Here is a 52238-nt window from a genome sequence, read left to right on the forward strand (position 1 = left end):
TCCAGTATGTGGTGGATGAGGCGCGCGAGGCCGGCATCGAGCATTTCATCTTCGTCACCGGCCGCAACAAGGCCGTCATCGAGGACCATTTCGACATCCAGTTCGAACTCTATGACACGCTGGCCCAGCGCGGCAAAGACGACCAGCTCGCCCGCCTGCAACGGCTGCAGCCGGCGCCGGGGCAGACCAGTTTCACACGCCAGCAGGTACCGATGGGACTTGGTCACGCCGTCTGGTGCGCCCGCGAGCTCGTCGGCGACGAGCCCTTCGCGCTTTTGCTGCCCGACATGATCATGCAGTCGGAGAAGAGCTGCACGAAGGCAATGGTCGAGCTCTACGAGGAGACCGGCAACAACATCATCGCGGTGCAGGAATGCGCTCCCGCCGAAACCCACAAATACGGCATCGTCGGCCGTGGCGAGGACACGCATCACGGTTTCCGCATCACCGAGATGGTGGAAAAGCCGAAGGCCGGCACCGCGCCGTCCAACCTTTACATCAACGGCCGCTACATCTTGCAGCCGGAGATATTCAAGATCCTCGAAGGCCAGGAAAAAGGCGCCGGCAACGAGATCCAGCTCACCGACGCCATGCTGAAGCTGGAAAAGCAGCAGCCTTTCTACGGCTACCACTATCGGGGCCGCACGTTCGACTGCGGATCGCCGGAAGGCTTCGTCGAGGCCAACGTCGCCTTCGCGCTGTGGCGCAGCGACATGAACGAGAACATGGCTGGCGTCATCCGCACGCTTCTCGACGAGCTGAAGCCGTCTGAGCGCCGCGGCGCTGCGTTTTAAGGTATTATAGCGAGCGGCCGGATGTCGTTGGTGCGGCCGTTCAGCGCTGCACCTTCACGCCGAGGAAGATGCTGTTGGCGGTGTAGTCCCGGCCCGGCAGATTGCTGGTCAGCTTCTCGGTCCTCACTCTTGTGGTCAGGCCGGCGTAGCGGTTCAACCACCAGGTCAGTCCGGCCTCGGCGCTCAACACCCTGTCATGGCCGTCGATGCCGATGTAATCACGCCAGTCGAGGCCCAGAGCCGCATTGGCGGTGAGGTTGGCGCGAATCTGGCGCTCGCCGGTCAGGCGACCGGAATAGAGGATGTCGCCGCTTTCGCCCGATGTGGTCGTGGGCTCGACGGTGGTCCGCCCGGTCAGGCCGATCGTTGTGCCGCGCTCGGGTGACCATTTGAGGTCGGCGTTGACGGTGGCACCAGAGATCGCATCAAGGTTTTTGTCGTCGATCGCTTCCCTGAGCCAGCCGGCCGAGAATTCACCCGACAGCTTCTCACCCATATCGAGTGCAAGGCCAGCGCGGGCGCCGAGCCGCGTCGACGAGCGCTCGAAGCCTTCATTGTCGATGCGTTGATCATAAGTCCGGCGGCCGACCTCGATTTCGGTGAAAGGGGTCAGGGCAGGGGAGATCTCGTAGCCGGTGCGCAACGTCGCCGTGTAGAGCGTGGAGTCCTGATCCTTCTGCGACAGCGAGGTGCCGTCCGAGAGCTTGGCGTCGCCGTAGAAGTCATGCGAGACCGCGCCGGTCAACGTGTACTGCATCTTGCCGAGATGCTTTTCGACGGCGAGGCTGCCATCGATGGTCTGCCGCAGCGGCTGCTTGCTGACGCCCGCGATGGCGTCCGGCGATGATGCCGATTCCGGCACGGCCTCGTAGCCGAGCTTGGCGATGGCGCGCAACTCATTGTCGAGGTCGACATTGAGCTGGCCTTCGATGCGCCCTTGCTCGTCGTGAACCGGGTAACCCGAGACAGTCTCGCGAAAAAGGCCATAGCCGTCGATCGTGGCTGAGTTCTCGCGCCAGTCGGAGGCGGCGGAAAAGCGCAGCGCCGTCTCGGACAGCAGCGCCGACTTGCCGGCACTGCTCGAATCGCCGTTCGATGTGGCGGTCAGGCCCTGTTCGATCGTCGGCCGGATGACGAAGGAACCCCATTTGACGCCGGTGGCAGCAAACGGATCATCCTCCGGTTTTTTCTTCTGGCCTTCGATGGCGTCCGTGCGCTCCGCGCCTGGGTCGAGCTTCTGCCTGTCGGCACTGTCGATGGTGAGGGCGCGGCGGTTGGCCGTGCCCGCATCGGTCTCTTCACCATCGGCAGCGTCCGTCGTGGAGGCCGTCGTGGAAGCGGTGATGTCGGAGGCGCCGGCCGTCGATTTCTTCTTCTTTTTCGATTTGTCGGCAGCCTTGTCCTTGGCCTGGTCAGCCGCATTCTGCCTGACGGTCGATGAGCGGCGGCGAGGCTTGGGCGGCGCCGCAGTGTCGGCGGCCGTGTCGTCGGTGGCTGACGCCGGGTCGAAGAGGCTGCCGGTCGCGTTGGCGTCGCCAGTGTCGGCGTCGTCAGGCACGGCACCGGCGCTGGCCGGCAGATAGGTGCGGGCCGGCGCATTGGCCTGCGCTGCATTGGCCGGCTGTTGACCCTGCGCTGCCAGGGCCAGCTGTCTCGCCTTGCGCTGCTGGTCGGACAGGATCGCCGATTCCGAAACCTCGCCGCGCAGTTCGGTTTCCTGAGCATGGAGCGCCGCCGGGCGCAGCAAGGCAAACATGCTGGTTGCCAGCAGCAAGGCGCAGACCGCCTTGCCCCCACGTCCTGTCGAATTTTCTGGCTGGGCCCCGGACATCGCCACCACTGCTTGCGCGGCGCACGCGCGCCATACTTACCGAACCGTAAATGGGGATGGTTAACGGAGAGTTGAGGCGGCGGCCCGTCAGCCGCCTGAAGCGCTGATTTCCAAAGGGAATCATACCGCGTGCGTCAAGCTTTTGGTTTTCGCCCCTGCCGTCGTCAAAAACCACCGCACACGTTCGGGCAACACGCCTTGGGCCATTTCTGTTGGACAGCGCGCCGGCAAAGCGCTAATCGCATCAGCCATGCATGCGGGATCCCTGGATAAGAAGCCTTCGGACAGGCAAGCCTCGATCGCTTCGGCGCTGAGGACGGTGGCAACAGAACAGGCTGGGGTTGCAGCCCTTGCCGAGGCCTTGGAGAACGGATTGGCCGCGCCTTTCGCGCAGGCGGTCGAGATGATCTCTGGGATTGAAGGCCGGCTCATCGTCACCGGTGTCGGCAAAAGCGGCCATATCGGTTCGAAGATCGCCGCGACGCTGGCCTCGACCGGCACGCCGGCTTTCTTTGTCCATCCCGCAGAAGCCAACCACGGCGATCTCGGCATGATCGCCAGGGACGACGCCATCATCGCCATGTCGTGGTCGGGCGAGAGCAAGGAACTGATGGGCATCGTCGCCTATTCCAGGCGCTTTTCCATTCCGCTGATCGCCATCACCGCCGGAGAGACATCGGCGCTGGCGCGGGCGGCGGACGTGGTGCTGCTTTTGCCGCGCGCTCCGGAAGCCTGCCCGCACGGCCTGGCGCCAACGACATCGACGCTGCTGCAACTGGTGATGGGCGACGCGCTGGCGATCGCGCTGCTCGAAGCACGCGGCTTCACGCCGGATCATTTCCGCACCTTTCACCCGGGCGGCCAGCTCGGCGCCAACCTGACGCAGATCCGCGAGATCATGCATGTCGGCGACAGGCTGCCGCTGGTGGTCGCGGGCACCGGCATGCAGGACGCGATCCTGGAACTGTCGCGCAAGGGGTTTGGCTGCGTCGCGATCACCGACGCCGACGGTGCGCTGGTCGGCATCATCACCGATGGCGACATCCGCCGTCACATCGGCAGCAATCTGCTGGCGATGACGGTGGATCAGGTGATGACAAAAGGCCCGAAGACCGCGACGCCGGACACGCTGGTGGCAACGGCGCTGCAAACGATCAACAATTCAGCCATCACCAGCCTGATGGTGGTGGAGGGCCGGAAACCAGTCGGCCTCATCCACCTGCACGACCTGCTGCGCATCGGCGCCGCCTAAGGGTGTGCTGATATTCAGGTGATGCCGGCCTGACCTGAATCTGCGCGCTCGTTCAGACCGCCTCGACGGTCAGTTCCAGATCCGTATCGGCCGCACCCGTTACGCGCACTTGCGTGCCGGCCGGCAAATCCGGCCCGGAGACACGCCACAGCGTATCGCCCAGCTTGATGCGGCCGCGTCCGTCCCGGATCGGCTCGGCAAGTGTCGCCATCCTGCCGACCATTTGCGCGCCGCGCCGGTTGAGCAGCGGCTGGTCGGTCGGGTCGTTGCGGCTGCCGACCAGCTTTTTGCCGACATAGGCCGAGACCAGCGACAGCGCCAGGAAGGCGAGGACCTGAACCTGCCAGGTCCAGAAGCCGGCGTCCCAGATCAGCAGCGACACGGCGCCGATGATCAGCGCGGCGATGCCGATCCACAGCATGAAGATACCCGGTGCGATGATTTCCATCACCAGCAGCACGAAACCGAGTACCATCCAGTTCCACGGGCCGAGTTCGGAAACGATGCGGTCGATCATTGGTTTCGACCTCAGTTGTCGGTTGGGCGAACGACCGGCGGGCGCGCGGCCTGCCTTTGCGAGCCGGTGGTGCCTTCGCTGCGGAAGACTTCCTTGGCGATCTCGCCGATGCCGCCGAGCGAGCCGATCAGCGACGACGCCTCGAAGGGCATCAGCACGATCTTGCTGTTGGTGGCCGTGCCGATCCTGCCAAGCGCTTCAGTGTATTTCAGCGCTACGAAATAGTTCAGCGCCTGCACATCGCCTTTGGAGATCGCTTCCGACACCACCTGGGTGGCGCGGGCTTCCGCCTCGGCCGAACGTTCGCGCGCCTCGGCATCGCGGAAGGCGGCTTCCTTGCGGCCCTCGGCTTCGAGGATCTGCGACTGCTTGAGGCCTTCGGCGGCAAGGATCTGCGCGCGCTTGTTGCGTTCCGCCGTCATTTGCCGGCCCATCGATTCGATAAGGTTGGCCGGCGGGTTGATGTCCTTGATTTCGACGCGGGTGATCTTGATGCCCCACGGATGGGCCGCCTCATCGACGACGCGCAGCAGGCGCTCGTTGATGGCGTCGCGGTTCGACAGGAGTTCATCGAGGTCCATCGAACCCATGACGGTACGGATGTTGGTCATCGTCAAATTGAGGATGGCGTTCTGCAGTCCGGAAACCTGATAGGCGGCCTGCGCCGCATTGAGGATCTGGAAAAAGGCGATGCCGTCGACACCGACAATGGCGTTGTCCCGGGTGATGATTTCCTGACTCGGAACGTCGAGCACCTGCTCCATCATGTTCATCTTGGCGCCGATGCGGTCGATGAACGGGTAAATGAAATTGAGACCCGGGCTCAGTGTCTTGGTGTAACGGCCAAAGCGCTCCACCGTATAGTTGTAGCCTTGCGGGATTGTCCTGATGCCTTTGATCAGCAGCACCAATACCAGAAGGGCAAGTGCACCAACCGCAATATCGAAACCACTGAAATCCATTTGGCTCTCCCTCAGACGAAGGCCGCACAAGCCATTCTCGCGCTGCCGACTTCACCAAAGACTTAGGTGTATTTCAGATGCGTTACAATCAGGTGATGATGGATTGTTTATAGGGTTGCACTCAGCGGTTGAAGGCAAACAACCTTGCATCCGTGTCATCCAGCCCGTTGATCGAAGCCGGGATGATCTCGGAAGCGATCTGCGAGAAGGTGATGCCGTTGCCGCCGTAGCCCAGCACCGCATGGATGCGCGGGTGGCGGGGAATGGCGCCGATATAGGGCAGGCCGGTGGTCGTGGTGCCGAACGAGCCGGCCCAGGCAAAATCGGGTCTGGTGTCGAGATGCGGAAATATCAGGCCGAGCTTCTCGGCGATGCGTGTGCTCTTGTCGGCGATCAGCTCGTCGCGCCGCGCTTCGTCGATAAAATCCTCGTCCTCGCCGCCGCATATGACCCGGCCGTCGACCGTCGTGCGCATATACAGATACGGCTCCGACGCTTCCCAGATGAATGCTGCGTCCGGCCAGAGCTTTCGCGGTTGCGGGCGTGTCGCAATCGCCCATGTCGAGATGATCCGGTGGGCCGCGGCCGGCACGATGTCGACAAGTTCGTAGCCGGTGGCCAGAACAACATGTCGTGCGGTTATGGTCGGGCCGTCCCTGGTCGCGACGACAACAGCTTCGGCGCTGTCCTCGAGCATTGTGGCTTCGACGGGGGCATAGAAGCGTGCCTTGCGCTCCAGGGATTTCAGCAGCAGCCCAGCCGTCAGCTTGCGCGGGTCGAGCGCGATGTTGCCGTGGCCGAGAATGGCGCCTTGGCGGTCGATGCCGAATTTCTCGGCTAGCTGTTGTCGGGTTAAGCAGATGGCGCCGATGCCGGCTAGCCGACGTGCCTCGGCCTCGTCGCGCAGTTCCGACGGACCAAGCATCGTGCCGGCCAGATAGAGTGATGGCATGCGGCTCAGGCCACAGTTGATGCCGAGTTCGGCGATGCGTCCGGCGAGATTGGAGACGGCGAGCCGCGAGCGTCGCCAGGCCTGCTGGGCCGAGGCTCTGCCGACTATCTTCGAGAGCGTGGAGAAGGGGCTGGTCTATTTCGAATGCCACCAGTGCGGTGGTTGCGGCGGTCGAGCCCTTCAGCGGGCCGCGCCGGTCGATGCAGATCACCCGATGGCCATCGGCCGTCAGCGCCTCGGCCATCATGGCGCCGCTGATGCCCATGCCGACGATCAGCACATCCGTCTTGACATCTCGGGTCAGACTGTCCGTCGGCACCGCAGGCGCCCGATAGGCGGACCAGACGGGCCGGCCACTACTGAGGTCGAGTTTGCGGGACATCGCATTCTCCGGAGGGCGCGCCTTAACGCCTCGGAGCAGGCGTTGTTCCGGTTCAGACCCAGCCGGACAGTTCGCGCCGCACCATCGCCTCGATCACCGCCATCCCTTCCGCGCTATCGTTGAGGCAAGGGATATGGGCGAAATTCTTGCCGCCGGCATGGTGGAAGGTTTCGGCCGCCTCGCGGCCGATCTCGTCCAGCGTCTCGATGCAGTCGACGGAAAAGCCGGGATTGACGATGGCGATCGACTTCACGCCGTCCTGCGCGAGTTTTTCCACCGTCTTGTCGGTGTAGGGCTGCAGCCATTCCTGCGCGCCGAAGCGCGACTGGAAGGTGATGATCAGTTTCTTGTCATCCCAGCCAAGCCGTTCGCGCAACAGCCGCGTCGTCTTCTGGCAATGGCAATGATAGGGGTCGCCCTTCTCGAAATAGGGTTTTGGAATGCCGTGATAGGAGGTGATGACCACCTCCGGCTCGAAGTCCAGCGTCGCCAGATGCCGTTCAATCGAGCGCGCCAGCGCTTCGATGTAGACCGGTTCGTCATAGTAGGGCGGCACGCTGCGGACGGCCGGTGCGCGGCGCATTTTCATCAGCGCGCGAAACAGCTGGTCGTTGGCTGTTGCCGTGGTCGTCGCTGAATATTGCGGATAGAGCGGGAAGGAAAGAATGCGGTCGCAGCCCTGGTCGACCAGACGCTGGGCAATGCTGGCGGTTGAAGGGTTGCCGTAGCGCATCGCCCAGTCGACGACGACATCAGGCAGGTCGCTCAGCGCTTCGGCCAGCTTTTCGGCCTGGGCGCGGGTATAGGTGCGCAGCGGCGACTCGTTCTTTTCCCGGTTCCAGATCCGTGCGTAGTTGGCGCCCGACTTCTTGGGCCGCGTGGTGAGCACAAGGCCATAGAGGATCGGATACCAGATTGCCCTGTTGAGCTCGATGACGCGCGGGTCGGACAGGAATTCACGGAGATACCGCCACATCGGCTTGAAATCGGTGCCGTCGGGCGTACCCAGATTGACCAGCATGACGCCTATCCTGCCCGCCTTGACCGGCGGGTGCCCAGCGGGCAACGGGCCGAGCGCCTTTGCGGCCTTGGGTTCGGCAGGGGTGGGAAGCGTCATAAGGGTTCTCCGGAAGACGCGAACCTAACCATCTTGCGCGCGCATTCAATGCAGCGTCTGGCCGCACCTTAAAGCGGATTGTCTGAATGGATTCAGACGACCCGCTTTAAGTCTTTGTTTTTATGCATGTCGTTCTCCCAAAACCGAGTTCACTTTTGGGCGATATGCATTAGCCCGAAAACAGGACGCCCGTCCGGTTTTCGGACGGACGGTGTCATTCAGGCATATAAGCGAGGCTATTTCGGCGGGATGGTCAGCGTTGCGCCGACAGGAAGCCGGCGCGGCTCATAGCCCTTGTTGGCACCCGAAATAACCTTCCATTTGGCGCCGTCGCCATAGGCCTTCTTGGCCAGATCCCAATAGGTGTCGCCGGCAACGATGACATGGTTGGCTTCGGCCGGCGCCGCCTCCGCTGGCTTTGCCGGCTCGGCCGGTGCCGGCGCGGCTGGTGGCGCTGGCGGGGGAGGTGCTCCTTCCGTCGATATGGCCGGTGGTGTGTTGGCGATATCGCCCGAGTTGGCCGGCAACTCAGGCATTGCAGGTGCCGCTTCAGCAGGCTTGGCGGCTGCAGCCGGATCGGTTGCCGGGGCCGCAGGCGCCGCGGCGACGGTCGCGGCCATTTCGGTGATGCGGCCGTCGAGCTTTGGCGTGTAGGGTCGGTGGGCACCGAGATAGTCGGCAACCACCTGTTCGAGGCCGGGGCCGTAATCGTAGGCATTCTTGGCCTTGTCGGCGAAGATCTTGTAGCCGTCGCCGCCCTGGCGGACATAGTTGTTGGTTGCGACCAGATAGTCCTTGTCCGGCTTGATCGGCGTCCAGGCGCCGCCTTCCATGACTTCCACCGACTTGACGCGGCCGGCATTGGGCGCGACGGATTTATCGAAGGAATATTTCAGGCCGGCGACCTGGGGGAAGCGCCCGGCGCCGTCCTCGACCTGGCTGAGGCCGCCCTCGAGGCCGGCCACCAGATCCTTGCCCGAAATCTGGAAGGTCGCCAGCGTGTTCTGGAACGGCAGCACGGCCAGCACCTCGCCCATGGTGACGGTGCCCTTGTCGATCGAGGCGCGCAGGCCGCCGCCATTGGAGATGACGATTTCGACGCCCTGTCCCTTGACGCGGTCGAGGACGGCGTCGGAAACGAGGTTGCCCATCGCGCATTCTCGGGTGCGGCAGCTCTCACGACTGCCGTCGATGACGTCGGTGGTTTCCGCCACTTCCTTGTTCTTCAGCGCCTCGATCGGGGCCCCAAGCTCCTTGATGCGGGCGAGCACGGCCGGGTCGGGGGTGATCGACTTGTCGAGATAGATCGGGTCGCCGCTGGCCGATTTGACGACGCCATTGTCGTCGAACACCACCTTGAACTCGCCGAGATATTTCGAGTAGGACGCCGCCTGCACCACCGGCACCTTGTAGCCGTCCGGATTGTCGACCATCGTCGGGTAGGGGCCTTCGGCCTTCGGATCGGTGTTCGACAGCAGGGAATGGCTGTGGCCGCCGACGACGACATCGATGCCCGGGATCTTGGCAATGACGTCGCGTTCGCGCCTGTAGCCGATATGGGTCACGGCGATGATCTTGTTGACGCCTTCGCCCTTGAGCTTCTCGACCTCGGCGGTGATCGACCTGACGTCGTCCTCTATAGTGACGTTGGGTCCGGGGGAAGCGAGGTCCGGCGTGTCGTTGGTGATCGCGCCGATGATGCCGATCTTCTGGCCGCCGACCTCGACGACCACAGACGGCTTGATGCGGTCGCCGAGCTTGGATTGCGCGTTGGCCTTCACATTGGCGCCGAGCACCGGGAACTTGATCATGTCGAGGAACGGCGCCAGGGCCACTTCGCCGTCGTCGAATTCATGGTTGCCGAGGGCCATGGCATCGAACTTCATGCCGTTGAGGAATTCGCCTTCGACCTTGCCCTTGTAGGTCGTGTAGAACAGCGATCCCTGGAAATTGTCGCCGGCGCTGAGCAGCAGCACGTTCTGGCCTTCCAGCTTCTTGCGCTCCTGGGCGATCGCGGTGATCAGCCGGCCCGCGCCACCGATGCACTCGCCCTTGGTCTCCTCGTCCGCCGAGCAGGTTGATTCATATTTGTTGTTGCCTTCGATGCGGCTGTGCCAGTCGTTGATATGCAGGATGTTCAGCGTGTAGTCGGCAAAGGACGCGCCGGCCGACAGGCCGAGTACTGAGGCTGACAGGGCTGCAATGGCGGCAAGCTTCTTCATCTTCGTCTCCCGGAAAGCTGATCAGAGGCCATTAGCGCCGTTGCTTGACTGGAACATAACAGCCGGCACTTCGGCCATGTTCCCATCGCGTTCCGGATGACGCAAGCGGAATCCGGGACCCTTTGCCGGCATAAAAAAGGACGGCGGCCAACCGGCCGCCGTCCTTGGAAAACGAATGGTCGTGGGTTCAGACGCGCCTTGTCAGCACGAAATTCTGACCGCTGGAGCTGGTGCAGTTGAGCTGGCTTGTCGACACCATCAGGCAGTTGAAGCTGACCGCGGTCTGGCGGATCAGCGAGGTGCCGTTGATCTGCACCGATGTGGCGCCGGTCATCGTGTAGCTGCCGTCGGCAAGCTTCTGGCCGGTGTCGGTGGCCACGGTCGTGAAGGTGCCGCCGGCAAAGGTCGACAGGCCGGTGCCCTTGGCATCGATCCACGAGCCTTCGACACCTTTCGGCGCCGCTGCCATCGGCGGTTCATCGGGGCCGCTGGTCGCACAGGCGGCGAGCATCGTCGCAATGGCACCCGCCACGCTCATCGAAAGAATTTTGCGCGCAATGTTGTTCATATGAAAATCCTCTCCTCAGTCCGCATCCCTTCAATCGCCCGATTTCCGGGCGATTGCAAGGCAGTGAGGCAGGTAGGCGGTGCTGCTATCGCACAAGGATGTTGCGGAACTGCCACGGGTCGTTCCGGTCGAGGTCTTCCGGGAACAGGCCGGGACGGTTATCGAGCGGCGTCCAGTCGGTGTAGTAGCCCTTGACCGGTCCGAGATACTGGGACTGCACTTCCAGGCACCGCCTGTAGTCCATCTCGTCGGCTTCGACGATGCCGGCCTCGGGGTTTTCCAGCGCCCAGACCATGCCCGAGAGCACCGCCGAGGTGACCTGCATGCCGGTGGCGTTCTGATAGGGCGCCAGCTTGCGCGCCTCGGCGAGCGACAGCTGCGAGCCGTACCAGTAGGCATTCTTGTCGTGGCCGTAGAGCAGCACGCCGAGTTCGTCGACGCCGTCGATCAACTCGTTCTCGTCGAGCACATGATGCACCGGCTGAGGCTTGCCGGCGGCGCCGAACATTTCGTCAAGCGACAGCATCGCGTCGTTGCAGGGATGGTAGGCATAGTGGCAGGTCGGGCGGTAATGCACCTTGCCCTTCTTGGAACGCACGGTGAAGAAATCGGCGATCGAGATCGCCTCATTATGCGTCACCAGCAGGCCGTATTGCGCGCCGGGCGTCGGGCACCATGAGCGCACGCGCGTGTTGGCGCCCGGCTGCTCCAGATAGATGGCGGCCTTCGAGCCTTGCTTGTGCTTCTTGGCGTTCTTCGGCATCCACGTCTCATGCGTGCCCCAGCCGAGTTCGGCAGGCTGCAGGCCCTCGGAGATGAAGCCTTCGACCGACCAGGTGTTCCAGAACACATTCATCGGCTTCGGCTTCTTGGTGCGCTGGGTGTCGCGTTCGGCGATGTGGATGCCCTTGACGCCGGCCTTCTTCATCAGCTTGGCCCAGCCCTCGCGGTCGTCCTGCGCGGGCTCCGAGAATTCCAGGCCAAGATCGGTGGCGAGATTGACCAACGCCTGCTTGACGAACCACGAGACCATGCCTGGATTGGCGCCGCAGGTGGAGACCGCCGTAGCGCCGCCGGGCTTGTCGTGCTTTTCCTTGAGCAGCGACTCTCGCAGCGCGTAATTGGTGCGGCTGGCGTTGTCCGCCTTGGCGTCGAAATAGAAGCCGAGCCACGGCTCGACGACGGTGTCGATGTAGAGCACACCAAGCTTGCGGCAGAGCCGCATCAGATCCACCGAGCCGGTATCGACCGACAGGTTGATGCAAAAGCCCTGGCCGCCGCCATTGGTCAGAAGCGGGGTCAAGAGCTTCTTGTAGTTCTTCTCGGTCACCGCTTCCTGGACGAAGGCGATGCCGCGCTCGTCGAGCAGCTTGCGGTCGGTGTCGCGCGGGTCGATGACCGTCATGCGCGACTTGTCGAACTTGAAATGGCGTTCGATCAGCGGCAGCGTTCCCCGGCCGATCGAGCCGAAGCCGATCATCACGACGGGGCCGCTGATCTCACCGTAAACGGGCCAGTTTTCATTCGCCATTTTATCGAGCACTCCTTCAAAACCCAGGAAACTGGGAAAACACGCGCAAAACCGGGAATTTCTGCCCGGCGGCCATGCGCTACATCATAGATCATTGTCACAAACCAGCGAAAAGCGCCAACCAGCGGCTACGCTGCGTTGGCTACGTGGTTAAGGCCGAAACCGTGGATGAGTGGCTCTATCCGAGCCTGAGCTTGCCCATTCGCCAAGCGCACCGGTTTAACGGATTTTTGCCCTCGGCGCGGCTGTGGACGCCCGAACCACCAGTTCCACGGGCAGAACGACTTGGCGGGGCGGTTGATTGTCAAGAACCATGCGGGCGGCGAGCCTGCCTTTTCCGATCACGTCTTGCGCGACAGTCGTCAACGGAGGCGTGGTGCGTGCGGATTCGGCAGTGCCATCGAAGCCGATAACCGACACATGGCGCGGCACCTCTATGCCACGACGAACCGCCTCGTCGAGTATTGTGATCGCTTGCCAATCCGACATGGTCAGGATTGCGGTTGCTTCGGGCACATTGTCGAATACCACCGCCCCAGCAGATGGATCGCCCGGCGTCGTCTCGATGATCGGAACATCGTCGATCGACAAGTTCGCCTCCGCCAAACCCTGTTTGAAACCGTCGAGCCTTTCGTCGTCGAGTGAGAAGCCGGCTAGAAGCGGGCGCTCTGCCTGTCCGGGCATGTGCACGATCGGAGGGCCTGGAGTCCTCCGTATGGAAAGGATGGCAAAATGCCGGTGCCCTAACCCGGTCAGATGCCGGACGGCGGCGACCGCGCCACTTCTGCCGTCGATCTTTATCGAATTGATGTCGGGACCTGCGTCATTTTCGAGAATGACGAAGGGCAGGCGCCGTCGTTGTGCCGATGTTATGAGACCGATGTCCCCGCTGTGACCAAGGATGAAGCCGTCAACGAGGGCCTCGCGGATGCTGGCGAAGCGGGTATTGTCGGTGCCGTTTACAAGGCTGAGCGTCGTTCCGGCCTCGTCGCAGGCGAGCGAAACGCCCAGCACCAACTCGCGGCCATAGGGGCTTCTCATCACCTCGGCGATGGCGTAGGCGCCAGGTGGCATGAACCCGATGGCATTGAACTTGCCATCCCGCAGCAATCGTCCTTTCGGGTCGGGGCCGCCAAATCCGAGCGCTCTCGCGGCCGCTTCAACACGTTGGCGCAATTCAGGCCTGACCAGTTCCGGCCGGTTGAAGACGTTGGAAACAGTGCCCCGGGAGACACCGGCAGCCTTGCCCACATCGGCTAGCGTTGGCATTGTGATTCACCCATTTCCCTTCAGTTAGACCATTTTTTGGAGCGCTCCAAGAATTTCGTTGACTCGAAAGTGAAAAAGGGGGATCGTATCACTTGGAGCGCTCCAAATAAACATATCTGCTATATTTCGCGTCTGAAACAACGGAGATTGTCAAAAGGCTTGGTCACAGCGGCGGCCATGCCCAAGGAGAGAGTCATGGCAGAAACCAATGTTTTTCCAGCCTCGCTTGTCGGTAAGTCTTTCGACTGCGTTTTCGGCCCGTTCGTACCCCGGCTGACGTTTTTCTCGCCGGAGGAATTGCATGTGCAGGCGTCGATCGGTGCCACCGAAATTGACGAGATGGTCAAGATCGACATGACCAGCGTACGCCCGAACCTCGTTCTCATGAGCTGGACGGAGCAGAGCGGCAACTTCATCGTGCAGTTGCAGGATCATGAAAACGGGATCGTCCATAATTATGCGCGTCTGGCCGATGGGCAGCTCTTCTGTGCCCAAGGTGCCATTCAATCCGTTGCGGTGGCGTGACACTGCCGCGTCTTGGCCCGGCCGACCGCGTGCGGCCGGACTCCGATCTGCTGAAGTGCCTGTCATCGATTTCCCTAATGGAGGAGGAAAGTGCGATGGAACTCGCTTACGACAGTCATCTGCTTGCCCGAATTCTGTTGAGCGTCGCGACCGTGGGCTACGGTGTGGTGACGATCAAAGCCGACCTCAACGCCACCCACGCCACCAATCCGCTGTGGACCCCGCACGCCCGGTTTCACGTCGTTTGGCAGGTGCTGAGCTACACCGGAGTTGCGCTGATTGCGCTGGGGCTTATCTGGATCGAGGGGCCACTCGAAGCCGAGCGGCTCTATCTCGCAGGGGGATTGGGCGTCGCTATGTACGGAGCGTTCTTCGTGGCAATGCTCTCACGACCGATTTATGGCGGCGTGCTCTACGACGAGAACGGCTATCTGCCATTCCGACCGCCGTTCGGACCGGCGGGTTGGCGGTGGGATGTCAACGTCACCGTCTTTAGCGCGATGTCCGCGATCCTGCTGCTGGGCCTAGCCGCGATTTAGGACAGCGCCAGCGCCCCGAGCCGGTCGACTAGCCGATCGCGGTCTGATGTCAGGCCCTTGTAGTCGAGCTGCGCGAGATCGAGCGCCTTGAGCTGGGCGGCGAAAGACGCCGCGAGCTTCGCCCGATCAGGGTGCCTGGCCAGCACGGCGAGCGGGTCGAGATGGATGCGGATGGTGAACAGGATATCGCGTGAAACAGGCAGTTTGCGCAGGGTTTGCCGCTCGACGCGGATGAAGGCATGGGCGTCGATGTCGCCATCGGGAAAGCGCGACCGCCGATTTGTAGCGCGGTCGATGCGCTGCAGGTCGGAAAGCGGATGGTAGAGCGCGTTATCGGACTGGATCGACCAGTTGTAGCGCTCGACGGCCTGCCCCTGGAGGCCATCGAACATCCGGTTGATGAGTTCCGCCGGACGCGTGCCCGGGCCGAAACCCGGCACCGGCGCGTGGATGTCGTGCAGCGGCTTGCCGAATTTTTCCAGGAGCGACCAGGACGAGGGAAAGCACAGCGAGCCGGCAACGAGACGCCAGCCATTGTCGCCGCGGCGCATCAGGATCAGGTCCTCCTGGATGAGCTGTGAGGCCTTGGCCAGCGGAGCCTCGGCGAGGGAAGCAGGCAGACGGCGCGCCGCGCCCACCACCTCGACGCCTGATCCGATGCACCGATAGATTTCTGGAAACCTGTCCAACAGATGCGCACTGAGCAAGTCGAGCACCTCCTGCTGAGCGTCCCGCGTGCCGTCCTCCTCGACAAAAACCCGCTCGGGGATTTCGGCATAGAGCCGGTACTTCTCGGCGAGATACGGCAGCAGATGGTCGTCGATCTCGATCCAGTCCGCCGGATCGAGCGGCTTCAGCCCGATGCTGAAGAGTTTCGACGAGCCGTCATAGGGCGTGTGGGTGGGCAAAGAGGTCATGCTTCAGATCAGTCTCGCAGGGATTAGTCCGCGCAGCGAATTGCCGACAAAAAGTGCTTTGGCCGACTTCAGGTCGCTGTAGCTGTAGACGGCTTCACGGGCGCGGCCTTCATCCAGAAGCTGCGCGCGCAATACACCAGGCAGCAGGCCGCAGTCGAGCCGGGGTGTGGCCAGCACGCCGTCGCCGAGATCGGCAAAGACATTGGTGATCGTGCCTTCACAGATCTCGCCGCGCTCGTTGGCCATAAGCACCTCGTCGGTCTGGGTGACGAGATATTCGGCGCGGGCATGCGTGTAGAGCTGTCGTCGGCTGGTCTTGTGGCGCAGCAGCGTGTCGTGTGAATCGAGCCTCGTCCGCGCCAGCCGCAGCGTCCAGACCTTGTCGGCGGCGAGCGGTTCATAAGGCTGCGCCGAGGCCGCCACCTTACCATCATGCGACAGGACGAGCCGCGTGCGCATGGCAACGCCGGAACCGCTGACCGCGCTGCTCAGCGCCTCGCCGACCGTGCCTGGATCACAGCGGAAGCCGAGCTCAGCCGCCGAGCCGTAGAGGCGCGCAAGATGGCGATCGAAGCGCAGGAAGCCCGGGCGGGGTTCCCAGCGCATGGTCTCGATCAACTGAAAGTCGGCGGTGTTCCCGTCGCGAAGCGCGCTTTCAGCAGACACTCCTGATACTCCTCCTGCGCCGTCGAATCGAAGACGACGCCGCCTCCGACATTGTAGACGGCCTCGCCGCCCGAAAAGAGCGAGATGGTGCGGATCGCCACGGAAAAGCGCATCGGGCCGCCGGGCGCGATCCAGCCTATGGCGCCGCAATAGGCATCGCGGGGCGTGCCTTCCAGATCGCGCAGGATCTCCATGGCACGGATCTTAGGCGCGCCGGTAATCGAACCGCAAGGAAACAGCGCCGCGAAGATCTGGCGGATAGAGAGACCCGGCAGCAGTCTGGCCCTGACGTCGCTTACCATCTGGTGCACGGTCGGGTAGGTCTCGATGCGGAACAGCGCCGGCACGTCCAGCGTGCCCACCTCGCTGATCAGCGAGATATCGTTGCGCAGGAGATCGACGATCATCCGGTTTTCGGCCTGGTTCTTCTCGTCATTGCGCAGGAAGATCTTCTGCCGTTCGTCCTCGGCTTTGGTGGCGCCGCGCGGTGCCGTTCCCTTCATCGGATGCGTCTCGATCATGCCCTCGGCGTCGATCTCGAAGAACAGTTCAGGCGAGCGCGACAGCACGATGGGTTCACCGAGCGCGATCAGCGCGCCGTATTTCACCGGTTGACGTTCGGTCAATGCATTGAAGGCGGCCAGCGGCTCGCCCGACCACTGCGCATGCACGGGAAAGGTCAAATTGCCCTGGTAGCAATCACCTTGCCGGATGTGCTGGTGCAGTCGCGAGAAGCGTTTTTCATAATCCTCGGGCGACCACGTCGCACGGGCGTCGAAGATCGGGCCATTGGTGGCTGTGGTGTCGCGCGGCGGCACCGCCTCTTCGACCGGGGCATCGAAAACCCCAAGGCACACGAGCGGGGAGCGGCGTCCGTTCGGCAGCAGGGGAACGAGCTTGGGTTCGAGCAGGTAGCCCGCCTCATACGAGAAATAGCCGGCAAGCCATTTGCCTGCATCATGCGCGGCTTGTGCTGCTTTCAGAGCCTGCTCGAAATCCTCTGCTTCGTGCGCCACGATGATATCGGCCGGCCGGTCGAAAACGAGCTGGCGCGCGCTTTTGTCATTGCGAAAAATTGCGGCGGGCAGGGACATGGGCACCGAATGCTGCGGTCAATGAAGCCATCAACCGCTCTATATGGGGTGCCGCCCGCGCGCAATCGAGGGAACGGCACGCTGCCTCTTAAAGCCGACCTTAGGGCCAACTCAGGAACCAAGAGCAAACGGCGGCGCCTATATGGCGCCGCCGCTTGCAATCTTCAATATTCGCCAGCGATCAGCTGTTGCCGGTGGTTCCGGCTGTTGGAAACTGCTTGGCGAATTCCTTCTCGTTGCCGGAGGCGAGCAGCTTGGCCTGCTCGATCCAGCGTTCGCGCGCGATACGGCCGTCGAAATTCATGACGTCCTCGATCCGTTTGATATCGGCCGCGGTCCAGGACGCGATCTGGGCGAAGTTGGTGACGCCTTGCGCCTTGAGCAGCTTCTCGTTGACCGGACCGATACCGATCAGCCGGCGCAGATTGTCGGGCTTGCCGGATGCTGGGCCGGCTGCTGGCTTGGCTGTTGTTGCAGGCTTGCTCGTCGCGGATTTGGCTGGAGCCGAGGCTTTGGTGGCGGCGGGTTTCGCCGCCGGCTTGGCAGAGACCGCCTTGGCAGAGATCGGCTTGGCAGAGACCGCTTTCGCAGCGGCGGCCGGTTTAGCCGGCGCGGGCTTTGTGGCGGCGGATTTGGCCGGCGCGGGGGTCGACATCAGGGCCGCCGGCGCCTTGCTTGCCGGCTTTGCCGCGCTGCTTCCGGCGGCAGGTGCGGCCGGCGCGTCGCGCAGCCGGCGCTCGAGGTCGGCGCGGGTCTTGCCGCATGCATCGAGTTCGCCGGTCAGGCGGTCGCTGTCGGTGCGCAGCCTGTCGCGTTCGCTGCGTGTACGGTCGAGGTCGCCGCGCAAGCTGTCGAGTTCACCGCGCAGGCGCCCCCAAAGGAACCAACCGACCAACACGCCTATCAGGAACGCCAGGACCACGTAGAAAAAAGTGCCCATTGTCTCTCTCCAGTCAGATCCGTCTGCCGTGGGTCATGACCTTCGGCGAAGGACTACTCTTGGTGGTTCCGCGGTAAGCAGAACAGCCGGCTTCGGTTCGAGCTGCGGCGATCGGCTTTGCTTGCCCATGGCCAACGGCCGTTGTCGCGTTCGCCTGAGCGCCACGGCCGGCTGAGATTTCTCCTCGCCGATCCGCATGCGCTCCGGCTGAGCTTGGAGCGAAGGCTATCATAGAGCTTGTGGAAAGCTATCGGAAAACTTCGGTGGAGAGTACTTCAAGAACAGATATTTAGGGCGATAGTAGAGCTGTCCCAACATGCATTCCGGCTAAACTGTTAGAGCGACGCCTGAGGGACGCATCTCAGGTGTCGAGCGCTTCCAGCTCGTCGATCAGGCCACTGATGACGCCAAGTCCGATCTGCCAGAAGGCGGGATCGGTTGCGTCGAGCCCGAAGGGTGCCAGAAGCTCGGAATGATGCTTGGTGCCGCCCGCGCGCAGCATTTCGAAATACTTGTCCTGAAAGCCGCGCTCGGCGTTCTGGTAGACGGCGTAGAGCGAGTTCACCAGGCAGTCCCCGAAAGCATAGGCATAGACATAAAAGGGCGAATGGATGAAGTGCGGGATGTAGGTCCAGAACACCTCGTAGCCTTCGCGCAGTTTGATAGCGGGACCCAGACTTTCGGCCTGCACTTCGAGCCAGAACTGACCGAGCCTGTCGGAGGTCAGTTCGCCGTTCTTGCGTTCGGCATGCACCTTGCGCTCGAATTCATAGAAGGCGATCTGGCGTACGACCGTGTTGATCATGTCCTCGACCTTCTGGGCGAGCATGGCCTTTCGCTCGCGCCGGTCGGTGGTCTGGTCGAGCAGCGAGCGGAAGGTCAGCATCTCGCCGAAGACCGATGCCGTCTCGGCCAGCGTCAGCGGCGTCGAGGCCATCAGTGCGCCCTGGCCGCCGGCCAGCACCTGATGCACCCCATGGCCAAGCTCGTGCGCCAGCGTCATCACATCGCGCGGCTTGCCCATGTAGTTGAGCAGGACATAGGGATGCGCCGACGGTACGGTCGGATGCGCGAAGGCGCCAGGCGACTTGCCGGGCCGCACCGGCGCGTCGATCCAGTTGCGGTCGAAGAAGGTTCGTGCGATCTCGGCCATGTCGGGCGAAAAGCGCTGATAGGCGGACAGCACCGTGTTCCTGGCCTCGTCCCAGCCGATGATCGCCTGGGGCGTATCCGGCAACGGCGCGTTGCGGTCCCAGTGGTTCATCACCTCCATGCCCAGCCAGCGCGCCTTCATCGCGTAATAGCGGTGCGACAGGCGCGGATAGGCATCGCGAACGGCGGAAGCAAGGGCGTCCACCACGCTGCGCTCGACGCGGTTTGCGAGATGGCGTGAATCGGCGATGTCCTCGAAGCCGCGCCAGCGGTCGGATATTTCCTTGTCCTTGGCCAGCGTGTTGGTGATCAGCGTGAAGGTGCGCAAATTTTTGCGGAAGGTCGTGGCCAGCGCCTCGGACGCCCGGCGGCGCACCTCGCCGTCGGCATCCTGCAAGCGGTTCAGCGCCGGCTCCAGCGTCAGGTCCTCGCCGTCGATGTCGAAGCGAAGGTCGGTCATCGTCTCGTCGAACAGGCGGTTCCAGGCGCCGCGCCCAGTGATCGACTTTTCGTGGAAGAGCTGCTCGACGCGGTCCTCGAGCTGGTAAGGCTTGTCCTTGCGCAGATCGAGCACCCATGGCCGGTAGTGACCGAAGGCGGGGTCGCCGGCGAGCGCGCCTTCGATCGACGCATCGTCTATCAGGTTGAGTTCGAGCGCGAAGAACAGAAGGTGCGCGCTGGCGTCGGTCATCTTCTCCTGGACGTCGCCATAGAGCTTGGCGCGCTGGGGATCAGCGGTGTTTCCGGCATAAACCAGTCCCGCATAGGAGACGATGCGGCCGATCAGTTCCTCCAGCGCCTCGTAGGCGACAAGCGCCTCGCCCAGCCTGCCGGCGCTGCCGCGCTCGGCCTCGGCGGCCAGTGTGCCCTTCCAGCGGTTCTCGAAGGTGGTCGCATCAGTCGCGGCCTTGGCGATGTCGCGCTTCAGTTCTGGCGCGTCCATGCCGGCATAGAGGTCGGCAAGGTTCCATTCCGGCAGGTCGCCCAGCTCGGCCGCGCCCTGACCGGACGCCGGCGCCGTCAGCCGCCGTGCGGAAACCATGTGCCCAGAATCCTTATGCATTGCCGACACCTTCCGTGGCCAAGGTTCGAGGGGAAACGAGAAGCCGGTCAAATCCTAAGGAATTCATTCACCGGGTTTTTTGAAACCTTATTTAGAACCCTGTGCCAAGATGGTCCACAGGGCAGAATTCCTCGGGCGGGCAGTCATACCAGTCATGACAGGTTCCATACTCATAGTCGATGACGATCCGGTGCAACGCCGGCTGCTCGAAGCGGCGGTGACGCGGTTCGGCTACAGCGCAATCGTCGTCGACGGCGGCGCGGCCGCTCTCGATATCCTCGATGGACCCGGCGCCCGCGAGGTGTCGGTGGTCATCCTCGATCTGGTCATGCCCGGTCTCGACGGTATCGGCGTGCTGAAGGCGATGCGCGAGCGCGACATCCACGTGCCGGCCATCGTGCAGACCGCGCAGGGCGGCATCGAGACCGTGGTTTCGGCGATGCGTCACGGTGCCTTCGATTTCGTCGTCAAGCCGGCGTCTCCCGACAGGCTCCAGGCGTCGATCGGAAATGCGCTCAAGGTCGAGGCCGTCGAGGGCGAGGTCAAGCGCACGTCGCGCCGGCGCGGCGGCCTCCTGACCTTCAAGGACATGATCACGCACAGCCCGGCCATGGACAGGGTGATCCGCCTTGGCCAGAAAGCAGCGGCATCCAACATCCCGATCCTGATCGAGGGCGAGTCCGGCGTCGGCAAGGAACTGGTGGCGCGCGCCATCCAGGGCAGTGGCGACCGCCGTTCGAAACCCTTCGTCACGGTCAATTGCGGCGCCATCCCCGACAATCTGGTCGAATCGATCCTGTTCGGCCATGAGAAGGGCTCGTTCACCGGCGCCACCGACAAGCACACGGGCAAGTTCGTCGAAGCGCATTCGGGCACACTGTTCCTCGACGAGATCGGCGACCTGCCGCTCGACGTGCAGGTCAAGCTGTTGCGCGCGGTCCAGGACGGCGAGGTCGACCCGGTCGGCGGACGCTCGACCGTCAGGGTCGACATCAGGCTGATTTCGGCGACGCACCGCAACCTCCTGCAGCAGGTCAAGGACGGCAAGTTCCGCGAGGATCTGTTCTACCGGCTGAACGTCTACCCGATCTTCGTGCCGCCGCTGCGCGACCGCCGCGACGACATCCCGTATCTGGTCACCCATTTCATGGAGAAGGTGGCGCCGGCCGACCCGCGTCATCGCCTGCAAGGTATTTCGGCGGCAGCGCTCGCCGTGCTGCAGGCCTATGACTGGCCCGGAAACATCCGGCAGCTCGAAAATGCCGTCTTCCGGGCCTCGGTGCTTTGCGAAGGCGATGTGCTTTCCGCCGAGGACTTCCCGCAGATACGGGCGCAAGTGGAAGGCACCGTCAACCTGGATATGGACGGCGACGCGCCGTCGCCGTCCCTGTCTTTGGAGGGGCGCGATGACGAAGCCTTGCCCGGCGAGGGCGGCCCGGCAATCGCATTCGATCCGCCGGCAAGGCTGCAGCCTCGCTTCGGCACGTTGCGGGCGCTCGACGAGCGCGGCAATGTGCGGGCACTTGCCGATGTCGAACTCGAGATGATCAAGCTTGCCATCGATCACTACAACGGACAGATGAGCGAAGTCGCCCGCCGACTCGGGATCGGCCGCTCGACGCTCTATCGCAAGCTCAAGGAACACGGCATCGATCCGGAGACAGGCCGCGTGGACCGACTCGCCTCCTAGGGCGATGCCAGGCTGAGCTTCGGCCCGGAATCCGGCTTTGCCACAAGGCCGGTGCCAGCTTGCAATGCCATAACAGCCCTTGTATCGCCGTTTCAGCGGCATTGTGCTGTGTCATGGACAGCTCTGTTCACGCATTAAGGCTAACGGTAACAGATCGTGTTCGGGGCGAAGGCGAAAATCTGATCTAAACCAGCGGTTTACCAAGAAACCTTGTGAACAATTTTTGACGGGATATCGCCACGGTGTTACCGCATTTCGGCTTCAATAAGCGATGATTAACCATTAGGATCGATATTCGGGTGTGCTAATGCCACATCCGTTTGGACAAATCCGGGGACAAACGGCAGCCTGCAAGGCCTTTTGATTTGAACAGAATCGAACGACACACAAACAGGCGGCACCATCATTTGAGCGTCTGGCCGAAGTGGCTGGCAGTGTTGGTTGTCGCTTTTGGTTTTGTTGCCGCGGCTGCGAGCGGAGCCAGCGCCGAAACACGGTCGCTGAAGCTTTATCATCTCCACACCCATGAGAAGGCCGAGATCGTCTACAAGCGCAACGGCCGCTACGTTCCCGAGGGTCTCAGGAAGATCAACATCATTTTGCGCGACTGGCGTCGCAACGAGCCGACCAAGATGGATCCGCGTCTGCTGGATCTGGTCTGGGAGGCATATCGGGAAGCAGGTGCCACGGACTACATCCAGGTCGTCTGCGGCTATCGTTCGCCGTCGACGAACTCGATGCTGCGCGGCCGCAGCAGGGGCGTCGCCGAGAAGAGCCAGCACATGCTCGGCAAGGCGATGGATTTTTACATCCCCGGCGTGCCGCTGAAGAAGCTGCGTAACATCGGTCTCAAGATGCAGGGCGGCGGCGTCGGCTACTATCCGTCATCCGGTTCGCCGTTCGTCCACATGGATGTCGGCAATGTGCGCCATTGGCCGGGTATCAGCCGGCAGGAACTGGTCAGCCTGTTCCCCAATGGCAAGACGCTGCATGTGCCGAGCGACGGCAGGCCGCTGCCCGGCTTTGAGCAGGCGCTCGCCTCCTACAAGGCGCGCAAGGGTTCAGGCTCGCCGGCGATCGAAATGGCCAGTGCTGGCGGCAGCAGCAAGAAGTCAGGTGGCTTCCTGTCGGCTTTCTTTGGCGGCGGCGGCGACGACGAGGCCGACGACAGCGCCGATGTGCAGACCGCTTCGGCCGCCCCCCCGCCCAAGGCGAGAAACCTGAAGCCGGCAGCGGCAGCCAAGACCAGCAACCTCCCGGGCATTGCCATCGTGGCGCCGGAGAATGCGCGGCGCGCCGAGATTCCGCAGGTGACCGAGCAGCAGGCTCCGGAGCCGGAAGAGGACACGCCGGAGACGATCATCGCGGCATTGCCGGCCCGAAGCATTCCGCTGCCGGATTTCGCACCGCGGCCGAAAGCCGATGTCGGCGCTCAGCAGCCTGAGAACGTTCCTTTTGCGATGGCGGAGGCGACAGCCACCACCGAGCAGGCCGTGGCGACCGCGCATGCGCCGGCGAGCGTTCCTTTCGGCTTGGCCGATGCAACGGCTTCGGCTAATCCGGCCCAGATCGCGGTCAACAACATACCGTTGCCGACATGGCGTCCCGACAATTCGCTGCCGGCCGCTCTGGCTGCGCCGCCCAGCAAGGATGTGCTGATGGCGCTGGCCGAGACGGCTGATCAAGGCAAGACCGCGACCGATGCGTTCTCGGTGCTGCCGACGGCGCGGCCCGAGATGGCCAGGCCGGATGCGGTCAAGGCCGTGCTCGACGAGGCCAATGCACAGGTCGGTGCGGCCGATTACCAGCTTGCTTCCTTGTCCGGATCCGAGCCGCGTTCGGCGTTCAACGATCCGGGCACCAACGCCGCATCGCCGCGCGATGCTGTCGTTGCCCGTCCGGCCGGTTCCGATCCGGCCGCCGCGATCGGCGCCGGCGTCAAGACGACCCGCAAGGAATCGAGAGCCACCGCCCGCGACCTGAAGCCAGGCCCCAAGGCCATGGTGGTTGCAGCCGCACCGCAGGCCGCCCGCTGGGCGCTGACCAGCGGCGAGCATGTCGCCACCGTTTCAAGCGCGACGACGGCGCCGGGCTACGCCTACAGCATCGTGCACACGCCGCCGAGCGAGGTCTACACGGCCGGCTTCCAGCCGAGCAGCCAGGTGGCCGATGCCAATCGCTTCACCGGCAACGCCGTCAAGTTCATGTCGGTGGCCCGCTTCCAGACCAAGTGACGGCAAATCAATCGACAAAGCCGCGCCGGGCAACCAGCGCGGCTTTTTGTTGTTCAGCGAACCGGGCCAGCCCGCACGGTCACGCGCGGCTGAACTTCTCGTGAAGCCGGAACGGTCGGCCTATTCCCCGGGTTAATGTAGGTTCGTTCAAACCCGGGGAGATCCATGAAGAACATCCTATTGGCATCGGTCATCGCATTGGCAACCGCTTCGGCGGCCATCGCCCCTACGCAGGCCGAGACCATTGTCGTCAAGACTCATGACCGTATGCACATGAAGAAGCATTGCCGGACCAAGGTGGTCACAAGCTGGAAGCATCACCACAGGGTGGTTGAAAAGGTTCGGGTCTGTAGCTGATCCGGTTCGGAGCCGATTTGGCAAACCCGGTCGACGCGAGTCGGCCGGGTTTTTTCGTGCCGTGGCCGAAGCCTTATTTCGCAAGCTTGCTCGCCGCGCGCGCCAGGGCTTCGATCTCGTCCCACTTGCCGGCCTTGACGAGGTCGTCGGGCGCCACCCAGGAACCGCCGACGCAGACCACGTTGGGCAGGCTTAGATAGTCAGCCGCGTTCTTGGCCGAGATGCCGCCGGTCGGGCAGAATTTCACATCGGCGAGCGGTGAGGCGAAGGCCTTCAGCGAAGCGATGCCGCCCGACTGCTCGGCCGGGAAGAATTTCAGGAAGCGCAAGCCGGCTTCCCGCGCGGCCATGATCTCGCCGGGTGTGATGGCGCCGGGCAGCAACGGAACATCGCTGCCGGCGGCTGCCGACAGAAGCTCGCGGGTGATGCCGGGGCTGACGATGAAGCGCGAGCCCGCGGCAGCCGCCTCTTCGAACTGCCTGGCATTGAGAATGGTGCCGGCGCCGACGATGGCGTCCTCGACTTCACCAGCGACCCGCCGGATCGCTTCCAGCGCATCGGCGGTCCTCAGCGTGATCTCGATTGCCGGCAGGCCGCCGCGCGCCAGCGCGCGCGCCAGCGGCACGGCATTGGCGACATCAGAGATCTTCAGCACCGGGATGACCGGCTGGCCGTTGAGGAGCGACAGGAGTTTTTCGGTCTTGCTGGGCATGTGTCTCTCCGTGGCGTGGGACAATTCAACCGATTAGCAGAAGGCCGTTTTCCTGTCCACGAAACCGGCCGTGTCGCGATGTCACGCGTCGCCCATGCTCGCCAGGCTTAGCTCACAAAGGCGGCTGTCAGCTCGGCGGTGTCGGCAGTTTTGTTTCAGGATAGGAATTTTTTCTTGACTCCCTGACCTCAGCTATGGTACAAATTCGCCCATGGTGCAGATTTGCGCCAGTGACCTCCGAACAGGATGCTTGCTCTGCCTTGAATCGGCTTTCGTGAGCGTTTAGTGGCTTCGGCAATGACATCCCTTCCGCCCTTCCGCGTCGCAGCGCTCTACCGGTTTGCCCGGCTCGACGCTTTCGAAGAACTGCGCGCGCCGCTCGCCGCCTTCTGCTGCGGGCGCGGCATCAAGGGCACGCTGCTTCTGGCGCATGAAGGCATCAACGGCACCGTCGCCGGCAGCGAGACGGCAATTGCCGAACTGATCCTGTACCTTGAAGCCATCGAAGGGCTGGCTGGCCTCGAGGTCAAGTACAGCGCAGCCGCGGACATGCCGTTCCACCGCATGAAGGTGCGGCTGAAGCGCGAGATCGTTACCATGGGTGTCGACGACATCGATCCTTCGAAAAGTGCCGGCACCTATGTCGCGCCGGCCGACTGGAACGCGCTGATTTCGCAGCCCAGCACTGTCATCATCGACACGCGCAACGCCTATGAGGTGTCGATCGGCACCTTCAAGGGCGCGGTCGATCCAGCCACGTCAAGCTTTCGCGAGTTCCCGGCCTGGGTGGAAGCGCACCGGGCGGAGCTCGAGGGCCGCAAGGTCGCGATGTTCTGCACCGGCGGCATACGCTGCGAAAAGGCGACCGCCTACGTCAAGTCGCTCGGCTTCGAGGACGTGTTCCACCTCAAGGGCGGCATCCTAAAATATCTGGAAGAGGTTCCCTCCGAACAGAGCCTCTGGCAAGGCGAGTGCTTCGTCTTCGACGAGCGCGTTTCGGTGTCGCACGGCCTCGCCGAGGGCGAAGCGGAACTGTGCCGGGCCTGCCGCCGCCCGCTGACGCCGGGCGACCTGACGTCGCCCAAATTCGCCGCCGGTATTTCCTGCCCGCATTGCTTCGATGCGCGTTCGGACGAGGACCGCCAGCGTTATGCCGAGCGCCAGCGCCAGGTCGAGCTTGCGCAGGCGCGGGGCAGAGAGCCGCATATCGGCTCCTGATCCAGGCATCGAGCTGCTGCAAAGCGGCCGCTGTCATTGCAATGTCAAGTTTCGGGACTTACGTCTTCGACGTTCGAAACCTGCCCGTTCGGCCGGGCAAATCCTGGAGGCACTGAATGTTCGATCCCAAGAAGCTTCTCGACGATCTGCTCGGCTCGCAAATCCCCGGCACCAGCGGCACCGTTCGCGACAAGGCGGGGCAGGCCGTGCAGATGGCCAAGGACAATCCGCTGGCCGCCGGCGCACTGGCCGCCGTGCTACTTGGAACTGGTGCCGGTCGTAACGTAACGGGCGCCGCGGTGAAGCTTGGCGGACTGGCTGCCATCGGCGGTCTCGCCTACAAGGCCTACCAGAACTACAAGGCCGGCAACGCACCCGCCGAAGCACCGGCGGCCGGCGAACCGGAATTGCTGCCGCCGCCCAAGGACACCGCCTTCCACCCGTCGCAGGCGCCGCAAGGCGAGGACGAATTCACGCTGACCCTGATACGGGCGATGATCTCGGCGGCGAAGGCCGATGGCCATATCGACGATGAAGAGCGCCAGAAGATCGCCGGCAAGCTCAGCCTGGCCGGCATAGACTCCGATGCCGAAAAGTTCCTGATGGCGGAGCTGGCAAGCCCGCTCGACCTCGACACGCTGGTGGCCGGCGCCAAGACCGACGCGCAGAAGCTCGAACTCTACACGGCATCGCGCCTGACCATCGATCCCGACACCCGCGCCGAGCGTGGCTATCTCGACCTGCTTGCAGGCCGGCTCGGCCTGCCGGACGCGCTGGTCGACCATGTCGAGGCAACGGTTTCGGCGGCCAAGGTGCCGGCCAAGGCAGGGACATCACCCAATCCGCGCTGGTAGGCCAAAACGGCACAGGAGGCACTTTCCGGGTTAACCTCTCGTTAACCCAGCAAGCGCATCATTCAACACAGTCGGATCGGCTTTTCCTCCTCCCAAGCCCGGTTCAGATCAGGGGCGGTCGCCAATGGCCGCCCTTTTTGTCGGCCCGATCGGATGGACACGCTTGCCATCGCCGCCGTCATTTGCGATGCCTTCCTTTTTCGAGCCAAAACCCGAAAATCAGTCGAGCAAGCGCAGCTCTGCCGGAGGACAACAGCCATGACCGAGCAAAGAACCGCCATCGTCACCGGGGCCGGCACGGGCATCGGCAAGAGCGTCGCCACGGCGCTGCTCAAGAACGGCTGGAACACGGTATTTTGCGGGCGCCGCAAGTCGGTGCTGGACGCTGCGGTCGCCGAGGCCGGCCGCACCGACGCCAAGGCCTTGGCGGTAGCCTGCGATATCAGCAAGGCAGGCGAGGTCGACGATCTGTTCGAGACCGTGGCGGCGGCCTTCGGCCGTGTCGACCTGCTCTTCAACAATGCCGGCATGGGCTACAAATCGGCGCCGATCGACGAGATACCGGTCGAAGTGTGGAACGATATCGTCGGCGTCAATCTCACCGGTTCGTTCCTGTGTGCCCGTGCCGCCTTTGGCGCCATGCGCAAGCAGAAGCCGATGGGTGGCCGCATCATCAACAACGGTTCGGTGTCGGCCTATGCGCCGCGCCCGGGCTCGGTGCCCTACACGGCGACCAAGCATGCCATCACCGGGCTGACCAAGACGCTGGCGCTCGACGGCCGGCCTTATGACATCGCCTGCGGCCAGATCGACATCGGCAATGCGCTGACCGATATGGCGCAGCCGATGACGGTCGGCGTGCCGCAGGCCAACGGCTCGATATCAGCCGAAGCGGTGATGGATGTTCAGCGCGTCGCCGACGCCGTCGTCCATATGGCCAGCCTGCCGCTCGAGGCCAACGTGCTGTTCATGACCGTCATGGCGACCAAGATGCCGTTTGTCGGGCGTGGGTAGTTATTCTCCCGGTAGCTCTGCGCCGGGTAGATAGAGCGCGATAGGACGGATCTCGTAGACGGCGGTCGGATTGACGCGACGAAACTCGCGCGCGATAGCGATGGCATCGTCCCGCGTCGGGCAGTCGACGACATAGAGGCCGAGAAGCTGTTCCTTGGTTTCGGCGAAGGGGCCGTCGACGATCATGCCGTCGCGCAAGGTGCAGGCCGATTGTGTCGCGTCAAGCCGCGCCGACGGGCCAAGGCTGCCGTCGGCATAGAGCCCTTCATGGATCTTGAGCAAGTCAGCCATCAGCGCCGTATCTTCCTGCGGCGTCAGCGCTTTGATTGCGTCTTCCACATGATAGGCAAGGATTGCATAGAACATCCGATGTCACCCCACTTCGATCCTGATCCGAGGACCGTAGCCGTTCTCGACATGCACGCCCAGTCTTGGCCGCGCGCCTCCGGACGGCTCATGACACCGTCATGCCACAGCCGCAAATTGTCCGGAAGAGGACAGCGGGCCGCTTTCAAGCTTACTTCGCCAGGAAGGCCCCGATCCGTTCCAGCGCCCGCAAGATGTTCTCCTCGGAATTGGCGTAGGAGAGCCTGATATAGCCTTCGCCGAGAATGCCGAAATCGGGACCGCCGATCAGCGCCACGCCGGCATCGTCGAGCAGCGCCGAGGCCAGCTTCTTGGCCTTCCAGCCGGTCTTCGAGACGTTGGGGAAAGCGTAGAACGCGCCCTTGGGCGTGATGCAGGAAATGTCAGGCAGGGCGTTCAGTCCCTCGACGACGATCTTCCGGCGGCGGTCGAAGGCGCGCATCATATTGGCGACATCGTCCTGCGGGCCGTCGATTGCCGCGATGCCGGCGAATTGGCTCGGCGCGTTGACGCAGGACCAGCAGTTGACAGCCAGCTTGCGCACCTTGTCGTAGAGATGGGCGCCCTTGTCGCCATTCGGCCAGATCGACCAGCCCATGCGCCAGCCGGTCATCGCCCAGGTTTTCGACCAGCCATTGAGCACGATCAGCCGGTCGCGGATCTCGGGAAAGCCGAGCAGCGAGCAATGCGTCTCGCCATCATAGGTCATGACGTCGTAGATCTCGTCGGAGAGGATGGCGACGTGCGGATGCGCCTCCAGCCCCTTGACCAGTTTCTCGATCTCGGCACGCGGCGTGACGCCGCCGGTCGGATTTGCGGGTGAGTTGAGGATCAGCAGCCTGGTCTTCGAGGTGATCAAGGCCAGCGTCTCCTCGGCGGAGAAGGCAAAGCCGTTCTCCTCGCGCATCGGCACCGGAATAGGCGCCGCACCGGTGAACTCGATCATCGAGCGATAGATGGGGAAGCCCGGATCGGGATAGAGGATTTCGGCGCCAGGTTCGCCGAACATCAGGATCGCCGCGAACATGGTCGGCTTGCCGCCGGGCAGGATCATCACCGTTTCGGGCGATACTTCGACACCGGTGGTGGTCAGCGTGCGCCGCACCACTGCCTCGCGCGTCGCCAGCAAGCCGTTGGCCGGCGTGTAGCCGTGGTGACCGTCGCGCAACGCCTTGATCGCCGCCTCGACGATGTGCTGCGGCGTCTTGAAGTCCGGCTGGCCGATGCCGAGATTGACGATGTCCCGACCTTGGCTTGCAAGGGCTGTCGCCCGCGCCAGCACCGCGAATGCATTTTCCTCGCCGAGACGGTCGAAGGCCGAAATCGTGTGGAGCATTTTTCCCGTCCGTGTGGTTCTTGCTGTTGGGTCGCGTTTTTGTGAGCTTCGGCTGGCAAAAGTCAAACGGATTGGAGCTTTCGGTGTCGGAAAATCTCAGGGATTGGCAACCGCGCCCGCGGCCTGAACGCAAGACCATCGACGGAAGCACTGTCCGGCTTGAGCCGCTGAGTGCTGCAAAACACGGCGATGGCCTCTATGAAGCGTCCTCCGTGTCCGACATCGGCGGCCGCTTCGCCTGGCTGCCGGACTATCCGCCGGAGACCCGCGCCGCCTTCCAGCCATGGCTGGACAAGGTCGAGGCCAGCGAGGATCCGCTGTTCTTCACCATCATCGACAAGGCCAGCGGCAAGGTCGCCGGACGCCAGACACTGATGCGCATCGATCCGGCGTACGGCGTCATCGAGATCGGCAACATCTATTGGGGACCGCTCATCTCGCGCAAGCCGGGAGCAACCGAAGCGCAGTTCCTGTTCATGAAATACATCTTCGACGAACTCGGCTACCGCCGCTACGAATGGAAGTGCAACAACCGCAACGAGCCATCGAAGCGGGCGGCCGAACGGTTCGGCTTCAAGTTCGAAGGCATTTTCCGCCAGCATCTGATCGTCAAGGGTGAAAACCGCGACACCGCGTGGTATTCGATCATCGACAAGGAGTGGCCGGCTCTGCGCAGTGCCTATGAGGCGTGGCTCGATCCGGCCAATTTCGATGGCGACGGCCAGCAGAAGCGACGGCTCGAGGATTGTCGCGCGGAATTCGGCGCTTAGGAGTTCGCCATTGGCACATACAAACGATCACAGCCGGCATGATCACACTGGGCATGATCACAGCCCCGGTCATGTGCATGGCTCGACCGACAAGAAACGCGTTCTGATCGCAGCCTGCCTGACCGGCGGCTTCATGGTCGCCGAAGCGCTTGGCGGCATCCTCACCGGATCGCTGGCGCTGCTGGCCGATGCCGGCCACATGCTCGCCGACTCGATCGCGCTCGGCCTTGCCTGGTATGCCTTCCATCTGGCTAGCCGCCCGGCGACCGTTCGTCTCACCTATGGCTTCGGGCGGGTCAAAACGCTGGTGGCCTATACCAACGGCATCGCCATCTTCGTCATCGCCCTGTGGATCGTCTACGAAGCCTGGGAGCGCCTGCAGGCGCCGGCACCGGTGCTTGGCGGGCCAATGCTGGTGGTGGCGATCCTTGGCCTGCTGGTGAACATCGGCTCGTTCGTCGTGCTGCATGGCGGCGACCGCGAGAGCCTGAACATGCGCGGCGCCATCCTGCATGTGCTTGGCGACCTGCTCGGCTCGGCGGCGGCCATAGCGGCGGCGCTGGTCATCCTGGCGACCGGTTGGACGCCGGTCGACCCGATCCTGTCGGTCCTGGTCTCGCTGCTGATCCTCTACACGGCGTGGTCGCTGATGCGTGAAGCCGCCCATGTGCTGCTCGAGGGCGTGCCGCCAAGCCTCGACCGCGATCTGATCGCCAGGGATATCGAGGCGACGATCCAGGGCGTGCGCGAAGTGCACCACATGCATGTCTGGTCGCTCGACGGGACCAGCAACATGGCGACACTGCATGCCTGTCTCGACGAGGGCGTCGATGCGCATCAGGCAGTGAGTGCCGTCAAGAAGCGGCTTGCCAGCGAGCACGGCATCAGCCATGCCACCGTGGAACCGGAATTCGGCCAGTGCGCCGACGACGGCGACGAGCACGAGCATGGGCACGAGCATGAAGCGGCAGCCTATCACGACCACCATCACTAGGACCGGATCGATCGATGTCGATTGTCCTGCCTCAGGAGTTGCGAAACCTTGAAAACCAGCTTGATGAACACCCGCTGCCCTGGTGCGGCGTGATGGATCGTGACACCAGGAATGCTCTTATCGCTGCAGTGTGGATCATGCTTCTGTTCGGTATCGGCGCCTACTATCTGCCGACCGTGATGCTGGCACTCGGCAGCCTTTCGACCGTGCTGGCCGGCGCCTTTGGCATCGTCTTCGTGCTGGCGTTCTTCTCGGTGTTCTGGCTGCGGGCCCGCAACCAGCGCAAAAACCAGGGTAAATAGGCAAGGGATTTTCGATATGCGCATTCTGATCACTGGCGCCGCGGGTATGGTCGGCCGCAAGCTCATCGCCCGGCTGGCCAAGGACGGCACGCTGCGCGGCGGCAAGATCACCGCGCTCGATTTACACGATATCGTGCCGCCGCAGGCACCGAGCCTGGATGGCGTCAGCGTCACGCTGCACACCGGCGATCTCGCCGAAGCGGGGGCCACTGAGCGCCTGGTCGCATCGCGCCCCGACGTCGTGTTCCATCTTGCCGGCATCGTGTCGGGCGAGGCGGAAGCGAATTTCGATCTCGGCTACCGCGTCAATCTCGATGGCACGCGGGCCCTGTTCGATGCCATCCGGCTGGCGGGCTTTGCGCCGCGCGTCGTCTTCACCTCGTCGATCGCGGTGTTCGGCGCGCCGTTCCCGGATGTCATTCCCGATGACTTCCATCCGACGCCGCTGACCTCCTACGGCACCCAGAAGCAGATGAGCGAAGCGCTGCTGGCCGACTATTCCAGGCGCGGTTTCTTCGACGGCATCGGCATCAGGCTGCCGACCATCTGCGTGCGGCCGGGCAAGCCGAACAAGGCGGCGTCCGGCTTCTTCTCAGGCATCATCCGCGAGCCGTTGAGCGGCCAGGAGGCGATCCTGCCGGTGCCGCGCTCGGTCGTGCACACGCATGCCAGCCCGCGCTCGGCGGTCAACTTCCTGATCCATGCGGCAGGGATCGACAGCAGCGCCGTCGGGCCACGCCGCAACCTGACGATGCCTGGCGTCGCCGTCACCGTCGGCGAGCAGATCGAGGCGCTGGAACGCATCGCCGGGCCGAAGGCGGTAAGCCTGATCCGCGAGGAGCCGGATGACACGATCTGGGCGATCGTCAAGGGCTGGCCAACACGGTTCGAGGCGCGGCGGTCAAGGGAACTGGGCTTCAGCGCCGAAAGGAGCTTTGACGAGATCATCCGCGCTCATATCGAAGATGAGCTCGGCGGCAAGATCGCGGGTTAAACTCCGAGCCTCGCTGCGTCGGGCATCATCCGCCTGCCGCCAGGCTCGCCGACAGCAGCAGCAGTCCGAACAGGAACACGAAGGCTGCGCCGCCGATCTCGACGATCGAGTGGATGCGGTTGCCCATGCGGCCGTCGCCGGCGAAATAGACCGCCCAGTTCTTGGCGGTCACCGCCAGTGTCGCCAGTGCCGATACGGTGATCGCCGTTCCCAGCGACATCGCCAGCACCGACAGCAAACCGCCGAGCCAGAGCCCGTTGAGCAGGGCGAAGCTGAGCACGATCAGCGCGCCGGAGCAGGGGCGGATGCCGACCGCCGCCACCGCCGTCCACGCCGTGCGCCAGTCGAAGCGATCGCCCGACAGCAGCGCCGGATCGGGTGCGTGCGAATGGCCGCAGGTGTCGCAGACTTCGCCCGCCGCGTGATCGTGGTGTTCATGATCGTGTTCGGCATGATCGTGATGATCGTGCGAAGGGCCGTGCACATGGTCATGCGCGTGTAGCGCGTGCGCATGAGCATGCGCCGAATGGCTGTGAGCTGCATGGGAGTGACCGGCATGCGAATGACCCCCATGAGAATGACCGGCGTGAGAATGGCCGGCGTGAGCCGCCGACAGGCTGTAGGCCGGTCCTCTGCCAAACAGGCGCAGGATGGAAGGGCCGAGCTTGCGCCACAGGAGCCAGGCGCCGAACAGGGTGACGAAGACAAAGCTCATGATCTCCATGAACCAGGCTGCGTCCGTCATCGAGACGGAGGTGCCGCGCAGGACGAAGTAGGCGACTCCCATCACCGCGACCGCGGTCAGGCCCTGCAGCAGCGCCGAGACGAAGGACAAGAGGATGCCGCGCCGCAACGCCACCTCATTGGCCACCATGTAGGACGAGATCACCGCCTTGCCGTGGCCGGGGCCGGCGGCATGGAAAATACCGTAGGCGAAGGACAGGCCGACGAGTACCCAGATCTTGCTGCCGTCCTGGCGCATCGCCTTCATCGCCGTCGCCAGCGCGCGGTAGAATTCCTGCTGCCTGAGATTGATCCACATCAGGATGTGGGCGAACGGGCCGGTGGTGGGCGCCATGCCGTCATTGACGCCGATGCCGAGCGAACTCTGGGCATGAGCGGCGTCGGCGAAATGCATCATGGCGACAGTGAGGGCCAACAGGCCGAATGCCAAACGCAGGGACGGTTTCGTCACCGGCTTCATCCTTCTGGCTGACAGGTCAGTTCGAGCTTGGTGGCGAAGATCTTGCTCATATCGGTGCCGGTCGGGTCATTGAAAAAGGCATCGGTGAGGGTCTTCTGGTTTTCCTTGATGGCCTCGTCCGGGTCCGGACGGACCACCTTGCTGGTGCAGTTCGAGGGCAGGCCTTCAACCGTGATGTTGGAGTCCTCGGTGAAGTCGATCGCCGTGTAGAATGTCGGATCGTAGACGCCGATATCGATCTTGCCGTGGAGCTTGATCGGCACCTTAGGTTCGGACTCGAAAAGGATGATCAGCTGATCGTTGTCGAAATTGGCCATCAGATGCGGCGGCGGCGTCATCGCCACATCCTTGCCGTCGACGGTGACGAGCTGGAAGTAATTGAACTCGGCCAGCGAGGCATGAACGGTGTCGGCGACTTCCTTCAGCTCCTTGTCGTCGAGCTTCAGGTCGGAGTTCTTGTCGAACTCCATCATCACGGTCGAGGAAAACAGATCGTCGAAGCGCCAGAGATGACGCAGAGCCTTCACGCTTTGGTGATCCGGGGAGAGAATCACATCGAGGCGGGCCTCGGCGAAGACATGCGGATGCACGTAAGCGGGTCCAGTGGCGGCAAAAGTAGCCGCCAAGGCCGAAGCCAGCATGATTGCGTGCCGTTTCAGATTCATTCTCGGTCCATAGGCCTCGGAAGAGTTGCCGAGAGTTACCAGAAAGGGGGCGAAATTGGGACCACGAGACTATCGACGCCGGTCAGCCAGCCTCGCGCGTCCTGAACCACTGCACCAAAAAGTCGACGAAGACGCGGACTTTCGCCGGCAGATAGCGACGGTGCGGGTAGACGGCGAAGATGCCGCCGCCCGACAGGATACGGTCATCCATCACCGCCACCAGCCGGCCGCTCGCGAGGTCGGGCGCGGCGATGAAATCCGGCAGGACGGTAAATCCGAGACCCGCCACGGCCGCGGCTCTCGCCGTCATCGGGCTGTTGACCTCGACCGGACCGGACACCGAAACGCTCACCGGATCGCCATTGTCGCCCTTGAACGGCCAGTTGTTCAGTCCGCGGCCATTGGTGTCGACGATGCAAGGCATGCGGCTGAGATCCTGCGGCCTTGTCGGCATGCCATGCTTGGCGATCAGTTCGGGGGAGGCGCAGAGCTTTATCGAAAACGGCGCCAGCCGCCTGGCGATCAGCGACGAGTTCTCCAGCCGCGAGATGCGCACCGCAAGATCGAAGCCCTCCTCGACCAGATCGACGAAGCGGTCGTCGAGCTGGATGTCGAGGACGATGTCGGGATGCTGCTTGGCGAAGTCGATCAGGGACTGGCCGATCGGCGCATCGGCGAAGGTGCGCGGCGCCGACAGCTTGATCCGGCCGCGCACGTCACCGGAGGATTCACGCACCGCGTCGGCCAGGCTGTCGACCTCGCGCACGATCTCCGAGGCGCGCCGGTAATAGGTGTGGCCGGCCTCTGTCATCGAGAACTGGCGCGTGGTGCGGTTGAGCAGCAAAGCGCCGAGTTCGTCCTCCAACTCGCGCACATATTTCGACAGCAAGGCCTTGGAACGGCCGATCTTGCGCGCCGCCGCCGAAAAGCCCTCGGCCTCGACCACGTCGATGAAGGCACGCATGCGCGTCAGTGTGTCCATGGTCAGGCCTTTCGTGCCGCGTCGAGAAGTTTCCGGCCGAGCCGTATCAGGGCAATGTCGCTGCCGGAAGGGCCAAGCAGCGACAGGCCGAACGGGGCGCCGGCGACCGAGCCGACGGGCAGTGTGATCTGTGGAAAACCGGACAGGCCGGCCAGGCACAGAAGTTGGAGCGCCCGTTCGCGATAGGCCTGGAACTGCTCCGGCGTGCTGTCCACGTAAGGTGCCGGACCAGGCACCGTCGGCAGGACAAGGAAGCCGTTCTTGCCGAGCAGGGCGCTCAGTTCGCCGCGAAAGGTCAGACGTCGCACCTTCTCGGCCTGGGCTGTCTTGTCGTCGACGGCGCGGCCAAAGCCGAAACGCTCCTCGACGCCGGGGCCAAGGCCGCGCTCGCCGCTGGTGATCCATTCGCCATGCACCGCCCAGGCCTCCCTGGCCTGCAGCCGGCGAAAGCACCAGTAGAGTTCATCGGGAGATGAGGAGAAGCGCACTCCCGGCGTCATCGGCGCGCCGAAGACCTTGCCCGCCAGCCCCTTCATTTCACCATATTCGGCAAGCGCCGGGCGGGCGACCAATCCATCCAGCCAATCCAGTGCCAGCGGCCGGTCCAACACATGCTGGTGCGGATCGCGGCCGAGCAGCAGCTTGCCGACGGTTTCGTAGGTCTCGATGTCGTCGGCGAACCAGCCGAACGTGTCGAGGCTCGGCGCCAGCTTCATCGTGCCGTCGAGCGGAATGCGGCCATGCGTGGTGCGCAGCCCGATCAGTCCGCAAAAGCTCGCCGGGGCGCGGATCGAGCCGCCGGTGTCGGAGCCGGTGGCGATATCGGCCAGCCTGCCCGCCACCGCCGCCGCCGATCCCGATGAGGAGCCGCCCGTGACGCGGTCGGGTGCCGCCGGGTTCACCGGAAACGAGAAATGCGCATTCTGGCCGAACAGCGCGAAGGCAAGCTCGTCGGTCTGCGTCTTGCCGACGAAGCGTGCGCCGGCATCGAGGATCATCTGCACGGCGGGTGCGGTGCGCGAGGCTGCGTGGCTTTCGGCGAATTTTTGCAAATTGCCGCAACCGGTGCGGTAGCCGGCGACGTCGTAGATGTCCTTGACGGCCAGCCGCAGGCCGGCCAGCGGGCCTAGCTGGGCATGTGCCACTGGCATCTGGCGAAGATCGAGAAAGGCGTTGAGAGGGCCGTGCGTGCCTGTCATCGTTCGATATCCGGATACGGTTGCCGCAACATTGTTCGACGCCAGAAATTTTACAACCTGCGATACGATTTTTATTGATTGTGAAAGTCTTCGCCCTTATATCGCGCTTGCCCAAAGTCGCACGTGCCTGTGGGTGTCCGCCGATCCTCGAATGGTGAGGGAAATCGGTAAGGTAACTGGAGCTAACCCCTCCAGTCGGTCTAGCGGCCAACCGCCAGCCCGAGGACACCTTGAAGCAACGACGGTGCGGGCCTTTCTGGTGTTCTGCCGGTTGTCCAAAAACCGGGGTTACTGAAGAGGCACACCTTCATTGCCGGCAGTGCGGACGGGTCTCCCATCCAAGCCAAGGCAGACAAAGCGAACCGAGGCCGGGCAAGGCCAAGGTTCACCGCCGCGAGACGGCGCTTCATGGTTCCGGGGTCTCCACCGGCTGGTTCCATGAATTTCCGTCCCGCCTTTGTCCACCGCGAGGCCGACAGCCGCGTCCCGCAGCCTTATTGCGCGCCGAAAGGCGCTGATGGAGAGACCCCGATGGCCACCCAGCGCATTCTTGACTTTCTCGCCACCCGACGTCCGACCGGCCCCTGCCTCGTCGTCGACCTCGATGTCGTGCGCGACAATTTCCGCGCCTTCGAGAAGGCGCTGCCTGATTCCAAGATCTACTATGCTGTGAAAGCAAACCCGGCGCCGGAAATCCTGCGCCTGCTTGCTGCGATGGGCTCGTCCTTCGACACCGCTTCCGTTGCCGAAGTCGAGATGGCGATGGACGCTGGTGCGCCGGCGGACCGCATCTCCTTCGGCAACACCATCAAGAAGGAGCGTGACATCGCACGCGCCTACCAGCTCGGCATCCGCCTGTTCGCGGTCGACTGCGTCGAAGAGGTCGAGAAGATCGCCCGCGTCGCTCCAGGCGCGCGCGTGTTCTGCCGCGTGCTGACCGATGGCGAGGGCGCCGAATGGCCGCTGTCGCGCAAGTTCGGCTGCGTGCCGGCGATGGCCGTCGACGTGCTGCGCCATGCCAAGGGGCTCGGCCTCGACGCCTATGGCGTATCGTTCCATGTCGGCTCGCAGCAGACCGACCTGACCGCCTGGGACCGTGCGCTGGCCGACGCCAAGGTGGTGTTCGCGACGCTCGCCGAAGAAGGCATCGTCTTGAAGATGGTCAATATGGGTGGTGGTTTCCCGACGCGCTATCTGCGTGACGTGCCGGCCGCCCAGGCCTATGGCCAGGCGATCTTCTCGGCGCTGCGCAAGCATTTCGGCAACGCGCTTCCCGAGACCATCATCGAGCCGGGCCGTGGCATGGTCGGCAATGCCGGCGTCATCAAGTCGGAAGTCGTGCTGATCTCGAAGAAAGCGGCCAACGACAATGTGCGCTGGGTGTTCCTCGACATCGGCAAGTTCGGCGGCCTGGCCGAGACGATGGACGAGGCGATCCGCTACCCGATCGTCACCGCGCATGACGGCACGGAGACAGCACCTTGCGTGCTCGCCGGCCCGACCTGCGATTCGGCCGACGTGATGTACGAGAAGACGCCCTATCCGCTGCCTTTGTCGCTGACGATCGGCGACGAGGTGCTGATCGAAGGCACCGGCGCCTACACGACCACCTACTCGGCGGTCGCCTTCAACGGCTTCGAGCCTCTCCGATCCTACGTGATCTGACGGCGCTTCCTCAGCGCATTTTCGGACGGCGAACCGGACACAACTTAGCCTGAAAATGCGCTGAGAGAGCCGATCAGATCATCCCAGGTGGGCGCCTGTCGTCCACCCGGGCTCGCCTGTGGAACAGATCTCCGCTCGCCAGGGATTGCGGAAATGGAAATGTCATTTGAAATGGAAATGCCAGTTGAAATTGGGGGCCACGCACCGGCCTTTGGGATGGTCGCCGAAACCGCCGCCGATGTTGCGGCGCGCGAGGCGTTGCTCGATCGGGCCATGGGGCCGAAGCGCAGGAAAAAGTCGTCGGAGAAGTTGCGGCGTGGCCGGCGGCCCTCGGAAGGGCTGGCCTTCGTCGCCCGCGATGCTTCGGGCGGCGTGGCCGGCACCGTGCGGCTGTGGGATGTCAGGTTGGGCGAGGGCGGTGCGGCCGTGCTGCTGCTTGGCCCGCTTGCCGTCGACCCGTCGCTCAAGAATGCCGGCATCGGCTCGGCGCTGATGCGCCATGCCATCGCCGAAGCGGCGCGTCTCGGCCATGCCGCTATCCTTTTGGTCGGCGATGCGCCCTATTACGCGCGCTTCGGCTTCTCGGCCGAGAAGACCGGTTCACTTGCCATGCCGGGACCCTATGAGCGGCACCGCCTGCTGGCGCTGGAACTGGTGGAAGGCGCGCTTGACGGCGTGCACGGCACGCTGAAGGCGGCCGGTCGCAAGCTGAAGGCGCAGGAATTGATATCGGCGGCCTGACACGAAGCCGCCAGCATTTCATGCAAAAACGCCGCCCGAAAAAGGCGGCGTTTTTTCGCAATTGGTGGGTGCCGCCGCCTGGGCGGCTGGATGCCTTCAGCCGATCAGCTGGCTGAGCGCCATAGCGACGGTCATGTCGCCTTCGACCTTTATCTTGCCGGTCATGAACGCCATTGTCGGGTTCAGGTCGCCAGCGATCAGCGAATCCAGGTCGTCGAGCGAGAGCTTGATGGTGCAGTCGGTGGGTGCATCGGTGTTCGAGATGGTCGCGCCGTCGATGACGATGACGCCGTCGCTGCCGGTGTCGAATTTCACGGAACGATCGAACCCGCTGCTGGCCACCCGCGACTTGATCTTCTCTGCAATCTCCTGAACGCTCACGCTGTTCTCCTTGTCTGGTTGCATCTGTCTCGCAACGGCGCTTCGATCCAGCCGAAGCCCATGCCGCGGTTTCGCGATCACGGTCGCTGCCGCATATAGCTTTGGGTTGACGTTTACGTCAACGCGGATTCGGGTGGCTGGTTCCTGCCCTTACGGCAGGCGAGGCTCGATGTGACCGGGCCTGTGAGCAGGGCAACTCAGTGTTCCTTGAACGCCTTGGTCATTTCGGTCGCCGTTTCGCTTTTCTTGCGGCGCAGCCAGTTGTCGCGGATTTCGTCCTTCGACAGGAAATTGACCTGGTCGATCAGAACTTCATGCACCAAAGGCGCGCCGACACGCGCGTTGACGGTATCGCGGATTGCGGCGCGGAAGGCATCGAGATCGATGGTCGCCTTGTTGGTGAAGTCGATCTGCGGATTGGAATAGAGGTAGGAATAGACCTGGTCGGTGATCAGCGCTTCGGCCGGAATGGACAGCTTCTTTATCTGCTCGGGTTCGACGGTGTAGACGAGCTTGGTCAGGAAATAGCCGCCGATCTCAGAATCGCGGATCAGCGGCACCGAAATGATGTCGGTCTTGACGTAGTCGAGACCGCCCAGCATCGGCTTCGGCGTTTCGCCGACACCGCGCTCGCCGGCCGCCTGAAACGAATAGAACACGGCGCCGAGGGTTGCGGCGCAGATCCAGACGGCGATGGCGATGACCTTGATCATCGGCTCTTGTCAGTCCCTTGATCAGTCCCTTGCGAAGGCGACGCGGCACTGCGCCGTTGCTTCGGCAGTATCTCCGATGTGTCGCTCGTGTTCGGCATCATGCCTTCATCCAGCCGAACTCGCCGGCGGAGTAGGTGCCGTCGGTCTCGGCGCGCTGGATGGCGTGCCGCAGCAGGCTGGCGACTTCGTTGACCGCGCTGAGATGCGCCAGGATCGCCGCTTCATTCTTCGCCAGCTTCTGGCGCAGCCGGGTCAGGCCCTCGCGGTGCTGTTCGAGGAATTCGGCTTCGCTGCCGCCCCTCATGGCGCGGGTCAACTCGTAGAGGTAGCGGCTCTTGCGGGCGTTCGACGCCTTGAGATCATAGTTGGTCGCGTTGCGGATACCGGCGGTCTCTTCCTCGACCACTTCCTCGATGCGACCGATGATGGCGGCGAGGTTGCCGGGCCGCGCGAACGGGATCGGCGCTTCCGACGCGGTCGTGCGTGCTGGCAGGTTGGAGGTGGATTCCGAAAAGTCGGCCATGGCGTTTCCCGTTTAGATCTTGATATTTGTTTTTATGGTCGTCTCGTCACCGGTCATCGACCCCGCAGCCTTGCGCTGCAATTGGTGGACCAGCGAGGTCGACAGGCTGTTTTGCTGGTCGATCTCGGTCTTTTCCAACCCGCCCGAAACCGGACCGACCGGAACCACGCGCTTGCCTTCGAGATAGTGGTCGGCAAGCATCGACTTGGCGATGCCGATGCCGCCGCGTTCGGCCATCACGTCGGCCACCCGCTCGGCAAGCTGCGATTTCCACATGTCGCCGGCCAGGCCCTTGCCGTAGACGCCCTCGGTATCCTTTGGCAGCATGTTCTGGATGAAGGTCTGCAGCACCATCGCCTCGAATTTCTTGAATTTGTTGGCCGGGTCGGTTGCAGCGGCGGCCTTGTCGGCGGTGGCGCGCGACAGGATCGAGCCGGCATCGACCGAAGCGGCGGTGTCGAGTGAAAACGTGCCCGCAGCGCCGCCGGCCCGTTTTGCCAGCGCGGCGCGGGCGGTCTCGATATCCGCCGGGTCGACGGCTCGGGCCACATCCATAACGATGTCGCTGGGTGGAGAAATCGCCAAGAAAGTCCGCCTTTTACCGGTTTTCCTTAGCCAGACCATGCCTCAACAAGCTTGTGGCAGGCTTGCGGGAAGGAGAGGGAGCGGAAGTGCGGGGATCGATCGAAGCTGCCGGCTTCGCGCCATGCGTTGTCGGGCAGTTTTTTCCATCGTCGATTTCCGCCTCAGCTTCACTCCTTGACCGCGCCCGTCATCGAGGAGACGTAGTGCTCGACAAAGAATGAATAGAGCACCACCACCGGCAGGGAGCCGATCAGCGCGCCTGCCATCAGGGCTCCCCATTCATAGACGTCCGAACGTACGAGCTCGGTAAGCACGCCGACCGGCACGGTCTTGTTTTCGGACGACTGGATAAAAGTCAAAGCGTAGATGAATTCGTTCCATGACAGGGTGAAAGCGAAGATGCCGGCGGAAATCAGGCCAGGCACCGACAGCGGCAGAACTATCTTGGTCAGGATTTGCCAGCGGCTGGCGCCGTCGATCAGCGCGCATTCTTCCAGTTCGAAGGGGATCGAGCGGAAGTAGCCCATCAAGAGCCACGTGCAGAATGGAATGAGGAACGTCGGATAGGTGAGGATCAGCGCGAACGGCGTATCGTAAAGGCCGAGGTTGAAAACCATCACCGACAGGGGAATGAACAGAATCGAGGGCGGCACGAGATAGGCCAGGAAGATCGCCAAGCCGACCTGCCGCGCCCCGGAAAACCTCAAGCGCTCGATCGCATAGGCAGCGAACACCGCCGCCAGCAGCGACAGGAAAGTTGCGGCGGTCGAGATGATGATCGTGTTGAGAAGCCAACCCGGATAGGACGTGTCGAAGAGCAGATACCGAATATGCTCGAGCGTCGGATGGACGACCCAGAACGGGTTGAAATTGGCATAATCCGTCATCTCGAGATTGGGTTTCACCGCCGTGATCGTCATCCAGTAGAACGGGAACAGCAGCACGATGACGAAGATCAGGAGCGGCAGATAAACGGTCACCACGCGCCGGGGCAGGCTCTGGAGATAGCCCATGCCGCCTTCATCCGTGTTCGGACGATTGTTCGTTTCGATCGCGGCCATGTCAGTCTCCACCGCCCTGCTGCCATTTACGACGTTGCAAGCCGAAATAGCTGAAAAGGATCGCCGCTAGCAGGAATGGGATCATCGCCACCGCGATTGCGGCTCCCTCGCCAAGCTGGCCGCCGGAAATGCCGCGCTGGAACGAGAGCGTCGCCATCAGATGGGTGGCATTCACCGGCCCGCCGCGAGTCAGCACATAGATCAGCTGGAAATCGGTGAAGGTGAACAGGACCGAAAAGGTCATGGTGATGGCGATGATCGGCGTCAGCAGCGGCAGCGTCACATAGCGGAACAACTGCCAACGGCTGGCGCCGTCGAGCGTCGCGGCCTCGTAAAGCGATTGGGGAATCGTCTGCAGGCCGGCCAGCAGCGTGATGGCCACGAAAGGAATGCCGCGCCAGACATTGGCAGCGATCACCGAGGCGCGTGCGTTCTCCGGATCGCCAAGGAAATTGATGCGGTGATCGATCAGTCCCATTTCCATAAGCGCCCACGACAGGATGGAGAACTGCGAATCGTAGATCCACCAGAAGGCGATGGCCGAGAGCACCGTCGGCACCACCCACGGCAGCAGGACAATCGCGCGGAAGAACGATTTGAAGGGAAGGTTCTGGTTGAGGAGGAGCGCTAGCCAGAGGCCGAGCGCGAATTTCAGGATCGAAGCGCTGATCGTATAGAGCAAGGTGTTGAAGACGGAGAGCCAGAAGACGGCGTCGCTCCACAGATATTCATAGTTTTCGATGCCGATGAAGATGCCGGGGCGGCCGATGCGGGCATCGGTGAAGCCGAGCCAGACGCCGAGCCCCAGCGGATAGGTCAGGAAGACAAGCAGCAGTGCAGCCGCCGGAAGCATGAAGCCGAAGCCAAGTGCGTTCCGGCTTTCGCTCCAGCGCGACAGAATCCGTGAGAAGATCGAAGGTCGCGGCTGGATGGCAGCTGACGGCACGGCCATGGGTTGGCTCCTGCTGAGGTCTCATTGATAGGCCGGATCGGCCGCGACGCAATCCGAAGCCAGCCGGGCAGCCGCGCTGCCCGGCTGAGCAGGCTCAAACGCGATAATAGCGATTTGCCCGCTTCTCGGCCTCTTCCATTGCCTCTTGCGGCGTGGCCTGGCCGGTCACCGCTTTGGCGAACATGTCGACCAGCACGTAGTCGGCCATGGTTGCCGCCGAAGCATAGCCGAGCGGCCCGGCATAGCCGTTGGGCCGCAGAGTAGCCGAAGCCTTGGCGTAGGCGGCGTTGTTGGGATCGGCGGTCCACACTGGGTTGTTGTCGAATGCCTTCAGTGTCTGGCAGCAATATCCGGCCGAGGAGGTGATCCAGTCCTTCATTTGCGGTTCCTCGAACATGAACTGCAAATACGCCTTGGCCGCGTTGGGGTAGGGCGTGTAATTGAAGATGACAGCCGTGGTCACCTGGAACAATTCGACGGATTTGCCGACAGGACCGATGGGCAGGTTGGTCGTGCGTATGTCCTTGGCGATTTCAGCCAGCTTTGGATCTTTGTCCTTGTTGATCTTGGCGGTGTTGTAGGCGGAAATTCCATTGGCGATCACCCCCAGTTCGCCGGCCAGGAAGGCGCGGTTGTTGTTGACGTCGAGCCAGCTTTCGGTGCCTGGAATGAAGGTCTTGTAGAGCTCCTGCGCGTATTCGATCGCCTTGAGGGTCTCGGGGCTGTTGATCGTTACCTTGCCGCCCTCGTCGACCATCTGGCCGCCATGGCTCCACAGCAGCCAATGAGCATAGTTGTTGCCGTCGCCGACGCCGTGGCCATGCGTGAATCCGGCCGGATGTCCCTTCGCTTGCAAGGCCTTGCAAAGTTCCAGGAAGCCTTTCGTGTCCTTTGGAAACTCCGAAAAGCCGGCCTCTTTCACCCAGCTTTCGCGATAGACGATGGCATTTCCGATCGTGGCCAGTGGCAGGCCGATGAATTTGCCTTCCCGGGTCGCATATTGCTTTGGTCCATCATGCCAGCCGCCATATTTCGAGCCGAGATACTCGCCCAGTTCACTCACGTCGTGCAGCTTGTCGGGATATTGGTGCGGGTCGTCGAACCAGACGAACATCAGGTCGGGGCCGGATCCGACATTTGCCGCGACTGCCGCCTTGGGGCGAATGTCCTCCCAACTTTCCTTGTCGACACGGACCGCGACACCGGTCGCTTCGGTGAAGCGCTTGGTGTTGGCCAGCCATTGGTCCTCGTCGCCCTGGACGAAGGGCGACCAGCGCAGCAGTCTAAGCTTGGCGCCATCCTCGGGTTTGTATTTCGGTCCGTCCTGGGCAAGGGCCGGAGAGCTGATGAACCGACTTCCCAAGGCACCCGCCGCCGCGCCGGCGGTGGTGCGGATCACGTCGCGTCTGGTGAACTTCATGCTCGTTTCCTCCTGTTTGTTGTCCTTGCCTTGTGGTCCTACTGATCGGTACGTGTTTGGAACCTCTGTCCGGTTTCTGCGTGAAAGAGATGGATAAGGCTGGGCTCGGCCGTAAGCCGAATGGTTTCGCCCGGCGTAAAGGAATGTCGTTCCCGGAAATTGGCGACGATCTCTTCGCCGCCGGCTGTCCTGCCGATGAGCTGCACTTCGGACCCGGTTGGTTCAACCACCGCGACGGTGACCGGAATGCCCTGCTCGTCGGACAGCCGCAAATGCTCGGGCCTTATTCCCAGCACCACAGGCTCGCCATTGCGGATGGAAAGTGCCGAGGCCAACGGGACTGAAATCCCTCCGGCGCCGCGGAACGAGGGTGAGCCGTCGGTAGCGATCTCGCCCCTCAGCAAATTCATGGCCGGCGAGCCGATAAAGCTGGCGACAAAAAGATTGTTCGGCCGGTCATAAAGTTCCAGCGGCGGCCCTATCTGCTCGACGATGCCGTCATGCATGACCACGATCTTGTCAGCCATGGTCATGGCTTCGATCTGATCGTGGGTGACGTAGACTGTCGTGGTCTTGAGGCGCTGGTGCAGTTCCTTGATCTCGGCGCGCATCTGCACTCTGAGTTTGGCGTCGAGATTGGACAGCGGTTCGTCGAAGAGAAACACCGCCGGATCACGCACGATCGCGCGGCCCATTGCGACGCGCTGGCGCTGGCCGCCGGAAAGCTGCCGAGGATAGCGCGCCAGCAACGGCACCAGCCCAAGGATTTCGGCTGCGCGGCGCACGCCGGCATCACTCTCCGGCTTGGAAACTCCTTTGAGCATCAGCGAGAACGCCATGTTCTCGGCGACGGTCATGTGTGGATAGAGCGCATAGTTCTGGAAGACCATGGCGACGTCGCGCTCCTTGGGCGCAACGTTGTTGACGACACGTTCGCCAATCGCGATCTGGCCGCGTGAAATCTTTTCCAGGCCGGCGATCATTCTGAGAAGGGTTGATTTTCCGCAGCCCGAGGGTCCGACCAGAGTGACGAACTCGCCGTCCTCGATGTTCACGCTGACCCCGTGCAGGATCTCGACAGCGCCGAATGATTTATAGACTTCGCCAATTGCGACAGACGCCATCGGTCCTCCCAACAATTCCCGCGACGTCGTCGAAGGAACAACGCTTCCGCTAGCGACAGCCCTGGCTCCTCCCAAGCTCACGCTAGGCCGAAACGGTAGCGCTACCAAACCGGGCTGTAAAGCGTTTACGGGAAAGCCGAACCTTGGAGGGGCCGCTTCGCGCCACACAATCGTCCCAGCTACTCCTGCGTCCGCTTCTGCGCGATGATATCGAGCCGCTCGCGGTCGGAGCGTTCGCGTTCGTCGCGGTCGCGCACGTCCTTGTAGGCGCGCTCGACCATGTTGGTGCGGGCGGTCGCCGCGGCGATGAGGCTGGCTTCCTGCCTGGCGCTCGCCAGGTTCGCCTCCTGGCGCACCACCGCCTGGGCAATGCGGCGATGGTAGAGATCGGGAAACAGGGCGGAGAGCGAATCGGCCTGGTCGAAATGGCCGACCAGTTCCTTGGCCTCGGCCTCGGCGGCACTGGCCGCCGCAAGGAAGGTGGCGTGGCGGGTTTCGTGCAGCGCCTTCAGCTGTTCCTGCACCTTGACCAGCTTCTTGAGGCGGTCCTTGCGCGTGCTCATTTCTACCTCGCCAATGTCAGGTCGACGAAGCCGTCGACGAACAGCGACAGCATGGTGCCGACGGCGAAATAGAAGATGATCATGCCGCCGGCGATGATGAAGGGCTGGGAGATGAAATAGATGGGGATCTGCGGGGTCAGCTTGTTGACGAAGCCGATCGTCAGATTGACGAGAATGGCATAGGCGACGAACGGGCTGCCGAGGCGGATGACCAGGAAGAACGTGTCCGAGACCGTGTCGGTGACATCGACAAGGGCTGCCTGCGGGTTGAAGAAGATGTTGACCGGCGCGACCGTGTAGGAGGAAACCAGCGCGCGTATTATTTCGTGGTCGAAATCGAAGACGAACAGCATCAAAAGCGCCGAGAACGAGATGATGGCGGCAAGGGCTGCCTGGGGTTCGGGCTCCTCGATCGCCGGTCCGCCGCTGCCGCCATAGCCCACCAGCATGGCGATGGCCGAGCCCATGAAGCGCAGGGCTTCCATGTAGAGCCTGGTCATGGCGCCGATCAGGCCGCCGACCAGAAGTTCCGAGATGATCATCGGCACCAGGATCTGGGGGCGCGGGTCGACGAAAGGAAAGATCTTGTCCCACAGGAAGGCGAGCAGGCCGCCGGTGGCGGCGACCGCCACGAACAGCCTGACCTGGACCGGGACGCGGGCGCTGGAGAGGCCCGGCATCAGCATGAAACAGGCGCCGATGCGGCAGAAAGCCAGGAACGCCGCGATGACGACGCCTTGCGACAGCACGCTCACGATATGGTTCCGAGCACCTTGATCTCGACGCCCTTGGCGATTTCAACATGGCTGAGCACCGGCAGCGTGGTGAACAGGCGCTCGATGATCATGCGCACATAGGGGCGGGCGTCGGGCGCGGTGACGAGGACGAAACGCTCGCCGGCTTCCAGATATTTCTTGATCGCCTTGGTCGCGTCCTGGCCGAACTCCTCGAGCTGGCGCGGGTCGATGTCGAATTCGCGCACCTCGCCCTTGGCGTCGCGCTTGAGGCTCTGGTGGAAGGCGAGGTCCCAGCGGTTGCCGAGGCGCAGCACCTTCAGCACGCCGCCCTCGGACAGGTCGCCGCAGATCTGCTGGGCCATGCGGATGCGGACATGCTCGACGATCTGCTCGGTGCGGCGCACATGCGGCGCGATCTCGGCGATCGCCTCGATGATCAGGTGCAGATTGCGGATCGAGACGCGTTCGGCCAGCAGCAGCTTCAGCACCGCCTGCAGGCCGGGATAGGAGATGTGCGTGGTGCAGATCTCGTCGGCGAGCTTGCGGTACTCCTGGTCCTGGCGTTCGAGCAGCGCCTTCATGTCCTTGTAGGACAGAAGCTGCGGCAGGTTGTTGCGGATGACCTCGGAGAGATGGGTGAGCAGCACCGACATGTTGTCGGCGAAGGTGTAGTTCTCGCGCTTCAGATCCTCGGCGAAGGCTTCGACCACGGAATAGGCGCGCATGCCGAAGGCCGGCTCGCGGATTTCCTCGCCCGGTATCTCGGGTATGTCGCGGTTGCCGAGCAGCACCATGATCTCGCCGACGCGCATCTGATACTCGGCCACCACGGTGCCGTGCACCTTGATCTGGTAGCTCTTCGGCGGGATGGCGAAATCGTCGGCGACGCGCACCTCCGGCACCACGAAGCCATATTGGGTGGCGAATTTCTTGCGCATCTTGCCCATGCGGAAAACCAGTTCCTGATGCGACGTCAGCAGCCTTGTCGACAGCTGCTTGCCTATCAAAAGCTCGATCTCGGCGGTGGCGAGCGAGGCCTTGACCGAGTTCTTCTCCTCCTCGACCTTAGTCGCCTTTTCCTGGTCCTTGATCGCCTCGGCTTCGGCGACGGCGCGGTTGGCGCGCATCGGGATGACGTAGCCGAGGCCGGCCATGCCGGCGGCCAGCGCAAAGAACGGGAACAGCGGCAGGCCGGGCATCAGGCCGAGCAGCACCAGCAGCGATGCCGCGACATAGAGGGCGCGCGGGTGGGCGCCGAGCTGGCCGAACACCGCCTGGTTGGTCGAGCCGCGCGTGCCGCCCTTGGAGACGAGCAGGCCGGCGGCGAGCGACACGATCAGGGCCGGGATCTGGGTGACGAGGCCGTCGCCGACCGACAGCTTGATGAACACGTCGGCGGCTTCGCCCATGCCCATACCGTGCCTGATGTAGCCGATGGCGATGCCGCCGACGATGTTGATGGCGGTGATGATGAGGCCGGCGATGGCATCGCCGCGCACGAACTTCGAGGCGCCGTCCATCGAGCCGAAGAAAGAAGATTCTTCTTCCAGTTCACGGCGGCGCAGCTGCGCTGTCTTGTCGTCGATCATGCCGGCCGACAGGTCGGCGTCGATCGACATCTGCTTGCCTGGGATGGCGTCGAGGGTGAAGCGGGCGCCGACTTCGGCGATACGGGTGGCGCCCTTGGTGATGACGATGAAGTTCACCACGATCAGGATCATGAAGACGATCAGGCCGATGACGAAGTCGCTGGCCATCACCAGCTTGGAGAAGCCGGCGATGACATAGCCGGCGGCATGCGTGCCCTCATTGCCATGCGACAGGATCATGCGCGTGGTGGCGATGTTGAGCGACAGCCGCAGCATGGTGGCGATGAGCAGCACGGTCGGGAACGACGAGAAATCGAGCGGCCGCTGGATCCACAGCGCCACCATCAGGATCAGCACCGAAAGCGCGATCGAGAAGGCGAGGCCGATGTCGATGAGAAAGGCCGGAATCGGCAGGAACAGCACGGCCAGGATGATGACGATGCCGATGGCGAAGAAGACGTCGCGGCCGTTCTTGGCCACCGCGCCGGGCTGAATGCTTTCGCTGATCGCCATATCGTCCTCAAACCCCATAGACTGCCGAGCGCGCGACAGCCCTGTGAGGGTAGCCCGCCAAGCTTGCGCGAGGGTGGGAGACTGGCTAGTTCGGACGATCATGCGCAGGTCGCCGTGTCGGTCGGCCTTGTAGAGAAGGGAAAACCCGTGCTTCTGATCATCGGCACCATCCGCTTGCCGCCAAACAAATTGGAGGAAGCCAAGCCCGCAATGGAGCGCATGGTTTCCGGCAGCCGCACCGAGTTCGGCTGCATCCAATATTCCTATGCGCAGGATGTTTTCGATGCCGGGCTCATCCGGTCACGGAAGTCTGGAGCGACAGGGCAGCGCTCGACGCGCATTTCGCCTCGCCGCACATTGCGGACTGGCGTGCGAGCTGGCCGGCGCTTGGCATAGGCGAGCGCAACCTCGTGCTCTATGAAGCCGGCGAGCCCATGCCGACCTGAACGGTCCATCGGCCGATCGATATCGCGCCCGCTGTCGCCAATGTGGTGTCTGTCGGCATTGTGGTTGCCATGCCGTGCCGCCGGGCGTATCAGGCTGGCTTTCCACTGCCTTTCGATATCGGCGAGCCGCCCCGGTGCTTTCCAGAAACCACAGCGAAGTCTACGCCCGCCGGCTGCGCGCGGTGCTGGTCAGGTCGTTGCCTCTGCTCGAGGCACGCGGCATCGTGGTGGTCATCCTCGCAGGTGTCGTAGGCGTGATGGCTGGCATATTGGTCACGGCGATGAGCCAGATCGTGCAGGACCTGCACGGGCTGCTGTTCGGCGTTCAGCCAGGCGGCCGGCTTTCCGGCATGTTCTCGCTCGCCAATCCGATGCAGGCGCTGATACCGGCGATCGGCGGCATGCTGCTGGGGCTGACGGTGGTCTGGCTCAGGATACGGAAATTCCGCACGCCGATCGACCCGATCGAAGCCAATGCGCTCTATGGCGGGCGCATGTCGCTGACCGACACCTTCATCATCGCCGGCCAGACGATGATCTCCAGCGGTTTTGGCGCCTCGGTCGGGCTGGAAGCCGGCTATACGCAGGTTGGCTCCGGGCTGGCATCGCGGCTGGCGGGCATCTTCAGGCTGCGCCGCAACGATGTCCGCATCCTGGTCGGCTGTGGTGCGGCCGGCGCCATCGCCGCCGCCTTCGATGCACCGCTGACCGGCGCCTTCTACGGCTTCGAATTGGTCATCGGCATCTACTCTGTCGCCAATGTCGCGCCGGTCTTGACAGCCGCGATCTGCGCCTCGCTGACCGCCGAAATGTTCGGCGGCGTGCCGTTTCCGCTCGAGCTTTCGGGCCTGCCGGCGCTCACCGCCAGCCAGTATGTGCCGTTCCTGCTGCTCGGCCTGCTCGGCGGTGCCGCCTCGATCGCCATCATGCATCTGGTGACACTGATCGAGCGCGGTTTTGCCAGACTGTCGATCGATGCGGCGCTGCGCCCCGTCATCGGTGGCGTCATCGTCGGGCTGCTGGGTCTTATCACCCCGCAAGTGCTGTCCAGCGGCCATGGCGCGCTGCATCGCGAATTCTCGATGAATTACGGGCTGGCCGTGGTGGCGAGCGTCTTCGTGCTCAAGCTGACGGCGTCGGCGGTGTCGCTGGGGTCGGGTTTTCGCGGCGGATTGTTCTTCGCCTCGCTGTTCCTCGGCGCGCTGCTCGGCAAGGCATTCGCGGATGTGATGATTGTCGTCTCGCCGGCAACCGGCATCGACCCTGCCGTTGCCGCCGTCGTCGGCATGACGTCGCTCGCAGTCGGTGTCGTCGGCGGTCCGCTGACGATGACCTTCCTGGCGCTGGAATCGACCCGCGACCTGACGCTGACCGGCGTTGTGCTGGCGGCCTCGATCATGTCGGCGATCCTGGTGCGCGAGACCTTCGGCTACTCGTTCTCGACATGGCGCTTCCATTTGCGCGGCGAGACCATCCGCAGCGCCCACGATGTTGGCTGGATGCGCAGCCTCACAGTCGGCTCGATGATGCGCAAGGACATCAAGACCATCTATGCCTCGACGACGCTGGCAGCCTTCCGCAAGCAAGTGCCGCTCGGCTCTGCCCAGCGCGTCATCGCCGTCGACGCGGGCGACCACTATGTCGGCGTGCTGATCGTAGCCGAACTGCACAGCGATCCTTCCGGCGGCGAGGTCCCGGTGCGCGATCTTGCCAAATCCAAGGACGCGGTGCTGGTGCCGAGCATGAACGTGCAGGCCGCCGCGGAAACATTCCAGCGCGCCGGCGCCGAAGAACTCGCTGTCGTCGAGGATTTCACCGACCACATCGTGCTGGGCCTGTTGACCGAAGGCCATCTGATGCGGCGCTATGCCGAGGAACTCGACAAGGCGCGCCGCGACCTGTCGGGCGAGGGGTAACGAAGGCCAAGCCGGATGCCTGTCACAGTGGTTGCGGAGCCTAGAGCGTTTCATATTTTGACGGAAGCGTAGCCTGCGTTTTCGAAGTAGTTCTTGCATTCGGCTGCCTCGATGGTTTCGACGAG

Annotated in this window: 50 protein-coding genes and 2 pseudogenes (1 of these 52 running past the window's edge); 18 read left to right on the forward strand and 34 right to left on the reverse strand. The window is 63.1% G+C overall.

All coding sequences use genetic code 11. The annotated features are described in order from the left end of the window. A protein-coding gene (gene galU / locus NKI99_RS06955; protein ID WP_352610320.1) for a UTP--glucose-1-phosphate uridylyltransferase GalU crosses the window boundary here: on the forward strand, positions 1-794 show its 3' portion. 112 nt of this gene lie to the left of the window's left edge; only the last 794 of its 906 coding nucleotides appear in the window; the start codon falls outside the window, past its left edge; it ends in the stop codon at positions 792-794. Positions 795-834: 40 nt separating this feature from the next. On the opposite strand, the gene NKI99_RS06960 is transcribed toward galU, so the two are convergent. Next, positions 835-2625 (reverse strand): outer membrane beta-barrel protein, encoded by a 1791-nt coding sequence (locus NKI99_RS06960; protein ID WP_164892875.1) that lies wholly within the window; start codon positions 2623-2625, stop codon positions 835-837. Between the two features lie 250 nt (positions 2626-2875). Here NKI99_RS06960 and NKI99_RS06965 point away from each other — a divergent pair, with 250 nt between their 5' ends. After that, positions 2876-3877 (forward strand): KpsF/GutQ family sugar-phosphate isomerase, encoded by a 1002-nt coding sequence (locus tag NKI99_RS06965; protein WP_127414279.1) that lies wholly within the window; start codon positions 2876-2878, stop codon positions 3875-3877. 52 nt (positions 3878-3929) lie between these two features. Here the strand turns inward: NKI99_RS06965 and NKI99_RS06970 are convergent, their stop codons facing one another. The 9 genes and pseudogenes from NKI99_RS06970 to NKI99_RS07010 all read right to left on the reverse strand — a co-directional run bounded on the left by NKI99_RS06970 (position 3930) and on the right by NKI99_RS07010 (position 13379). Beyond that, positions 3930-4394 (reverse strand): NfeD family protein, encoded by a 465-nt coding sequence (locus tag NKI99_RS06970; RefSeq protein ID WP_023810067.1) that lies wholly within the window; start codon positions 4392-4394, stop codon positions 3930-3932. Between the two features lie 11 nt (positions 4395-4405). Continuing rightward, positions 4406-5356, reverse strand: coding sequence for an SPFH domain-containing protein (locus NKI99_RS06975; RefSeq protein WP_127259978.1), 951 nt, complete (start codon positions 5354-5356; stop codon positions 4406-4408). A gap of 121 nt (positions 5357-5477) precedes the next feature. After that, positions 5478-6308: an NAD(P)/FAD-dependent oxidoreductase gene (locus NKI99_RS06980; protein WP_352610323.1), complete on the reverse strand. Its 831-nt coding sequence runs from the start codon at positions 6306-6308 to the stop codon at positions 5478-5480. Between the two features lie 40 nt (positions 6309-6348). Beyond that, a pseudogene (locus NKI99_RS06985) lies at positions 6349-6690 on the reverse strand (FAD-dependent oxidoreductase); the annotation flags it as partial. 52 nt (positions 6691-6742) lie between these two features. Then, the gene (hemH, locus tag NKI99_RS06990) at positions 6743-7807 is read right to left on the reverse strand and encodes a ferrochelatase (protein ID WP_023810064.1); all 1065 of its coding nucleotides are present in this window, start codon (positions 7805-7807) and stop codon (positions 6743-6745) included. Positions 7808-8043: 236 nt separating this feature from the next. Then, positions 8044-10029: a 5'-nucleotidase C-terminal domain-containing protein gene (locus NKI99_RS06995; protein WP_352610326.1), complete on the reverse strand. Its 1986-nt coding sequence runs from the start codon at positions 10027-10029 to the stop codon at positions 8044-8046. Between the two features lie 187 nt (positions 10030-10216). Continuing rightward, positions 10217-10597, reverse strand: a complete 381-nt coding sequence (omp10, locus tag NKI99_RS07000) for an outer membrane lipoprotein Omp10 (RefSeq protein WP_352610329.1) — start codon at positions 10595-10597, stop codon at positions 10217-10219. A gap of 85 nt (positions 10598-10682) precedes the next feature. Beyond that, entirely contained in the window at positions 10683-12128 is a 1446-nt protein-coding gene (locus NKI99_RS07005) for a homospermidine synthase (protein ID WP_352554016.1), read from the reverse strand. Between the two features lie 219 nt (positions 12129-12347). Next, positions 12348-13379, reverse strand: a complete 1032-nt coding sequence (locus NKI99_RS07010) for a LacI family DNA-binding transcriptional regulator (RefSeq protein ID WP_164892874.1) — start codon at positions 13377-13379, stop codon at positions 12348-12350. 213 nt (positions 13380-13592) lie between these two features. Between NKI99_RS07010 and NKI99_RS07015 the strand changes: the two genes are divergently transcribed. Continuing rightward, the gene (locus NKI99_RS07015; RefSeq protein WP_023810059.1) at positions 13593-13922 is read left to right on the forward strand and encodes a MoaF-related domain-containing protein; all 330 of its coding nucleotides are present in this window, start codon (positions 13593-13595) and stop codon (positions 13920-13922) included. Positions 13923-14017: 95 nt separating this feature from the next. Next, positions 14018-14461, forward strand: coding sequence for a hypothetical protein (locus NKI99_RS07020; RefSeq protein WP_031212814.1), 444 nt, complete (start codon positions 14018-14020; stop codon positions 14459-14461). Here the strand turns inward: NKI99_RS07020 and NKI99_RS07025 are convergent. From NKI99_RS07025 to NKI99_RS07045, 5 genes are all read right to left on the reverse strand, one after another. Then, complete coding sequence (locus tag NKI99_RS07025) at positions 14458-15378, reverse strand: heme-dependent oxidative N-demethylase family protein (protein ID WP_352610332.1); 921 nt, start codon at positions 15376-15378, stop codon at positions 14458-14460. The two genes, NKI99_RS07020 and NKI99_RS07025, sit on opposite strands and share 4 nt — an antisense overlap. A 3-nt stretch (positions 15379-15381) precedes the next feature. Further along, positions 15382-16044 carry an aminotransferase class IV family protein gene (locus NKI99_RS07030; protein ID WP_023810056.1) on the reverse strand — a complete coding sequence of 221 codons (663 nt, stop codon included), beginning with the start codon at positions 16042-16044 and terminating at the stop codon, positions 15382-15384. After that, the gene (locus tag NKI99_RS07035; protein WP_352610335.1) at positions 15993-17138 is read right to left on the reverse strand and encodes an aminodeoxychorismate synthase component I; all 1146 of its coding nucleotides are present in this window, start codon (positions 17136-17138) and stop codon (positions 15993-15995) included. The genes NKI99_RS07030 and NKI99_RS07035 overlap by 52 nt, the downstream gene beginning before the upstream one ends. A gap of 181 nt (positions 17139-17319) precedes the next feature. Then, on the reverse strand, positions 17320-18078 hold the full coding sequence (locus tag NKI99_RS07040) for a helix-hairpin-helix domain-containing protein (protein WP_352610338.1): 759 nt from the start codon (positions 18076-18078) through the stop codon (positions 17320-17322). A 361-nt stretch (positions 18079-18439) separates the two neighbouring features. Next, a complete protein-coding gene (locus NKI99_RS07045) occupies positions 18440-20272 on the reverse strand; it encodes a M3 family oligoendopeptidase (protein ID WP_352610340.1) in 1833 nt (610 codons plus the stop codon). Positions 20273-20447: 175 nt separating this feature from the next. Between NKI99_RS07045 and NKI99_RS07050 the strand changes: the two genes are divergently transcribed. From NKI99_RS07050 to NKI99_RS07060, 3 genes are all read left to right on the forward strand, one after another. Next, positions 20448-21983, forward strand: coding sequence for a sigma-54-dependent transcriptional regulator (locus NKI99_RS07050; protein ID WP_352610343.1), 1536 nt, complete (start codon positions 20448-20450; stop codon positions 21981-21983). Between the two features lie 407 nt (positions 21984-22390). Continuing rightward, positions 22391-24217 (forward strand): peptidoglycan L,D-endopeptidase MepK, encoded by a 1827-nt coding sequence (locus NKI99_RS07055; protein WP_352610346.1) that lies wholly within the window; start codon positions 22391-22393, stop codon positions 24215-24217. Positions 24218-24382: 165 nt separating this feature from the next. After that, positions 24383-24574 (forward strand): hypothetical protein, encoded by a 192-nt coding sequence (locus tag NKI99_RS07060; RefSeq protein WP_023810050.1) that lies wholly within the window; start codon positions 24383-24385, stop codon positions 24572-24574. A gap of 73 nt (positions 24575-24647) precedes the next feature. Here the strand turns inward: NKI99_RS07060 and NKI99_RS07065 are convergent, their stop codons facing one another. Beyond that, on the reverse strand, positions 24648-25286 hold the full coding sequence (locus NKI99_RS07065) for a 2-dehydro-3-deoxy-phosphogluconate aldolase (protein WP_352610349.1): 639 nt from the start codon (positions 25284-25286) through the stop codon (positions 24648-24650). A gap of 297 nt (positions 25287-25583) precedes the next feature. Between NKI99_RS07065 and trhO the strand changes: the two genes are divergently transcribed. The 3 genes from trhO (at position 25584) to NKI99_RS07080 (ending at position 28372) form a co-directional block, all read left to right on the forward strand. Beyond that, a complete protein-coding gene (gene trhO, locus NKI99_RS07070) occupies positions 25584-26504 on the forward strand; it encodes an oxygen-dependent tRNA uridine(34) hydroxylase TrhO (protein ID WP_352610352.1) in 921 nt (306 codons plus the stop codon). A gap of 116 nt (positions 26505-26620) precedes the next feature. Then, the gene (locus NKI99_RS07075; protein ID WP_127809400.1) at positions 26621-27358 is read left to right on the forward strand and encodes a tellurite resistance TerB family protein; all 738 of its coding nucleotides are present in this window, start codon (positions 26621-26623) and stop codon (positions 27356-27358) included. A 258-nt stretch (positions 27359-27616) separates the two neighbouring features. Continuing rightward, positions 27617-28372: an SDR family oxidoreductase gene (locus NKI99_RS07080; RefSeq protein ID WP_023810046.1), complete on the forward strand. Its 756-nt coding sequence runs from the start codon at positions 27617-27619 to the stop codon at positions 28370-28372. Here the strand turns inward: NKI99_RS07080 and NKI99_RS07085 are convergent, their stop codons facing one another. Together NKI99_RS07085 and NKI99_RS07090 are read right to left on the reverse strand one after the other, a co-directional pair. Then, positions 28373-28738 carry a YciI family protein gene (locus NKI99_RS07085; RefSeq protein WP_128303104.1) on the reverse strand — a complete coding sequence of 122 codons (366 nt, stop codon included), beginning with the start codon at positions 28736-28738 and terminating at the stop codon, positions 28373-28375. It abuts the gene before it with no gap. 151 nt (positions 28739-28889) lie between these two features. Continuing rightward, complete coding sequence (locus tag NKI99_RS07090) at positions 28890-30074, reverse strand: pyridoxal phosphate-dependent aminotransferase (RefSeq protein WP_023810044.1); 1185 nt, start codon at positions 30072-30074, stop codon at positions 28890-28892. Between the two features lie 83 nt (positions 30075-30157). Between NKI99_RS07090 and NKI99_RS07095 the strand changes: the two genes are divergently transcribed. From NKI99_RS07095 to denD, 4 genes are all read left to right on the forward strand, one after another. Beyond that, complete coding sequence (locus tag NKI99_RS07095; protein ID WP_352610355.1) at positions 30158-30844, forward strand: GNAT family N-acetyltransferase; 687 nt, start codon at positions 30158-30160, stop codon at positions 30842-30844. 10 nt (positions 30845-30854) lie between these two features. Further along, positions 30855-31838: a cation diffusion facilitator family transporter gene (locus NKI99_RS07100; RefSeq protein ID WP_352610358.1), complete on the forward strand. Its 984-nt coding sequence runs from the start codon at positions 30855-30857 to the stop codon at positions 31836-31838. Positions 31839-31927: 89 nt separating this feature from the next. Further along, complete coding sequence (locus NKI99_RS07105; protein WP_126071175.1) at positions 31928-32140, forward strand: hypothetical protein; 213 nt, start codon at positions 31928-31930, stop codon at positions 32138-32140. Between the two features lie 16 nt (positions 32141-32156). Further along, positions 32157-33134: a D-erythronate dehydrogenase gene (denD, locus tag NKI99_RS07110; RefSeq protein ID WP_352610360.1), complete on the forward strand. Its 978-nt coding sequence runs from the start codon at positions 32157-32159 to the stop codon at positions 33132-33134. Between the two features lie 25 nt (positions 33135-33159). Here denD and NKI99_RS07115 read toward each other — a convergent pair whose 3' ends face one another. The 4 genes from NKI99_RS07115 to NKI99_RS07130 form a co-directional block, all read right to left on the reverse strand. Beyond that, positions 33160-34338 carry a nickel/cobalt transporter gene (locus tag NKI99_RS07115; RefSeq protein ID WP_128303099.1) on the reverse strand — a complete coding sequence of 393 codons (1179 nt, stop codon included), beginning with the start codon at positions 34336-34338 and terminating at the stop codon, positions 33160-33162. Next, the gene (locus tag NKI99_RS07120) at positions 34335-35003 is read right to left on the reverse strand and encodes a DUF1007 family protein (protein ID WP_023810039.1); all 669 of its coding nucleotides are present in this window, start codon (positions 35001-35003) and stop codon (positions 34335-34337) included. Before NKI99_RS07120 ends, NKI99_RS07115 begins: the two co-directional genes overlap by 4 nt. A gap of 82 nt (positions 35004-35085) precedes the next feature. Further along, a complete protein-coding gene (locus tag NKI99_RS07125; RefSeq protein ID WP_023810038.1) occupies positions 35086-35985 on the reverse strand; it encodes a LysR family transcriptional regulator in 900 nt (299 codons plus the stop codon). A 2-nt stretch (positions 35986-35987) separates the two neighbouring features. Next, positions 35988-37184, reverse strand: coding sequence for an amidase (locus tag NKI99_RS07130; RefSeq protein ID WP_023810037.1), 1197 nt, complete (start codon positions 37182-37184; stop codon positions 35988-35990). A 531-nt stretch (positions 37185-37715) separates the two neighbouring features. On the opposite strand from NKI99_RS07130, the gene odc2 reads away from it, so the two are divergent. Continuing rightward, positions 37716-38849 carry an ornithine/lysine decarboxylase gene (odc2, locus tag NKI99_RS07135; protein ID WP_023810036.1) on the forward strand — a complete coding sequence of 378 codons (1134 nt, stop codon included), beginning with the start codon at positions 37716-37718 and terminating at the stop codon, positions 38847-38849. Between the two features lie 171 nt (positions 38850-39020). Continuing rightward, positions 39021-39590, forward strand: a complete 570-nt coding sequence (locus NKI99_RS07140; protein ID WP_352610363.1) for a GNAT family N-acetyltransferase — start codon at positions 39021-39023, stop codon at positions 39588-39590. Between the two features lie 96 nt (positions 39591-39686). Here the strand turns inward: NKI99_RS07140 and NKI99_RS07145 are convergent, their stop codons facing one another. The 12 genes from NKI99_RS07145 to NKI99_RS07200 form a co-directional block, all read right to left on the reverse strand. Then, positions 39687-39971 carry an SCP2 sterol-binding domain-containing protein gene (locus NKI99_RS07145; RefSeq protein WP_352610366.1) on the reverse strand — a complete coding sequence of 95 codons (285 nt, stop codon included), beginning with the start codon at positions 39969-39971 and terminating at the stop codon, positions 39687-39689. A 197-nt stretch (positions 39972-40168) separates the two neighbouring features. Continuing rightward, a complete protein-coding gene (locus NKI99_RS07150; RefSeq protein WP_023810033.1) occupies positions 40169-40684 on the reverse strand; it encodes a hypothetical protein in 516 nt (171 codons plus the stop codon). A gap of 97 nt (positions 40685-40781) precedes the next feature. Further along, positions 40782-41207 (reverse strand): hypothetical protein, encoded by a 426-nt coding sequence (locus NKI99_RS07155; RefSeq protein WP_352610369.1) that lies wholly within the window; start codon positions 41205-41207, stop codon positions 40782-40784. Positions 41208-41219: 12 nt separating this feature from the next. Further along, complete coding sequence (locus NKI99_RS07160) at positions 41220-41831, reverse strand: rod-binding protein (RefSeq protein WP_352441887.1); 612 nt, start codon at positions 41829-41831, stop codon at positions 41220-41222. A gap of 128 nt (positions 41832-41959) precedes the next feature. Continuing rightward, positions 41960-42853 (reverse strand): carbohydrate ABC transporter permease, encoded by an 894-nt coding sequence (locus tag NKI99_RS07165; RefSeq protein ID WP_023810030.1) that lies wholly within the window; start codon positions 42851-42853, stop codon positions 41960-41962. 1 nt (position 42854) lies between these two features. Further along, on the reverse strand, positions 42855-43706 hold the full coding sequence (locus tag NKI99_RS07170; protein ID WP_372337954.1) for a carbohydrate ABC transporter permease: 852 nt from the start codon (positions 43704-43706) through the stop codon (positions 42855-42857). 193 nt (positions 43707-43899) lie between these two features. Further along, positions 43900-45225 (reverse strand): ABC transporter substrate-binding protein, encoded by a 1326-nt coding sequence (locus NKI99_RS07175; RefSeq protein ID WP_352610372.1) that lies wholly within the window; start codon positions 45223-45225, stop codon positions 43900-43902. A 38-nt stretch (positions 45226-45263) separates the two neighbouring features. Next, positions 45264-46349 (reverse strand): ABC transporter ATP-binding protein, encoded by a 1086-nt coding sequence (locus NKI99_RS07180; RefSeq protein WP_127290452.1) that lies wholly within the window; start codon positions 46347-46349, stop codon positions 45264-45266. 179 nt (positions 46350-46528) lie between these two features. Beyond that, the gene (locus tag NKI99_RS07185; protein WP_352610374.1) at positions 46529-46912 is read right to left on the reverse strand and encodes a hypothetical protein; all 384 of its coding nucleotides are present in this window, start codon (positions 46910-46912) and stop codon (positions 46529-46531) included. Positions 46913-46914: 2 nt separating this feature from the next. After that, the gene (fliR, locus tag NKI99_RS07190) at positions 46915-47667 is read right to left on the reverse strand and encodes a flagellar biosynthetic protein FliR (RefSeq protein WP_127290444.1); all 753 of its coding nucleotides are present in this window, start codon (positions 47665-47667) and stop codon (positions 46915-46917) included. Next, positions 47664-49751: a flagellar biosynthesis protein FlhA gene (flhA, locus tag NKI99_RS07195; RefSeq protein ID WP_127326668.1), complete on the reverse strand. Its 2088-nt coding sequence runs from the start codon at positions 49749-49751 to the stop codon at positions 47664-47666. Before flhA ends, fliR begins: the two co-directional genes overlap by 4 nt. Before the next feature lie 98 nt (positions 49752-49849). Beyond that, the gene (locus tag NKI99_RS07200) at positions 49850-50005 is read right to left on the reverse strand and encodes a hypothetical protein (protein WP_352610383.1); all 156 of its coding nucleotides are present in this window, start codon (positions 50003-50005) and stop codon (positions 49850-49852) included. On the opposite strand from NKI99_RS07200, the pseudogene NKI99_RS07205 reads away from it, so the two are divergent. Continuing rightward, positions 49941-50197: pseudogene (locus NKI99_RS07205) on the forward strand (putative quinol monooxygenase). The gene NKI99_RS07200 and the pseudogene NKI99_RS07205 sit on opposite strands and share 65 nt — an antisense overlap. A gap of 134 nt (positions 50198-50331) precedes the next feature. After that, positions 50332-52113: a chloride channel protein gene (locus NKI99_RS07210; RefSeq protein ID WP_352610377.1), complete on the forward strand. Its 1782-nt coding sequence runs from the start codon at positions 50332-50334 to the stop codon at positions 52111-52113. Positions 52114-52238: the final 125 nt, after the last annotated feature.

It is taken from the genome of Mesorhizobium sp. M0239, assembly GCF_040321815.1.
Taxonomy (GTDB): domain Bacteria; phylum Pseudomonadota; class Alphaproteobacteria; order Rhizobiales; family Rhizobiaceae; genus Mesorhizobium.

Excerpts from the sequence above, each read along its gene's own strand:
- NKI99_RS06960 (WP_164892875.1), bottom strand. The coding sequence starts at position 2,625 with ATGTCCGGGGCCCAGCCAGAAAATTCGACAGGACGTGGGGGCAAGGCG.
- NKI99_RS06965 (WP_127414279.1), top strand. The coding sequence starts at position 2,876 with ATGCATGCGGGATCCCTGGATAAGAAGCCTTCGGACAGGCAAGCCTCG.
- NKI99_RS06970 (WP_023810067.1), bottom strand. The coding sequence starts at position 4,394 with ATGATCGACCGCATCGTTTCCGAACTCGGCCCGTGGAACTGGATGGTA.
- NKI99_RS06975 (WP_127259978.1), bottom strand. The coding sequence starts at position 5,356 with ATGGATTTCAGTGGTTTCGATATTGCGGTTGGTGCACTTGCCCTTCTG.
- NKI99_RS06980 (WP_352610323.1), bottom strand. The coding sequence starts at position 6,308 with ATGCCATCACTCTATCTGGCCGGCACGATGCTTGGTCCGTCGGAACTG.
- hemH (WP_023810064.1), bottom strand. The coding sequence starts at position 7,807 with ATGACGCTTCCCACCCCTGCCGAACCCAAGGCCGCAAAGGCGCTCGGC.
- NKI99_RS06995 (WP_352610326.1), bottom strand. The coding sequence starts at position 10,029 with ATGAAGAAGCTTGCCGCCATTGCAGCCCTGTCAGCCTCAGTACTCGGC.
- omp10 (WP_352610329.1), bottom strand. The coding sequence starts at position 10,597 with ATGAACAACATTGCGCGCAAAATTCTTTCGATGAGCGTGGCGGGTGCC.
- NKI99_RS07005 (WP_352554016.1), bottom strand. The coding sequence starts at position 12,128 with ATGGCGAATGAAAACTGGCCCGTTTACGGTGAGATCAGCGGCCCCGTC.
- NKI99_RS07015 (WP_023810059.1), top strand. The coding sequence starts at position 13,593 with ATGGCAGAAACCAATGTTTTTCCAGCCTCGCTTGTCGGTAAGTCTTTC.
- NKI99_RS07020 (WP_031212814.1), top strand. The coding sequence starts at position 14,018 with ATGGAACTCGCTTACGACAGTCATCTGCTTGCCCGAATTCTGTTGAGC.
- NKI99_RS07025 (WP_352610332.1), bottom strand. The coding sequence starts at position 15,378 with ATGACCTCTTTGCCCACCCACACGCCCTATGACGGCTCGTCGAAACTC.
- NKI99_RS07035 (WP_352610335.1), bottom strand. The coding sequence starts at position 17,138 with ATGTCCCTGCCCGCCGCAATTTTTCGCAATGACAAAAGCGCGCGCCAG.
- NKI99_RS07040 (WP_352610338.1), bottom strand. The coding sequence starts at position 18,078 with ATGGGCACTTTTTTCTACGTGGTCCTGGCGTTCCTGATAGGCGTGTTG.
- NKI99_RS07045 (WP_352610340.1), bottom strand. The coding sequence starts at position 20,272 with ATGGTTTCCGCACGGCGGCTGACGGCGCCGGCGTCCGGTCAGGGCGCG.
- NKI99_RS07050 (WP_352610343.1), top strand. The coding sequence starts at position 20,448 with ATGACAGGTTCCATACTCATAGTCGATGACGATCCGGTGCAACGCCGG.
- NKI99_RS07060 (WP_023810050.1), top strand. The coding sequence starts at position 24,383 with ATGAAGAACATCCTATTGGCATCGGTCATCGCATTGGCAACCGCTTCG.
- NKI99_RS07065 (WP_352610349.1), bottom strand. The coding sequence starts at position 25,286 with ATGCCCAGCAAGACCGAAAAACTCCTGTCGCTCCTCAACGGCCAGCCG.
- trhO (WP_352610352.1), top strand. The coding sequence starts at position 25,584 with ATGACATCCCTTCCGCCCTTCCGCGTCGCAGCGCTCTACCGGTTTGCC.
- NKI99_RS07075 (WP_127809400.1), top strand. The coding sequence starts at position 26,621 with ATGTTCGATCCCAAGAAGCTTCTCGACGATCTGCTCGGCTCGCAAATC.
- NKI99_RS07080 (WP_023810046.1), top strand. The coding sequence starts at position 27,617 with ATGACCGAGCAAAGAACCGCCATCGTCACCGGGGCCGGCACGGGCATC.
- NKI99_RS07085 (WP_128303104.1), bottom strand. The coding sequence starts at position 28,738 with ATGTTCTATGCAATCCTTGCCTATCATGTGGAAGACGCAATCAAAGCG.
- NKI99_RS07090 (WP_023810044.1), bottom strand. The coding sequence starts at position 30,074 with ATGCTCCACACGATTTCGGCCTTCGACCGTCTCGGCGAGGAAAATGCA.
- denD (WP_352610360.1), top strand. The coding sequence starts at position 32,157 with ATGCGCATTCTGATCACTGGCGCCGCGGGTATGGTCGGCCGCAAGCTC.
- NKI99_RS07115 (WP_128303099.1), bottom strand. The coding sequence starts at position 34,338 with ATGAAGCCGGTGACGAAACCGTCCCTGCGTTTGGCATTCGGCCTGTTG.
- NKI99_RS07120 (WP_023810039.1), bottom strand. The coding sequence starts at position 35,003 with ATGAATCTGAAACGGCACGCAATCATGCTGGCTTCGGCCTTGGCGGCT.
- NKI99_RS07125 (WP_023810038.1), bottom strand. The coding sequence starts at position 35,985 with ATGGACACACTGACGCGCATGCGTGCCTTCATCGACGTGGTCGAGGCC.
- NKI99_RS07130 (WP_023810037.1), bottom strand. The coding sequence starts at position 37,184 with ATGACAGGCACGCACGGCCCTCTCAACGCCTTTCTCGATCTTCGCCAG.
- odc2 (WP_023810036.1), top strand. The coding sequence starts at position 37,716 with ATGGCCACCCAGCGCATTCTTGACTTTCTCGCCACCCGACGTCCGACC.
- NKI99_RS07140 (WP_352610363.1), top strand. The coding sequence starts at position 39,021 with ATGGAAATGCCAGTTGAAATTGGGGGCCACGCACCGGCCTTTGGGATG.
- NKI99_RS07150 (WP_023810033.1), bottom strand. The coding sequence starts at position 40,684 with ATGATCAAGGTCATCGCCATCGCCGTCTGGATCTGCGCCGCAACCCTC.
- NKI99_RS07155 (WP_352610369.1), bottom strand. The coding sequence starts at position 41,207 with ATGGCCGACTTTTCGGAATCCACCTCCAACCTGCCAGCACGCACGACC.
- NKI99_RS07160 (WP_352441887.1), bottom strand. The coding sequence starts at position 41,831 with ATGGTCTGGCTAAGGAAAACCGGTAAAAGGCGGACTTTCTTGGCGATT.
- NKI99_RS07165 (WP_023810030.1), bottom strand. The coding sequence starts at position 42,853 with ATGGCCGCGATCGAAACGAACAATCGTCCGAACACGGATGAAGGCGGC.
- NKI99_RS07170 (WP_372337954.1), bottom strand. The coding sequence starts at position 43,706 with ATGCTTCCGGCGGCTGCACTGCTGCTTGTCTTCCTGACCTATCCGCTG.
- NKI99_RS07175 (WP_352610372.1), bottom strand. The coding sequence starts at position 45,225 with ATGAAGTTCACCAGACGCGACGTGATCCGCACCACCGCCGGCGCGGCG.
- NKI99_RS07180 (WP_127290452.1), bottom strand. The coding sequence starts at position 46,349 with ATGGCGTCTGTCGCAATTGGCGAAGTCTATAAATCATTCGGCGCTGTC.
- NKI99_RS07185 (WP_352610374.1), bottom strand. The coding sequence starts at position 46,912 with ATGAGCACGCGCAAGGACCGCCTCAAGAAGCTGGTCAAGGTGCAGGAA.
- flhA (WP_127326668.1), bottom strand. The coding sequence starts at position 49,751 with ATGGCGATCAGCGAAAGCATTCAGCCCGGCGCGGTGGCCAAGAACGGC.
- NKI99_RS07200 (WP_352610383.1), bottom strand. The coding sequence starts at position 50,005 with ATGCAGCCGAACTCGGTGCGGCTGCCGGAAACCATGCGCTCCATTGCG.